Here is a 47166-nt window from a genome sequence, read left to right as displayed (position 1 = left end):
TCAGCCCGACGCCGGCCGGGCTCGTCTCACTTGCGTAGCGCCTTCAGGCTCTTGTGCGCGGCCTTGGCGGCGTCGCCCCCCGGCCACGGCCTGGCCGGGGGCGCGGACCCCCGTCGGTTACATCACAGAACGTGATTGGCGACGAAGAGCCCGCTCGGGTCGACGGCGTCGCGGATCCGGCGCAGCCGCGGCCAGGCCTCCGCGTCGTACGCCCGGGCCGTCTCGACCTTCGTCTCGGCGAAGTTGAGGTACTCCCGCCCGTTCGACCACGGCGCCATCGCCTCCACCACGCGGTCCGTGTGGGCCGCCGAGAGCTCGCCCATCTCCGGCGTCGCGGCGATGCCGCAGGTGAACAGCGCGTAGTCGGCGTCGAGCCGCGGCAGGGCGCCGTGGCGCGGGGCCGGGCGGCCCAGGGCCCCGCCGAGCTGGCGCAGCTCCGCGGCGACCAGCAGGGAGGTGCCGGAGTCGGGGCCGGCCGCGCCGAGCAGCGCGTCGAACGCGCCGGCGTCGAGCTCGCCGAGCAGGGCCGCGCGCCCGACCGCGGGGGTCGGGCCCTCGGGGTCCATGTGCAGGCGGCACAGCGCCGGGGCCGGCATGGCGGCGAACGTGTCGAGCTCCGGCCGCAGCGCGCGCAGCGGGGCGAGCACGTCCGGGTCGCCCAGGACGGCGCCGTCGATGACGAGCAGCTGCCGGTTGCGCAAGACCTCGGGGATCTGCGGCATCGGCGGTACCTGCAGCAGCCGCAGCGCCGTCGTCACGTGGTCGGGCGCGGTGCGGGCCCAGTCGGCCCAGACGGGCAGCACCCGGGCCGCCTCGCGCCAGTCCCAGACGAGCCAGCCCGCGTACGCGGTGGCGATCGGGAACAGGTCGAACTCCACGGCGGTCACGACGCCGAAGTTGCCGCCGCCGCCACGCAGCGCCCAGAACAGGTCGCTCTCGTGCTCGGCGTCGGCGCGGACCCGCTCGCCGGCCGCGGTGACCAGCTCGAACGCGGTCACGGCGTTGGCCTGCAGCCCGTGCTGGCGGGAGTACCAGCCGATGCCGCCGCCGAGGGAGTACCCGGCCACGCCGACGTCGGGGGAGGAGCCGTGCAGCGCGGCCAGCCCGTGCGGGGCGGCGCGCTCGACGACGTCGATCCACAAGGCACCGGCCTCCGCGCGGGCGGTCCGGCGCCGCGGGTCGACCCGCACCTGGGTCATCGCCGAGGTGCGCAGCAGCACCACGTCGTCGAGCGGGCCGAGCGGCCCCGCGTTGTGCCCGGTGCCCTGCGGGGCGACGCGCAGCCCGGCGGCCGAGGCGGCCCGGACGAGCTCGGCGACCTCGATGGCGTCCGCCGGGTAGGCCACGGCGGCGGGCCGCTGGTCGACGGCGACGTTCCAGGGCATGCGGGCGGTGTCGTAGCCGGGGTCGCCGGGAAGGTGTACAGCGCCGCCGCAGAGGCGCGACAGAGCCGGCCGCCGGCCGGCCAGGTCTGCACCGACGTGGCCGGTGTCGTGAGCTGAGTTCTCGATCGTGGTCATGCCGGTACGGTGCACCCGCGCGGTTGGGCGGAACTTGCGGCGGACCTGAGCCGATGTGTCAGCCGGGCGTCAGTTTGCGCTCGATGGCGGCGAGGGTGTCGCGCACCGCCTGCGGGGTCAGGAACACCGCCTGGGCGATCTCGCGCTCGTCGGCACCGCCCCGGGCCAGCGCCAGGATGCGCCGCTCGCCGGTGGTGAGCTGCACCGGCGGCTCGGCCGGGACATCCTCGCCCCGCGCGGTCAGCGCGGCCGCGATCTCGGCCCGCAGCCCGAGGGCGCCGCACTCCTCGACCGCCTTGAGCGCCTCGCGCAGCAGGTCGGCGGGCTCGATGACACAGGCCTCGCCGGTGGAGACCGGGTCGGCCGGCGGCGGCTCGGCCGCGACCCGGCTCAGGGCCAGCAGCGCGCGGGCGTGCTCGAGCCGCGCCCCGGTCCCGGCGAGCAGCTCGACCGCCTCGCCCAGCCGCCCGGCGTCGCCGGTCAGCTCCCCGGCCAGGCGCAGCCCCCGCCCGACCCCGCGCCGGCTGCCCCAGCGACGCAGGCCCGCCAGGTCCTCCTCGGCGAGCGCGCGGGCCTCGGCGGTGCGGCCCAGCCCGGCCAGGGCCATGGCCCGCAGGCTGCGCTCCTCGAACCACTGCGGGTTGCCGGGCGGGAACTGCGCGGGCAGCAGGGCGAGCGCGCGGGCGAACGAGCCCTCGGCCATGAGCAGGTACGCGTGCGCCTGGTTCACCAGCCGCACCCCGTCGCCGACCCGCGGCCGGTCGAGGTGCTCGTCGAGGAACGCGCGCGCCTCGGCCAGGCGGCCCTGGTCGACGAGGGCGCGGATGAGGTACGCCTCGCCGTAGGAGATGCCCAGCGCCGGCACGCCGCCCCAGGCCAGGCTCTGGTCGTTGGCCGCCCGCAGCCGGTGCACCGCCTCCGGCAGGTCGCCGCGGCGCCAGTCCCGCCAGCCGCTCCACAGCTGGGCGGCGAGCACCGTGAAGAGCGAGCCGCGGGTATGGCCCTGGGTGAGCGCGTCGTCCCAGAGGGTGCCGGCGCCGGCGTCGGTGTCCTCGAGCACGACGGCGGCGACGACCCAGAACAGGCCGGGGTCGCCGTCCAGGAGCACCCCGTCGGCGAGGGCGAACCGCGCCAGCCGTACCGCCTCGTCGAGGTTCTCGCCCCGCGCGAGCAGCTCCCACGCCCGGGCGCCGGCGAGCATCCGGGCGCCGAGCCCGTCGCCCTCGATCCGGGCGTCGAAGTCGCCGGCCACATGGGCGTCGCCGCTGTACATGTACGCCGCGATCCGCTCGAGCGCCGTCATCGCCTGGCGCTCGTCGCCGAACCCGGGCCCGAGCCGGGCCAGCGCCTGCCGCGCGAACGCGGGGGCGTTGCCCTCCGGCCCCGCGAAGATCAGCGTGTGGATTAGCATCCGGGCGGCCGCGGCGAAGGTCACCGGGTCGATGGCCGGATCGTCGTACGCGGCCCGCAGGTGGGCGATCGCGGCCGGCCCGTCGCCGAGCGTCTCGACCTGGCCGAGCTGGAGCAGCACGGCCGGGCGCAGCGCGGGCTCCGGCGGCTCGGCGAGGGCCCGGCGCAGGTACGCCGCGGCGCCGTCGGGCGCGCCCCGGTGCAGCGCGGTGCCGGCCGCCGCCCGCAGCACCCCGACCACCCAGGGGTCCCCGCGCTCGGGCATCTGCAGCAGGTGCGCGGCGATCTGCTCGGGCGCGGCGCCGGCCAGCGCGCGGGCCGCCCGCTCGTGCTGCAGCTGGCGCTCGCCGGGCGGCAGGTCCTGGTACACCGCGTCGCGCACCAGCGGGTGCACGAAGCCGATCGGGTACTCGTGGCGGACCACCTCGGCCCGCGCGAGCGCCGCGACCGCGAGGGCGGCCTCGGTGTCCTCGACGCCGGCGAGCGCGGCGACGGTCGCCAGCCCCGCGCCGTCGCCGAGCACCGCGATCGCCCGCGCGACAGCGGTGCTGGCCGGGGGCATGCGCCGCAGCCGGAACAGCACCATGCTCGACACCGCGCGGGAGCCGATCGCGGTGACGGTCCCGGCGTGCGGGGCGGTCGGCCGCACCCCGCTGGCCTCCAGCGCCCGCAGCAGCTGGCGCAGCAGCAGCGGGTTGCCCGAGGTGGTGCGGTGGCAGGCGGCGATGAACACGTCCTCGGCGCCGGCGCCCAGGCCCTCGCGGACGAGGTCGGCGACCCCGGCGCGGCTGAGCGGGCCGGGCCGCACCGCGGTGGTGGCCGGGTCGAGCTGGAGCTCGGCCAGCAGCGCGTCGTCGTCGTACTGCTCGCCCGTGCGCAGCGTCGCGACGACGAGCACGGGCAGGCCCTCGAGGCGGCGCGCGAGGTACGCGAGGTAGCGCAGCGACCCCGTGTCGCACCACTGCAGGTCGTCGACGACGATCGCGAGCGGGCGCACGGCGGCGGCGTTGGCGGTGAGCCAGAACAGCCCGTGCAGGGCCGCGAACGTGTGGTCGCCGCGCGCGGGCGCCTCGTTGGTCAGGTCGAACACCGCGCCGGCCGAGGCCGCGGCCCCGGCGAGCAGCCGCTCCCGCTCGGCCGGGTCGGTGAGCAGCGCCTCGAACAGCTGCCGCGCCGCGCCGAAGCCGAACTCCTTCTCGAGCTGGCTGCCGCGCGCGGTGAGCGTGCGGGCCCCGTGCTCGCCGGCGATGCGGCGCGCCTCGGTGAGCAGGCGGCTCTTGCCGATCCCGGCCGGCCCTTCGATGACCACGACCCGGGCGAGCCCGGCGAACGCCTCGGCGGCGGCCGCCCGCAGCTCGGCCACCTCGCGCTCCCGGTCGACGAGCTGTTCCCGGCGGGCGTTTTCAGAGCCGGACCCCGCGGTTGTACCGTGCGGAGCCGCGCGCCCCGCCGATGGCGAAACGGTCGCGACGCCGGGTGTGGGCGGGGGAGCGGGCGCGGCGGGCGGTTCGAGCGTCGGGGACTGGGCCAGCACTTCCTGTTCGAGGGAGCGCAGCGCCGGCCCCGGGTCCACGCCGAGCTGGTCGGAGAGCGTCTGGCGCGCCCGGCGCAGGGCCGCGAGCGCGTCGCCCTGGCGGTGGGCGCGGTACAGGGCCAGCACGAGCAGCCGCCAGCGCTTCTCGCGCAGGGGCTGGTCGGCGGCGAGGGCCTCGAGCTCCGGCACGAGCACCGCGCTCTCGCCGAGGGCCAGGCGCGCGGCCAGGAGCTCCTCGCGGGCCACCTCGCGCAGCTCGTTGAGCCGGGCGGCCTCGGCCTGGGCCCAGGGCTCGTCGGCGTACTCGGCGTACGCGGGGCCCTGCCACAGCCGCAGCGCGTCGGCGAGGAGGTCGCGCTGCTCGGGGTACCGCTGCCGGGAAAGTGCCTCGTTGACACCGGCGTCGAAGCACCAGGCGTCGACGGCGCCGGGTTCGAGCGCGACGGCGTAACCGGGCGGGCGGCTGACGATGACGTTGCCGCGGGTGCGCGCGGTCGCGCCGGGCTCGAGGCGGCGGCGCAGGTGGGAGACGTACGCCTGCAGCGCCCCGGCCGCGCTCGCCGGCGGGTGGTCGCCCCACACGCAGTCGATGAGCCGGTCGGTGGGGACGATGTCGCCGCGGTGCAGCACGAGCAGGGCGAGGACGGCGCGCTGGCGGCGGCCGCCGAGGTCGACGGGCTCGCCACCGAGCGTGGCCGTGAGGTCGCCGAGCACGCTGATCGACAGCTCCACCCGGCACACGCTCCCTGCTCCCGGCGGGGCCGCCGCCGACTACCTGAGCAGAAAATACCGTGCGGGATCGTCAGAGATAGACGTCCAAACGGCCGGAGAAAATCGCCGTGCTCTGCAGCCGCTGCTGCGCAATGGCGTCGAAGCTGGCCCGCGACTCCTCGGCGCGCTGCCGCAGCTGGTCCTCCTCACTACTCTTTGCATGATGTCGACTACTGAAAGTTACCACGTACAGCACCCTCGGAGAGCGCGGCTACCTGACCTGACCGGCCCCGGCCCGCCCGGCGAGGTTGAGCAGCTGGCGGCGCATCATCACCAGGTCGCCCGCGCACAGCAGCGGGCGGCCGGCGCGCTCCAGCGGGCCGCGGGGGCCCGGGACGTACAGCTTGGCGATGAGCCGGGACCGGTCCGGCCCGGCCGCGCGGACCAGGTAGCTGACCACGATGTCGCCGAACAGCGCCCGGCCCCGGCGGGTCGCCATGCGGAACGTGAGCTGCTCGCCGGGGACGAACGCGACCAGGTCGAAGATGGTCATCCAGCGCTGGCCGGCGGCGAGCTCGTCCACGCCGGGCACGAGCTCGCGGGGGCTGCGCCGGCCGCCGTTGTCGATCCAGTCGTAGCTGTACGGCGCGACGCGCAGCTGACACAGCCAGCGGAACGCCACCGGGGCGGGCGCGGGCACGTCGACCGCGCGGAACCAGGCCTCGCGGCCGGGGCCGAGCGCGTCGCCGGCGTAGTGCAGATCGGTCTCTCCCGGACGGGTACCCCACACTTTTAGAGACATGTCTCTAAAATTAGCACCGCCGTCTCCTCCGCGAGGTCCTCGGCCCGCGCCGGGATCTCGTGGCCGGCCCGCAGATGCCGGCGGACCAGGGCGGTGGGCAGGTCGGTGAGCGCGAGCACGACCTTGTCGAAGTCGCCGCCGAGGGCGCGCAGCGCGGCGAAGGCCCGCCCGTTCATCGCGTCGAGGGCGGCGCGCTCCGCGTCGCTCCAGTGCTCGCGGTCGAAGTCGTCGGCGCGGTACAGCAGCACGCGCGCCTCCCCCGGATGCGCCCGGCACCAGGCCACCACGTGCCGGGCCGCGCCGGCCGGGCGGCCCTCGGCCAGGGCCCCGAGGAACCCGGCCTGGAACCGCTCGACGGTGCGCAGCCACAGCGCGGCGGCGAGCGCCGGCCGCCCGGTGAAGCGGTGGTAGACCGACCCGCTCGGCCCGCCCGCCTCCCGCGCCACGGCCGCGACCGTCAGCGCCTTCGGCCCGCCGGCGCCGACCAGTCGCACGGCGGCGTCCAGGAGGCTGTCGGCGTCGTGCCGTGCGGGGCGTCCCATGCGCACCAACCTACTGACTAGGCTTGGCGCAGGCCGTGCAGAGACGCCGGTCACGTTCCGGAATCGTTGCTGCCCGCTCGGGTTGACTCGTAATGTCACGGCGGCAGTCCGACGGAGAGGCACTCCCCATGTCCAGCGAGACGGTCCTGCAGGAACCCGACAACCGGCACGCCCCACCGGCGACGGTCGTGATCTTCGGCGCCTCCGGCGACCTCACCCGCCGCAAGCTGATCCCGGCGATCGAGAGCCTGGCCCGGCACAACCGGCTGACCGAGCGGTTCGCGGTCGTGGGCGTGGCCCGCACCCCGATGGACGACGACCAGTTCATCCAAAACGTGCTCGGCGACCGCGGCGTGGCGGGCATGCCCCAGCTGGCGGGCGGGGTGCGGTACATCGCCGGCGGCTACGACGACCCGGAGACGTACAAGAACCTCGCGGCCCTGCTCGACGAGCTCGACGAGCAGCGCGGCACGAGCGGCAACCGGATCTTCTACCTCTCCACCCCCGCCGAGGCGTTCCCGCTGGTCATCACCGGCCTGGCCGGCGCCGGGCTCAACCAGGCCCGCGAGGGCTCCTTCGCCCGCCTGGTCATCGAGAAGCCGTATGGCCACGACGAGCGCAGCGCCAAGTCGCTCGACCAGACCGTGCACGCCTCCTTCGACGAGTCGCAGGTCTTCCGCATCGACCACTACCTGGGCAAGGACACCGTCCAGAACGTGCTCGCGCTGCGCTTCGCCAACTCCATCTTCCAGCCCATCTGGGACCGCACCTGGGTCGACCACGTGCAGATCACCGTGGCCGAGACCCTCGGCGTCGGCACCCGCGGCTCCTTCTACGAGCACGCCGGCGCGATGCGCGACATCGTGCAGAACCACGTGCTGCAGGTGCTCGCCCTCGCCCTCATGGAGCCGCCGGCGTCGTTCGCGGCCGAGGCGGTGCGCAACGAGAAGGTGAAGCTGCTGCAGGCGATCCGCCTGCCCAGCGGCCGCGACATCGACGACATCGCGGTCCGCGGCCAGTACACCCGCGGCGGCAGCCGCGAGGAGCTCATGCCCGGCTACCGCGAGGAGCCCGGCGTCGACCCGCTCTCACGCACCGAGACCTACGCGGCCCTGCGGCTCGACGTCGACAACTGGCGCTGGAAGGGCGTGCCCTTTTACGTGCGTACGGGAAAGCGCTTGCCCAGCCGCGTGACCGAGGTCGCCCTGCAGTTCCAGCGCCCGCCGCACCTGCCGATCCCGCACTCCCAGCTGACCGAGCTGCAGCCCGACGCCCTGATCCTGCGCATCCAGCCCGACGAGGGCATCGCCCTGCGCTTCGGCGCCAAGGTCCCGGGCCACTCGTTCCGGGTCCGCTCGGCGAGCATGGACTTCTCCTACGACAAGACCTTCCGCGAGGAGTCCCCGGAGGCGTACGAGCGTCTGCTGCTCGACGCCCTGATCGGCGACACGACGCTGTTCATCCGCTCCGACGAGGTCGAGCAGTGCTGGCGCATCGTCGACCCGATCATCGAGCGCTGGGCCCAGGACACCAGCCCGATCCCGACCTACGAGGCCGCGTCCTGGGGCCCGACGGACGCGAACCGCCTGATCGAGCGCAGCGGCCGCGCCTGGCGCAACACCGTCGCCTGAAACTGCTCGTCAACCACCCCGGGCGGCGCCACGTGCGCGCCGCCCGGTCCCGGGCTTCACGTGCCGTCCGCGGCCGTCGGGGTGATGTTGTCGCAGCGGGGAAAGCCCGTCGGCTCGGCCGGCCGCCCCCTCGGTATTGAGGTCGCGGATCTCTCGGGCAGCCGGACTGGGGCGCGGGATGCTGTCATGGTCGTCACCATATGGCCACGCACCCGCGGTGCGTCCTGGCACGTTGCCGGGACCGGATCAGTCCCAGCGGGTGGCGTTGGCCTCGGACAAGGTGCCCGGACGGTCCAGAACCACGCAGAACGGCAGCCCCGCGGGGTCGCGCATCACCTGCCAGTTCTCCGCGCGGTTGACCCGCGTCGCGCCCAGCGCCTCGAGCCGGGCCACCTCGGCGTCGAGGTCGTCGGTGTGGAAGTCGAGGTGCACGCGGGCCTCGCCGTCGCCCAGGCGCTGGGCGAGCAGGAGCATGTCGTGGTTGGGCAGGCGGGCGCCGCTGAACTCCGGGTACCGGCCGACGACCGGCATCTCGGCGCCGGCCGCCCCGGACCAGAACGCCACGGTGGCGGCGTGGTCCGGCGCGGGCACGTCGAGGCAGATCGCGTAGAGCCTACTGAAGTGAGCCACGCCCAGCAGTATGCAGCGCCGCACCGGTGGCGGCCGCGGCCGAGGTGCCGAGCAGTCATGTACCGAGGTCTATGCCTTGGACGTGGCCGCGAGTTTTATCACGGGTGTCGGTTCACCGGCTGTTGGCTTGTGCTCACGCGGGCTACCTGGGCATGCTCGAACGATGAACACCGACGAGCGCGCGGCCCCGGCCGAAATCCCCGCCGGCGGCGCGGACTTCGGCAACATTGAGGGGGACGGCTCGGACTTCGGCGCCATCGACGCGGAGGGCTCGGACTTCGGCTCGGACTTCAACCCGGAGGCGGACGACGACACCGCCGATCCGGACCGGGACATCTCGCTGTAGACCGGCCGCCGGTCATGTCCGATGTGGACGGTCCGGCACGCCGAGGGACGTCTCCGCGATCAGGTCGGCCAGGCGGTCGACGACGCCCGGGGCCAGGTGGTGCGACATGCCCGCGATCTCCACGTGCCGGGCGCCCGGGATGGCCGTGGCCGTGGCGCGGCCGCCGCTCGGGTGCACCATGCGGTCCACGTCGCCGTGGATCACGAGCGTCGGGGCCGTGATCGTACGCAGGGCGGCGGTGCGGTCGCCCGAGGCCTGGATGGCACCGATCTGCCGCGCGACCCCGGCCGCGCGGGCCGGGCCGCCGCCGCGCTCCCACACCTCGGCCGCCCAGGCGCGCTCGGCGGCCTCGTCGTACGGGTGCGAACGGGACGCGATGTGGTCGAGCATCGCCAGGTGCCGGGCCACCCACTCGTCCCGGGTCCGTGCGGCGCGCCGGGCCATGCGCAGCAGGGTCGAGCGCGCCGGCTGGCCGATGCCGCGCGCGCCGGTGGTCGAGAAGATCGACGTGAGGCTGGCGACGCGGTCCGGGTGGGTCGCGGCCAGGGCCTGGCCGATCATCCCGCCCATCGACATGCCGACCACGTGCGCGCGCTCGATGCCGAGGTGCTCGAGCAGCCCGGCGGCGTCGGCCGCCATGTCCTCGAGACGGTACGCGCCCGGCAGCGGCCGGGCGACGAGCTGACGCAGCTTGCCCGGCGGGCGGGCGTCGACGCGGGTCGAGCGCCCGGCGTCGCGGTTGTCGAAGCGCACCACCCGGAAGCCGCGCGCGGCCAGGCCGTCGAGCAGCGGCCGGGGCCACGAGGTCAGGTCGAGCCCCAGGCCGGCGATGAGCAGCAGCGGTACACCCTGCGGATCGCCCTCGGCGCGGTAACACACCCGCAGTCCGGTGGGCAGGTCGCAGTACTCGTCCTCGGTCACGCCGCCACGGTCGCACGCCGGGGGTCACCGATCAAGGAGGTGGTACGGGCCCGTACGAGGGGTGTATTCGAACGTGTGTACGAGTATTGTGGGGGGAGGTTCGGTCGTTGCCCTCAACAAGGTGAGGGGTGGTGGCGATGGCTTCGGACATTTCCCAGGGATGGGCGGTGCGCCTGGACTGGCCGGTCGCTCGGCGCGGCGGTGTGCGGCATGACTTCACGCAGTTCACGCCGAGCCTGCGGCGGGCGTTACGCCGGGCGGTGGGCACGCAGCGGTACTGGGCCACGGGGCCGGTGCGGCCGCTCGCGGTGACGGTGGTGGCGATCGGGCGGGCGGAGTATGACGCTCACACGCGCGAGTGCGCGTCGCTGGGCTGCCCGACGATGGCACCGTTGCTGGGGATGGCCGCGGTCACCCCGGCGCCGCTGCCGTAGGCGTTCCGCACCGTCGGGGTCGGGGCCGCACCGCGGCGGTGCCCAGGCGCTCGGCGCGGCACGTTGCCGGTGGCGCGGTCGCCTCTGCGCTACTGGGCCTCTGCTGCCGTTGCGTCATGGCCGGCGCCGCCGCCGCCGTTGTGCCGCGGTCGCCGCCGCTGTTGTGGCGTGGTCGCCGTTGTGCCGTGCCGTAGTCGGCGCCGCCGCTGTTGTGCCGTGCCGTGGTCGGCGCCGCCGCCGCTGTTGTGCCGCGGTCGTTGCCAATCTGCCGCTGCGCCCGACGGGCCGGTTGTCATGCTGTCGTGTGCGGCCCGCGGGGCAGCGTCGCGATGTGCTCGAGCTCCTCCGCGGTGACGTCCGCATCCAACTGGGCGCGGAGCCCGCCGAAGTTCAGGTCATCAATCATCGGCAGCTCCTTCGGGGTGACCCCTCGGGCCAGCACGGTCGCTCGGACGGGCCGGTCGTCCCGCAGCCGCCGGGCGAGCTCCTCGCGGGCCGCGGCGATGGCATCAGGCGTGATCGGGTCGAAGAGCCGGCCGGGCGGTGTCAGCGGCGGGCGGCCTTCACGACCCAGGACTCGCGGCGCGGGCGGCCGGCCAGGGCGATGCGTCCCGTGGCCCACAGCAGCGCCCGCCCGGCGTCCGGGTCCGTGTCCGGGGGCACGTCGGGGAAGAGGCGGGACAGCACGGCCGCCGCCAGGTCCGGGGGTGGGGTCCAGGGCCGACCCAGGCCCTGCGCGATGTCCCAGGTGTGCACCAGGATCTCGTTCACGCCCAGCGCCGCGAAGCCCGTGCGGTCCGTCGGGCCCCAGTGCCAGGCCGTCGCCGCGGGGCCGGCCGCGTCCAGCTCCAGGGCCAGCAGGCGGCCGCACGCGGCCACGGTCGAGAGGACCGTGCGCGGCGGGGTGCCGGGGCGCACCACGAGGTCCAGGGGCAGGTAGGCGTCGGTGGCGCGGGCGGCCAGCTGCGTCGCGTACGCGGTGAGGTCGTGGGCGATGTGCTCGGCCGTAGCGAGGCACGTCCACTCGAGGCCGCCCGCCGGGGCGGTCCACGAATTCTGGGCGGCCGCGCCGTGGAGCAGGGTCAGGGACCCGTCGAGGGCGCGCCGGACATCTCCGCTGTCCACTCGGGCACGGTACCCGGGCCGGGCAGCGGCCGCACCTCGTCCGCGGTCAGCGGGATCGGGCCGTTGAACTGGCGGGCCACCGCCGTGAACCAGCCGAGGTGGATCTCGTCGCGGTCGGCCACGAACGCCGCGCGCAGCTCGTGCCAGCGCAGGCCCGGGTGGCGGTGGTGCACGTTGTGCAGGTTGAACGCGAGCACGAAGAACTCCAGCGGCCGCGGCAGGGCCAGGTTCATCGCGTCCAGGGGGCGCTCCAGGCGGGTCCGGTAGTGGTACGCGTTGTCGGCCAGCGACACGATGAGCGCCCGCGCGCCGACCGCGCTCCACAGCATCCACAGGTGGCCGCCGTAGGCGAGGGACGAGCCCGTGTACGTCACGATGACCGCGATCGCCTCGATGCGGAACTTGCGCAGGTTGTCGCGGCGCGCGACGCGCTCGAACAGCAGGCCCGTCACCGAGTCCAGCGAGTCCGTCCTGCGCACCAGCAGGCGCCAGCCGGGCCGGGGCAGCAGGACGAGCAGCACGGCCAGCAGCTCCGCGACGTACAGCCCGCCGAGCAGCCGCGGGTAGTAGGTCCGCGCCGCCGCCAGCCACGAGCCGCGCCGCGGGTCGTAGACCTCGGTGCGCTCGCGCTGGGTGCGGCTGTACCGGTGGTGCAGCAGGTGCCCGGACTTCAGGAGCGTGAACGCGCCGCCGTAGCCGGCGGCGAGCAAGCGGCCCAGGCGGTCGTTCCAGGCCCGGTCGCGCAGCAGGGTCCCGTGGATGCCCTCGTGGATGAGCGACCACAGCGGCACGGTGGTGAGCGCGATCGGCGCGAGCAGCCATGCCCAGCGCAGGTCGAGCGGCAGGAGTACGAGGGGTAGCACGACGAGTTGCAGCAGCAGGGTGGCGAACGCGGCACCCACCAGCGCGATCCCCAGCGCGGACTGACGGCGGACCATGTTCGCACGCTAGCCCCGCCAAGGAAACGCCCGAGTGACCTCCCAACGAAGACTTGGGTGCCACCATGACCAGGTGCTCCTGGAGATCATTGTGCTGGACGCGGCCGACGCGCGGGCGGCCGCGGCGGGCGGCGCGGACCGCGTCGAGCTGGTCGCGGACATGGCCGCCGACGGCCTCAGCCCGGACCCGGCGACGGTCGCCGCGGTGCTGGCCGCGGTGTCGATCCCGGTCCGGGTGATGCTGCGCACGGCGCCCGGGTTCGCGGCCGACGTGCCGTCGCTGCGCACCACCCTGCGCGAGCTGCGCGCGGCCGGGGCGGCCGAGTTCGTGCTCGGCTTCCTCGACGCCGGCGGCAACGTCGACGGGGCCACCCTCGACGCGCTGCTGGACGGCTTCCCGTGGACGTTCCACCGGGCCGTCGACCACGCGGCCGACCGCGCCGCGGCGTGGCGGGCCCTCGCCGGGCGGCCGGGGCTGACCTCGGTGCTGACCGCCGGCGGGCCGTCCGGGATGGGGGAGGGGCTGCCCGTGCTGCTGGCCGAGGCGCCGGCGCACGGGCCGTTGATGCTCGCCGGGGGCGGCCTGCGGGAGTCGTACCTGCACCCGCTGACGACCGCGGGCGTCCGCGCGTTCCACTCGGGCCGCGCGGTGCGCCCCGGCGGCCGATGGGCCGCCCCCGTCTCGCCGGACCTGGTCCGCCGCCTGCGCTACGCGGTCGGGCCGGCGACGCCGAGCACGTTGCCCTCGGGGTCCTGAAAGTGCCCGACGGTGAACGCGCCGGTGGCCGGCTCGGGGCCCATGAGCCGCTTCCCGCCGAGGCTCTCGGCCCGGGCCAGGGCCTGCCCGACGTCGGGGACGCCGACGTAGAACAGGACCCGCTGCGGGTACCCCGCGCCGCCGCCGACGCCGCCGTTGATCCCGGCCGAGTCCGCCTCGACGAAGTGGTAGTCGCCGTCCGCGGAGACGCTCGTCGTCGCCGCGCTGCCGGGCGGGTTGAACCGCCAGTCGAACAGGCCCGCGTAGTAGTCGCGCAACCTGCCGGGCTCGATGCCGCTGATCTCGAAGTGCACCACGGGCTGACCCATGTCGAGCTCCTCTCGTCCGGTCCTTCCTACCAAGGTCGCAGCGGCCGGGAGGAGCTCGACATCAGGTTCAGAGGGTCCAGTTCTGGTTCGCGCCCCCGGAGCACGACCAGATCTGCAGCCGGGTGCCGTTGGCTGAGCTCGGCCCGGTCGCGTCCAGGCACTTGCCCGAGCCCGCGTTGACCAGCGTCTGGCCCGTGCGCGTCCACTTCTGCGCGTTGGTGCCGTTGCAGTCGTACAGCTGGACCTTGGTCCCGTTCGCGGTGCCCGCGGCGGCCACGTCCATGCACTTGCCCAGCGCCCGCAGGCTGCCGTCCGAGGCGCGGGTCCACTGCTGGGCGCTCGAGCCGTTGCAGTCGTAGAGCTGCACGGCGGTACCGTTGGCGGAGCTCGCACCGGCCACGTCCACGCACTTGCCGCCGTAGCCGGTGATGCGCCCCGCGGTGCCGGTCGGGCCCGTGGTCGGCGTCGTCGGCCCGCCGGTCGGGGAGGTGCCGAGCCACGCGTTGGCGGCCGAGGCGCCGGTGCTGTCGATCGCGGAGTTGCTCTCCACCGGGCTGGGCACCGAGGACGGGAAGACGATGAACGTCACCGGTCCGGCCGTGCCGCCGGTGGCCGGGTTCGGGTCGATGCCGAGCGCGGTGGCCAGGGCGTAGGAGCCCTCGCCGATGATGTTGTCCGGCCCCTCGTCGGCGAAGACCGCGTAGGCGACCTGGTTGTTGTACACGACCGCGGCCACGGCCCCGGGCCGGATGCCGCTCGCGCCGTAGTCGAAGCGCGAGCTGGGCAGCGGCACCACGTAGTAGCGCGTGACGTCCGAGGTGAAGTACGAGCCGTTCGAGGTGCTGAACGAGGTCTGCGCCTGGTACCAGGGGTCGGTCGAGGCGTTGCAGTGCGACGTGCCGATGCCGTCGCAGTCGATGTCCATGTCGGCGCTCCAGAAGTACGCCGAGCCGCTCTTGCAGATCGCGACGGTGGCGGCGCCGCCGTCGTCGGTGGCGTACTTGCCGTTGGACACCTGGTTGCAGGTCTGCGTGCGGGCCAGCAGCTGGCTCGCGCTGGGTCCGGCGGCGAGCGCGGCCTTGCTGGTCTGGGCGAGGGCGTACGCGGTCGTCGCGGTGAACGACAGCACGACGGCGGCTAGGGCGATGAGGGGCAGGCGGTACCGCTTCACGAGCAGGCTCCTAGGAAGACTGATGGGTCTCCCAACGGCACGTTTGCGGACGTGTGTGAGCCGAAGGTTGCGGATAGGAAACCTTATTGACAGATAGGTGTCAATAGCTGCTCGCCGGGCAGCAGGGCCCGTGCCGCCTCCAGCTCGCCGGCCCGCACGAGCTCGTGCACCCGGTGCGCCAGGCCGGTGACGTCGGTGATCGAGACCGTCCACTCGTCGACGTACCGGCGCACGGCCTCGCCGCTCAACCCGAGCTGCAGCGACCGGATGCCCGGGACCGGCCGCAGGTGCAGGTCCCGCTCCGGGTCCCACTGCACCCGCACCGGGCTGGCCTTGAGCTGCCGTTTCCAGGCCTCCGCGCTCTCGTGGACGTCCGGGTCGTAGTGGCTCAGGACCGCGTGGTCGAGGGCCCACGCGAGCCCGTCGCGGCGGATCTCGACGGCGAGGACGTGCTCCTGGCCCTCCTTGAGGGCCCAGCCGCAGCGGTACATCATCCAGAGGAACGACGGCTTGATCCACGTCATGCGGTCGCGCTGGAACGGCTCCGTGAACCGCCCGGCGGCGACGGCGGCCGACGCGATCTCGGCGCGGTAGGCCTGGTAGACGGTGACGGTCGTCGCGGAGTACACCGCCCGGATCTCCCGGGTCTGCGCCATCGGCTACCCGGCCGCGCGGGCGGCGATGGCGGCCTGGATGCGGCGCAGCGTGCGCAGGGCCTTCTTGGCCGCCGCGCGGACCTCGCCGTCGAAGACGGTCGCGCCGCGGTCCTCGGCCTGCAGGCGCTCCAGCGTCGCGGCGACGCGCTCGTCGCCGGTCGAGCCCAGGGCGACCGCGGCCCAGTAGCGGCGGTTCGGGTCCGGGTCGTCGGCCGCCGCGATCAGCCGCGGGATGACCTCCGGGGCGAAGGCGGCCAGCGCGCTCGCGATGGGGCCGATGCGCGGGAAGCGGCGGTGCTCGAACTCGTACCACAGCGCCTCGAGCGCCTCCGGCCCGCCGATGTCCGCCAGGGCCTCCGCGGAGCGCAGCCGCACCCAGTCGACCTCGTCGGCGAGCAGCGGGCGCAGCGCCGGCACGGTGGAGGCGTCGCCGAGGCGGCCCAGCGCGCGCAGCGACTCCTCCACGACCTTCCACTGCCGGTCGTCGAGCAGCTCGACCAGCCGCGGCACCGCCTCGCGCACCCCCATCGCGGCGCAGCCCATGGCCGCCCAGGCCTGGCAGTTGTACCGCGTGTCGTCCAGCGCCTCCAGCAGCGGCTCCCGCAGCTCACCCGGCGGGGTGTGCGCGGCGATCACGTCGGCCTGGTTCATCGCGCGGGTGTACAGCGAGCGGTGGTAGTCGGGGTAGTCGCGCACGAGCGCCTGCAGCGCCGCGACGGCCGCCGGGTCGCCATAGTCGTGCGCGCGGTCCAGGAGTTGGTACAGGTGGGCCTCGCGGGTCTCGAGGTCACCGTCGCGCAGGGCGTTGGCGGTCACACGGGCCATCTTAGGGGCTGCGTCGCAGTGGGGGCCGGGCTGCGGCGGACTCAGGCGTCGGCTGGAACCACGCCGGTCACACCCCGATACAACCCCGGTATCGGGGCGCGCCCGGCGCGGCCCCAGCCGACGCCTGAGCCTCGCCTCACTCCGACCCCCACTGCGACGCAGCCCCTAGGCGGCCGAGCCCGTGGCGGAGCAGGTGGAAGGCGTGTCCGGCGGCCTCGGCGGCGGCCGGGTACCGCTCGTCGGCGCTCATCCCGGCGGTCAGGTGGTGCCGGTTCTCGTCGGCCAGGGCCCGGTGCGCGGCGAAGATCTGGTACGCGGCGAGCCGGGCCGACGCGCCCCCGCCCAGGGCCGCGGTGAGCGCCTGCTCGGCCCGCGTCTGGTACAGCAGCAGCCGGGCCTGCAGCGACGGCGTCGACAGCACCATCGCCACGAACGTGAGCGTGGGCGGGCGGTCGTCGAGCCCGGTGACCGGGTCGCGGCCGGCCAGCCCGGCCCGGAAGTGCCGCTCGAGCGCGTCGAGCGGGGCCGCGTCCCCGCGTTCGAGCACGACCCGGGCGAGCTCGTCCCGGTGGTCGCTGAACGCGCCGATCACCAGGTCCTCCTTGCTCGGGAAGTACTTGAACAGGGTCCGCTTGGAGACCTCGGCCGCGGCGGCGATCTCGTTGACGCTCACCGCGTCGAAGCCGGAAGCCAGGAACAGCCGGGTGGCCGCGTCCTGGATCGCCTGCTGGATGCGCACGCGCTGGCGCTCCCGGAGTCCCGTCATGAATCGGTACTGTATACCGAGTTGAAAAGTAAACTCGGTATACCTAGGCTGATGCCGTGTCCGACTACTCGAAAGCCAAGGTCCGCTCGCTCGACGGAACCCTCATCGCCTACCGGCAGTACGGCGCCGGCGGGCCCGGCCTGGTCCTGGTCCACGGCGGCATGAAGGCGGCCCAGCACTTCCACACGCTCGCCACCGCGCTCGCCGGGGACTTCAGCGTGTACGTGCCCGACCGCCGCGGCCGCGGGATGAGCGGCCCCCACGGCCCCGGCCACGGCGTCGCCCGCGAGGTCGAGGACCTGCAGGCCCTGCTCGCCGGGGCCGGCGCACGGTTCGTCTTCGGCCTGAGCGCGGGCGCCCTCATCACCCTGCGCACGGCGCTCGCCACCCCGGCCGTCGAGCGCATCGCCCTCTTCGAGCCGCCGCTGTCGATCGCCGGCTCCGTCCCGACCGCCTGGCTGCCGCGGTACGAGCGCGAGCTGGACTCGGGCCGGCGGGCCGCCGCGCTGGTGACCGCGATGAAGGCCCTCCCCGTGGAGCCGCTCTTCACCCGCGTGCCACGCCTCGCCCTGACGCCGATGCTCGCCCTGGGCCTGCGCGCCCAGCCGGCCCGCCCCGACGAGACGACGATCGCCGACCTCGTTCCGACGCAGCGGTACGACATGCGCCTGGTCCAGGAGCTGGCCGACACCCTGCCGGACTACGCCGCACTGGCCGCGCGGGTGCTGCTGCTCGGCGGTACGAGAAGCCCGGCCTTCTTCACGACGGCCCTCGCGGCCCTGGCCGAAACGCTGCCCGACGCCCGCCGGCGCACCCTCGACGGCCTCACGCACGAGGGCCCGGAGGACGACGGCCGCCCGGCGGTGGTCGCCGAGGTCCTGCGGGACTTCTTCAGCTGATCAACGCGTGCCGTCACGGACCTCGGCGACCAGCGGCACCAGCGCGTCGATCGCGGCCGTGATCGACGCGCGGCCGGTGCCCACCGCGCCCAGGACCGCCCCCAGGCGCTCGGCGAAGCGCGGCGGCGCGCCCGGGAGGCGGCCCGCCGCGGCGACCATCGCCTTCTCGTTGACCAGCCACCGGCCGGCGTGCCCGTGCAGGGCCTGGCACAGCACCCCGGCCGCGCGGAACAGGCAGCCGGCGGCGTAGACGGGATCGTCGCCGGCCGCGCCGTACCGGGCGATGCGGACCGCGAAGTCGGCCTCCCACAGCCCGGCGACCAGCGCGGCCCCCAGCGCGGCGGGGTAGTCCCGGGTCTCCTCGTGCAGGCGGGTCAGCCCGCCCGACGGGTCGGCCAGCACCCGGCCGAGCGCCACCTCGCCGGCGTACGCGTGCGAGTAGAAGCCCAGCGGATGCCCGGGCTGGAAGCCGATCTCGTACCGCCCTGCCCGGCACTCGGCCCAGACGCGCTCGACCCGGTCCAGGTCGCGGTAGATCCAGTCGACCCGGCGGCCGCCGACGGTGAGCCAGGCACCGCCGTCGACCCACGGGCCCCAGCCGCCGGGCGCGGTCACCTCGGCCGGCTCGTCGGCGAGCTCCGCGGCCAGGGCGCGCAGCGCGCCGAGGCCGAGCTCGCCGCGGTAGTACAGGCCGAGGTCGTAGTCGGAGTCGGGCCGGTGGGTGCCGCGGGCCCGGCTGCCGCCCAGCGCCACCGCGGCCACGCCGGGCACGTCGGCGAGCCGGTCGGCCAGCGGGCGCAGAAACTCCGTCATGCTGTGCATTGTGGACAACACCCGCCCCTTCACGCTCGCCGAGATGCCCGCCGTCGCCGCCGACATCGCCGACCGGATCACCGACGCCGGGTTCACCGAGACGCCCCACCTGCGCCAGGCCCTCGCCCTCGCCGAGGAGGCCGGCGAGTTCGTCGGCGCGGTCCGGCGCCACTACGGGATGGCCCGCCGCACCGGCCCCCGCGAGGACATCGAGGCCGAGCTCGCGGACGTGGCCATCACCGCGTTCGTGACCGCGCACACGATGGGCATCGACCTCGAGCGGGCCATCGCCGAGAAAGTGAACGTCATCTACACCCGGGGCTGGCGGGACGAGCGATGAGCTGGCTGGAGATCGTCGGCTGGGCCGGCTCGGCGCTGCTCGTGTGGTCGCTGCTGCAGCGCCGCCTGCTGCGGCTGCGGCTGTTCAACCTGATCGGCTCGCTGATCCTGATCGGGTACAACGCCGGGGCCCGGGTCTGGCCCATGGTCGGCCTCAACCTCACGCTCGCCGTGATCAACATCGTGCAGCTGTCGTCCCTGCTGCGCACCCGCCACGACGAGCGCACCTACCAGGTGGTCGAGGTGGCCACCGACGACAACTTCCTCGCCCACGTGCTGCGCGTGCACTGGGCCGACATCGCCCGGTTCAACCCCGAGTTCCGCTTCGACGACGAGCGGCGCCTGGCCTTCCTCACCCTCAACGGCGACGAGGTCGTCGGCGTGCTCATGCTCCGCCCGGACCCGGACGACCCGCAGACCGCCCAGGTCGAGCTGGACTACGTGACGCAGCGGTACCGCGACCTGAGCCCCGGCGAGTTCGTCTTCCGGCGCAGCGGCCAGCTCACCGCGCACGGCTTCCGCCGCGTGCTCACCCCGCCGGGGATGGTCGCCCCGTACTACTCCCGCCTCGGCTTCCGCCCCACCGGCGGCCGCTATGAGCTGGACCTCACCAATTCTCATTAGCTCTGCTAACGAGGTATATTGGCGGCGTGGATCACGAGGGGCTGGCCGACGCGCTGGCCGGGGAGCTCAACGGCGTGCGCCGCGTGCTGCGCCGGCGTACGCGCGCCGCCCTCGCCGTCCCCGCGCTGACCGGCGGCCAGGTCGAGCTGCTGCGGCTGGTCGAGGCCGTGCCGGGCACCGGCGTGTCGGCCGCCGCCGCGCAGCTGCACCTCGCCGGCAACTCGGTCAGCACGCTGGTCAACCAGCTCACCGAGGCCGGGCTGCTGCGCCGCGAGCGCGACCCGGCCGACGGGCGCTCGGCGCGGCTGTTCCTCACCGACGCGGCGGCCGCCCGGCTCGCCGCGTGGCGCCGGGCCCGCGTGTCGCTGCTGGCCGGCGCGCTGGACGAGCTCGACGAGGACGAGCGCCAGGCCCTCGCCGCGGCGGTGCCGGCCCTGGCCCGCCTGGCCGACGTGCTATCTGTGCAGGGAGGCGCCGATGAACACCGCGGTTGAGATCGAGGGGCTCCGCCACCGGTTCGGAATTTCCCGCATGCGCTCGGGCGATGAGACGGTCGCCGTCGACGACCTGTCCCTCAGCGTCCGGCCGGCCGAGATCTTCGGGCTGCTGGGCCCCAACGGCGCCGGCAAGACGACCACGATCAAGGTGCTCACCACGCTGCTGCCCCCGCAGGCCGGCCGCGTCGCCGTGTTCGGGCTCGACGTGCGGCGCAACCGGATGGCGGTGCGGCGGCTCATCGGGTACGTCCCGCAGGCGCTCTCCGCCGACGCCGGGCTCAGCGGCCGCGAGAACGTGGCCCTGTTCGCGCGGCTCTTCGACGTGCCCCGCGCCGAGCGGCGGGCCCGCGCCGACGCCGCGATCGCGGCGATGGGCCTGGCCGAGGCCGCGGACCGGGTGGCCGGCACCTACTCCGGCGGCATGATCCGCCGGCTCGAACTGGCCCAGGCCCTCGTCAGCGCGCCGCGGCTGCTCGTGCTCGACGAGCCCACGATCGGCCTCGACCCCGTCGCCCGGGCCGGCGTGTGGGAGCGCATCACCCAGGTGCGGGCCGAGACCGGGATGACCGTGCTCGTCACCACGCACTACATGGAGGAGGCCGAGGAGTTCTGCGACCGGGTCGCGCTCATGCACCGCGGCCGCATCCGGGCCCTCGGCACGCCCGCGGAGCTGATCGCGTCGTCGGCCGGGGAGTCCCTCGACGACGTCTTCCGCGAGTACACCGGCGACAACTTGGAATCGGAAAGGTTCAGCGATGTCCGCGCAGCTCGCCGTACCGCACGCCGCCTCGGCTGAGGCCGCGGCGGCCAACCCCGTGCGGGTCCTGGCGACCCGGATCGCCGCGATGTGCCTCGTGGAGCTGCAGAAGCTGCGCCGCGACCGCACCGAGGTGGTCACCCGGGCCATCCAGCCGGCCCTGTGGCTGGTCATCTTCGGGCAGACGTTCACCCACCTGCGGGCCATCCCCACGGGCGGCATCCCGTACCTCGACTTCCTCGCCCCGGGCATCCTGGCGCAGTCGGCGCTGTTCGTGTCGATCTTCTACGGCATCCACATCATCTGGGAGCGCGACGCGGGCGTGCTGGCCAAGCTCATGGTGACCCCGACGCCGCGGGCCGCCCTGGTCACCGGCAAGGCGTTCGCGGCCGGGATCCGCGCCCTGGTCCAGGCCGTGGTGGTGCTCGTGCTGGCCGCGATCCTCGGCGTGGCGCTGCCCGGCAACCCGCTGAAGTACCTCGGCACCGCGGCGGCGCTCATCCTGGGCTCGGCGTTCTTCTGCTGCCTGTCGATCACCCTGGCCGGCCTGGTCCTGAAGCGGGACAGGATGATGGGCATCGGCCAGGCGATCATGATGCCGCTGTTCTTCGCCTCCAACGCGCTGTACCCGGTCGCGGTGATGCCGGGCTGGCTCAAGGTGCTCAGCCACGTCAACCCGCTCAGCTACGAGGTCGACGCCCTGCGGGGCCTGCTCATCGGCACGCCGGCGCACCTCCTGCTCGACTTCGGGGTGCTGGCCGGCGCGGTCGCGGTCGCCGTGTTCACCGCGTCGGCGATTCTCGGCCGCCTCACGCGTTGACGCGATGCCATGAACCGGTGATCTCCGTGTGGTGTCAGCAGCCGGCGATGATGGCCTACGATGCGTACTCATGGCAGATGGCGTCGGCGACGAGCAGGCCGGCTGGTCGGGCCGGATCGACACGACCACGGCACACCCCGCCCGGCGGTACAACTACTGGCTGGGCGGCAAGGACAACTTCGCCGCCGACCGCGACTCCGGTGAGGCGATCGCCCGGGTGTACCCGGCGATCCGCACCACGGCCCTGGAGAACCGCTACTTTCTGCAACGGGCGGTGCGGTTCCTGACCGGCGAGACGGGCATCCGCCAGTTCCTCGACATCGGCACCGGCATCCCGACCGCGAACAACACCCACGAGGTCGCGCAGAGCGTCGCCCCCGACTCGCGGATCGTCTACGTCGACAACGACCCGATCGTGCTCACCCACGCCCGGGCGCTGCTGACCAGCACCCCCGAGGGCCGGACGGCCTACATCGACGCCGACCTGCGCGACCCGCGCACCATCCTCGACGACGAGATCCTGCGCGACACGCTGGACCTCAACCAGCCCGTCGCCCTCATGCTCATCGCGATCGTGCACTTCCTGTTCGACGCCGACAAGCCGTACGAGCTCGTGCGCGGCCTCGTCGACGTGCTCCCGTCCGGCAGCTACGTGGTGATGACCCACGGCACCGCCGACCTCAGCGACCCGGCGGCGCGCGACTACGCGCTGCGCGAGATCGAGGCGGGCCGCCTGAAGGTCGACGCCATGCCGCGCAGCCGGGAGGAGATCGCGCAGTTCTTCACGGGCCTGGAGATCGTGGAGCCGGGCATCGTCCCGGTGACCGCGTGGCGCAACCCGATCCCCGAGGAGGACCGGCCGCCACTGGCCGACACGGCGATGTACGGCGTGGTCGCCCGCAAGCCGTAGGCGGGGCTACGGGGTCGGCCCCGCGTCGCGGGCGGCGATGGCCAGGGCGATGAACGCCCGGAACTCGGCGAACTGCGCGGCCGTCATCTTCCACCGGCGCCCGCCGATGATGGCGTTCTCGCCGTACGCCCGGCCCAGCCGGACCTTGAAGCCGTCGCCGTGCACCTGCCCGTCGATGCGCAGGAAGGCCACGTGGTAGCGCAGGCTCTCGTCCGTGTCCCGGTGGAAGATCTCCAGTACCCGGCCGTCGAGCACCATGATCTGGTTGTCGAACGCGAACTCGGTTGCCATGATCAGACGGTAGAGCCTGGCCTAGGCGCGCACGGCGGCGGGGCCCGTCGAGCCGCGCACGGTCAGGTGGACCGGCAGCATCACCTGCTGGCGGGTCGTCGGCGCCGGTGCCGTCGTGCGGTCCAGGCGTGACAGGAGCATCGACACCGCGACCCGCCCGGCCTGCTCGATCGGGGCGGTCAGGGTCGTCAGCGGCGGGTGGCAGAAGTCCGCGCCGAAGATGTCGTCGCAGCCGACCACGCTGATGTCCTCGGGCACCCGCACGTGCCGCTCGCGCAGGCGCTGCAGGATGCCGATCGCGAGCAGGTCGTTGAAGACGATGCACGCGGTGGCGCCGGTGTTGAGCACCGCGTCGGCCGCGGCCGGGCCCGAGCCGCGGCCCGACGGGAACGGGCCCACGCGCGTGAACGTCAGGTGGTGGCGGGCCGCCACCTCCCGCATCGCGTGCCAGCGGGCCTCGTTGGGCCACGAGCGCTGCGGGCCCGAGACGTAGGCGATGTCGCGGTGGCCCAGCGACAGCAGGTGCTCGGCCGCCTGACCGATGCCCGCGGGCGTGTCGATGATGGCGCTGGGCACGCCGCGGACGTTGCGGTTGATCGTGACCAGCGGGATCTCGCCGGCCAGGCGGGCCAGCTCGCGGTCGGGCAGGCGGGACGCGGCCAGGATCGCGCCGTCGAGGGAGCGGCGCATCTTGTGCAGCATCTCGGCCTCGAGCTCGCCGGAGTCCTCGGTGTCGATGAGCAGCTGGGCGTAGCCGGCCGCCTTCAGCTGCTGCTGGGTGCCGCGGATGACGCCGAAGTAGAACGGGTTCGTCACGTCGGAGACGAGCACGGCGATGGCCCGGGTGCGGCCCGAGGACAGGGCGCGCGCCGGCGAGCTGGGCACGTAGCGCAGCTCCCGCGCGGCCGCCTCGATGCGCTCCCGGGTGACGGCGTTGACCCGGCCCGGGTTGTTCAGGGCCCGCGAGACCGTTGACGCGGCGACGCCCGTGGCCGCGGCGATGTCGTTGATCGTCACGGGGCGCTGGCGGCCGGCGGGTCGGGGCATGCCCGACAGCGAAGCAGATTTGGCAAAAGATGGCAAACGATTGCCACCCCCTCAGCAGCGTTGATAGCGTCCGCAACCATCGATCCGTCGCACACCCCCTGACCTCAGCGACGAGGAGCGGACACCCTTATGAATCGCATGAAGTTCATCGCCGTCGGCGTCGCCGCGGCGCTCGCCCTGGCGGCCTGCAGCGACGACAAGAACGACGGCAACGGCGACCAGGGCGCCCTCAACGGCGCCGGCAAGACCCTCAACGTGCTGGTGCAGGCCAACACCATCTACCCGCAGCAGCAGAAGCAGTGGTTCACCGACACCAGCGCCGCGTTCAAGGCCCAGACCGGCGCCGAGGTCAAGTTCGAGACGTTCGCCTCCGCCAACGACGAGCTGACCAAGATCCAGACCTCGGTGGTGTCGGGGCAGGGCCCGGACGTGTACTCCCTCGGCACCACGTTCACCCCGACCGCCTACGCGACCGGGGCGTTCCTCGAGCTCACCGACGCCGACTGGCAGAAGGTCGGCGGCAAGGAGAACTTCGTCCAGGCCGCGCTGGGCATCTCCGGCCCCGACGCCCAGCACCAGGTCGGCATCCCGTTCACGAGCCGGCCGTTCGTCATGGCGTACAACACCGACCTGCTCAAGGCGGCCGGCATCGACAAGCCCGCCGACAGCTGGGACGGGCTGCGCGAGCAGGCCAAGAGGCTCACCACCGGGGGCAAGTACGGCATGGCGGTCGCCTACGCCGACGGCTTCGACCCGTGGAAGTTCATTTGGGCGATGTCCGTGCAGGCCGGCAACCCGCTCGTGGCCGGCAAGAAGGCGTCGCTGGACGACCCGGCGACGCTGAAGGCCTACCAGACGTACCTCGGCTGGCTCGCCACCGACAAGGTCGTCGACCCGGCCGCCGTGGGCTGGAAGAACGCCCAGGCGATCGCCGAGTTCGGCGCGGGCAAGGCGGCGTTCCTGCCGATGGTCTCGGCCACCTCGAAGGTCACGCTGGACAAGTCGCAGGTCGCGGGCAAGTACGCGTACGCCGTCATGCCCACGATCCCGCCCGGCGTCACGGCCCGGCCCGGCAACGGGGTGGCCGCGACAAGCATCCTCTCCGGCGACAACCTGGTCGTGGCCAAGTACAGCAAGAACAAGGACCTCGCCCTCGCGCTGGTGAAGCTGCTGACCGGCGCCGAGCAGCAGAAGGCGTACTACAAGACCTTCGGCGAGCTGCCCACGAACGCGGCCGCGGCCAAGGAGCTGCAGGCCGACCCGGCCCTCGCGGCGATCGTGGACTCCTCCTCGAAGTCGGCCGGCACGCCCTTCAACGGCGGCTGGAGCAAGGTGCAGCTGGCCCTGCTCAACGTCGTCGTGCAGTCCATCCCCGACCTCAAGGCCGGCAAGGTGGACGACGGCAAGCTCAAGTCCCTGGTCGGCGCGGCGCAGAAGGATGCGCAGAGCGCCGTGGACGAGGCCAAGTGAGCCGTACCGTCAGCCGGCGCCAGCGTCCACTGTGGATGCTGGCGCCGGGCGGCGTGCTCATGGTCGTGGTCATCCTGGTGCCGCTGGCGGTGGCCCTGCTGGTGTCCACACTGGACCTGAACCAGTACACGCTGCGGCAGTGGACGGACGCGCCGAACGTCGGGCTGGACAACTACAGGGAGGCGTGGCAGGAGACGGCCCTGCCGCACGCGATCTGGGTCACCGTCGGCTACGCGGTCATCGTGACCCTGGCCGCGGTACCGCTGGGGCTGGCCGCCGCCCTCGCCACCCAGCAGCGCTTCCCGGGCCGCGCGCTGGTCCGCTCCGCGTTCCTGATCCCGTACGTGCTGCCGGCCTTCGTCGTCGGCACCGTCTGGCGGACGATCCTGCAGCCCAACGGCCCGGCGGGGAACCTGCTCGGCACGGACTACCTGTGGCTCAACGGCCCGCGCAGCTACTGGGCGCTCGTGCTGGTGCAGCTGTGGACGTCGTGGCCGCTGCTGTACCTGCTGGCGCTGTCCGGCCTGCAGGGCATCCCCGACGACGTGCACGAGGCCGCGGCGCTCGACGGCGCCGGCTACTTCACGAAGATCAGGAGCGTCATCCTGCCGCACCTGCGCGGCGTGCTCGGCCTCGGCATGATCATCGAGTTCCTGCACACGCTCAACAGCTTCACCCTGCCGTACGTGCTCTTCGGCGTCCCCGCCCCGCACGACGTCGAGGTGCTGCCCGTGCTGACGTACGTGGAGAGCTTCCAGAACTTCAAGTTCGGCCTCAGCGCGGCGATGGCGGTGCTGTCGCTGGTGCTCGTGGCCATCCCGCTGTCGGTGTACCTGCGAGCGGTGAGGCTGAACCGCAATGAAGACTGACGTGCAGCGCCTGCTCCCGCGCTGGCTGCAGGCATTGACCATCGTCGTGATCGCGGTGTTCGCGCTCACACCGGTGCTCTACATGCTCTTCGCCAGCGTCAACGACGACCTCGCGGTCGCCCGCGGCGACTTCTGGCCCAGCGCCTTCCACCCCGGCAACTACGCCCAGATCTGGGACACCGTCGAGCTCGGCGACGGCCTCGTCAACAGCGTCCTCGTGGCCGGCTCCGTCGCGGTCGTCTCGGCGCTGGTGTCGGTCGCGACCGCGTACGTGCTCGTGCGGTTCACGTTCTTCGGGCGGGGCCTGATCCTGCGCGCCCTGCTGGCCCTGCAGAGCATCCCGGGCACGCTGATGCTGCTGCCGGTCTTCGTGCTCTTCGCGAACCTGGCCCGCATCCTCACCATCGACGTCATCGGCACCCGCTGGGCGCTGTTCGTCACCTACCTCACGTTCGCGCTGCCGTTCTCGACCTGGGTGATGGTGACGTACCTGCGCGGCCTGCCGCACGAGCTCGACGAGGCGGCCCGGATCGACGGCGCCTCGTCGTGGCGGATCCTGCGCTCGATCGTGATCCCGCTCAGCTGGCCCGGGCTCGTCGTCTCGGCCATCTTCGCGTTCCTGCTCGGCTGGAACGACGTGCTCTTCGCCTCCGTCATCACCGACGCCGACACCCGCACCGCCGCGGTCGCGCTACAGGTGTTCGGGGCGACCCAGGAGGGCGGGGCGATCCCGCTGTACGGGCAGCTGATGGCCTCCGCGCTCGTCTGCGCGCTGCCCGTGGTCGTGTTGTACCTGGCGTTCCAACGGTTCCTGGTAGGCGGCCTCACGGCCGGGGGAGTGAAATGACACAGCTGAATGTGGCGATCGTCGGCAGCGGCATCATCGGCGCCAACCACGCCGAGGCGATCGCCCGCCATCCGCGGCTCACCGTCAAGGCCCTGGTCGACGCGCGCATCGAGGCCGCCGAGGCCCTCGCCGCCAAGCTCGACCCGCACCCGTCGGTGCACCTGACGCTCGCCGGGGCCCTCGCGGAACAGGCCATCGACCTGGTCTCCATCTGTACCCCCAGCGGCCTGCACATCGCCGCCGCCGAGGAGACGCTGGCGGCCGGCGCGCACCTGGTGATCGAGAAGCCCCTGGACACCGACCTGGCCAAGGCCCGCGCGTTCGCGAAGGTCGCCGAGGAGGCGGCCGGCCGCGGCCTGGTGAGCTCCGTGGTCAGCCAGCACCGCTTCGACCCCGCGACCGCCGCGCTGCTGCGGGCGGTGCGCGACGGCCGGCTCGGCCGGGTCACCTCCGCCGTGGTGTCCATGCCCTGGTGGCGGGAGCAGGCGTACTACGACTCCGCCGACTGGCGCGGCACGTGGGCGTTCGACGGCGGCGGGGCCCTCGCTAACCAGGGCATCCACCTCGTCGACCAGATGCTGGCCCTGCTCGGCCGGCCCGCCGAGGTCTACGCGCAGACGGCCCTCGTCTGCCACGAGGGCATCGAGGTCGAGGACCTCGCGGCGGCCACCATCCGCTTCGAGTCCGGCGCGCTCGCGGTGCTGCACGCGACCACCGGGGCGTGGCCCGGGCTGCCGGTGCGCCTGGCGCTGCACGGCACCGAGGGCTCCGCGGTGCTGCACGACGACCAGCTCGAGTACTTCCACACCGCGTCCGAGCCGGACCTGGGCGCCGCCGGCCTGGTGCCGCCGGAGGACCTGTACGGCGCGCCCAAGGCCGCCGACGGCTTCGTGACCGGGCACCTGCGCCAGTACGAGGACATCGTCGAGGCGATCGAGACCGGCCGCGAACCCGGCGTGCGGATCAGGGACGGGCTGCTCGCCCTCGGCCTGGTGCGGGCCGTCTACGTCTCCGCGACGCTGGGCCGGGCCGTCTCCTTCGCCGAGGTCCTCGACGGCGCCCTCGACGACGTCGAACCGCACACCAAGGGAGCACACCGATGAAGTTCTCGGTCTTCACCGCCTCGACGCCCGACTGGACCCCGCAGCAGGCCGCGACCGAGCTGGCCGCGCAGGGCTGGGACGGCATCGAGTGGCGCGTCACCGACCAGGAGGAGACCGCCGAGCCCGGCTTCTGGGCCGGCAACCGGGCCACCTGGCCGCTGACCGGCCTCGAGGAGCGCCTCGCCGACATCGACGCCGTCACCCGCGGCGCCGGCCTGGCCTACTCGGGACTCGGCGGCTACGCCCGCTGCTTCGAGCGCGCCGACGTGGCCCGGCTCCTCGCCGCCACCGCCACCCTCGGCGCCGGCCGCGTGCGGGTCACCATGCCGCTGCTGAAGACCGGCGACTACCCGGACCTGTTCGCCGGCGCCCGCAAGGACCTCGAGTGGGCGACCGCCGAGGCGGCCGGGCTCGGCGTCAGCGTCCTGGTCGAGCTGCACCACGAGACGATCGCCGCGTCGGCCTCGGCGGCGCTGCGGCTCGTCGACGGGCTCGACCCGGCCACCGTCGGGGTCATCCACGACCTCGGCAACCTCGTCATCGAGGGCCACGAGGACCATCGGGCCGCGTTCCAGCTGCTCGGGCCGTACCTGCAGCACGTGCACGTGAAGAACGTCGCCTGGCGGCCGGTGGCCACCGCATCCGACGGTACCGTCGCCTGGAAGGCCGACTGGGCCACCCTCCGCGAGGGCCAGGCCGACGTCGGGGGCTACCTGCGGGCGCTGCGCGAGCACGGGTACGACGGCTGGGTCACCCTCGAGGACTTCTCCACCGCCGTACCCCTGCCCGAGCGCACCCGGGACAACCTCGCCTACATCAGGTCCCTGCTCTGATCGGGACCCGGGTCCAGCGCAGCCCGTCCGGCGACGTGTACACGGAGGTCATGTCGCTTGTCACGTACGAACCGGGGGCGAGCACGACGACCGGCCAGAACCCGTCGTGGTCGCTGAGGCCCGTCACCGGCGCCGGCGCCGTGTAGGCGTCGCCCCGGCCCGCGTACCACCCGGCGAGCTTCGGATGGACCGTGCGGATCACGTGGGTGCCGTCGGCGGCGAGGTAGGTGTCCTGGCCGTGGTCCTTGTACGGCACCGTGTGCCCGGGGTCGGCCGCGGTCCAGCCCTGCCCGCCGTCGGTGGTGCGGTACACCGCCACCCGGCGCGGGCTGCCGGTCATGACGACGGCGTAGGCGCTGGTCCCGTCGATCGTGGCGACCGAGGTGAAGCCCGGGTCGGCCGGGTCGGACTCGGGGAACGGGTGCGTGCGCCAGGTCTGGCCGCCGTCGTGGCTGACGGCGACGGCGAGGTGGCCGTCAGCGGCCGTCCCGCTGATCCACAGCCCGGCCCCGTTCGGCGTGTCCAGGACCGTGCCGGGCTGCACGCCCGGCTGGTGCGCCAGCGGCCGGGCCTCGCCGGTGCGCGGGTCGACGCCCCGCAGCACACACTCGTACGGGCCCGGGTTGTTGTCGTTCGGGTCCCGTTCGTCGGTGCAGACCGCCCAGCCGCCGGCCGGGACCGCGGCGACCGTCCCGGCCACCAGCCGCATGAGCTTCCACGTACGCCCCCCGTCGGTGCTGACGTGCTTCGTCTCGATGTCCGGGTCGCCGTCGAAGTGGGCCGTCACCACCCCGGGCGCGGGCGCCGAGATGAAGTCGAGGACGCCGCGGTACCGCTCCGTCCAGGTGGCGCCGCCGTCGTCGGAGCCCAGCAGCCGGCCCGGGCAGCCGTGCTTCGACATGTTGTCGCACGTGTAGGGGGCCCACTGCACGTACAGGTGGTGGCCCTCGCCCGCCACGGACTCCTGCACCCCCTCGGCCGGGAGAGCGGGCCTGTTCGTCATGGCCGGGGCCGACGGCCGGGGGCTGGTCGTGGTGGCCGGCCCGGACTGCGGCGCCCGGTTCGCGGCCATGGCCACGACCGCCGCCACGACCAGCGCGGTCAGGCCGCCGGCGGCCGCGGCCGCCCACCGCTGCCGGGCCCGCCGGCGCCGCCACGCCGCGGCGTACACCTCGCGGCCCGACAGCCGGCTCGGCGGGGCGACGGCCGCCGCGTCGTCGAACAGTTCACGCAGAGACGTCATGGCGCACCCCTTCGTCGTCGCCGAGCAGGTCCTTGAGCCGGGCCAGCCCGCGGGCCGCGTGGCTCTTCACCGTTCCCTCCGAGCACCGCAGCGCCTCGGCCGTCGCGGCCACCGACAGATCCTGGTAGTAGCGGCACACCAGCACCGCCCGCTGCCGCGGCGGCAGCCGGCCCAGCGCGGCCGTGAACGCCGCCCGGGCCGCCGACTGCTCCGCCGCGTCGGGCCCGGCCCGGGTGTCGGGGACCTCGGCGTGCGACTGCTCGCGGCGCCGCCAGGCCCGGCGGGTCTCGGACAGGTACGCCCGCAGCAGGCAGGTGCGCACGAACGCGTCGAGCGCCCCGTGGTCGTGGACGCGGCCCCAGCTCACCGCGAGGCGCATGAACGCGGCCTGGGTCAGGTCGTCGGCCCAGTGCCAGTCGCCGCACAGCAGGTACGCGGTGCGGCGCACGGCATCGCGGCGCGCCGCGAAGTAGTCGTGGAAATCCGGTGGCGGCACAGCTTCGTCCGGCATGAACACCTCCCTGCCCATTAGGTCAACGGCGGAGGGGCATCCGGTTTACCGCCGGGTCAGGCGACTTTGCGCAGATGCGTCACCGCGCTGTCGTGGTTGTGCGCCAGCCCGGCGTCGAGCCCGTGCGCGGCCAGGAACGCGGCCGGGTAGCGGGCCCCGGTGTCCGCGTCCTCCCACGTGCCGGCGGGCAGGAACGGCAGCCGGGCCGGCGGGCCGGGCTCGCCGTAGCGGTGCCCGTCGAGGAACTGGAACACCACCGCCTCGTCGCCCGCCGCCGACAGGTAGGCCAGGGCCGGCGCGTCGCAGTCGCGGGGCGAACGGATCCGGTGCAGCCGCCCCTGCTGCACGATCGGCCGGATGCGCTTGTACTGCGCGATGAGCGCCGTCGCCAGCTCCAGCTCGGCCGGGGTCCACCCGGGCAGGTCCCCGCCGATGCCGAGCACCCCGGCCATCGCCACGTGGAAGCGGAACCGCAGCGGCAGGCGGTTGCCGGTGAGGAAGTTCGGAGCGTCGGTCACCCAGGCCGTCATGGCCCGCGCCGGGTACAGCTGCCCGAACCCCTCCTGGATGCCCAGCCGGTCGCTGGCGTCGGTGTTGTCGCTGGGCCAGACCTGGTCGGTGCGGGCCAGGATGCCGAGGTCGACGCGGCCGCCGCCGGACGCGCACGACTCGAAGCGGACCCCGGGGTGGTCGTGGCGCAGCCGGTCCAGGACCGCGTAGAGGTTGCGCGCGTGCCGCGTCGACCACTGCAGGTCGCCGTACGGGCCGGGGTCGGTCACCGGCCGGTTCATGTCCCACTTCACGAACGCGATGTCGTGCTCGGTGAGCAGCCGGTCGAGCCAGTCGTGCAGCCAGGCCGCGACCTCGGGCCTGCCGAGGTCGAGGACGAGCTGGTGGCGCAGCTCGTGGCGGGGGTACCCGGGGGAGGCGTAGACCCAGTCCGGGTGGGCCCGGTACAGGTCGCTGTCGGGGTTGACCGCCTCCGGCTCGACCCAGATCCCGAACTGCATGCCGAGCTCGTGGACGCGCTTGACGAGCGGGCCGAGGCCGTTGGGGAAGCGGCTCGAGCTGGGGATCCAGTCGCCGAGGCCGGCGTTGTCGGCGACCCGGGCGCCGAACCAGCCGTCGTCCATGACGAACAGCTCGCAGCCCAGCGCCGCGGCCCGCTCGGCGAGCGCGATCTGGTTGGCCTCGTCGAGCTCGAAGCCGGTCGCCTCCCACGAGTTGTACAGGACCGGGCGCAGCTCGTCGCCGTGCGGCAGGACCTCGCCGCGCACGTAGTCGTGCCAGGCCCGGCTGGCCGCGCCGAAGCCCGCGCCGGACCACAGCCCGCAGCTCTTCGGGGTCTCGTAGTGCCCGCCGGCGCCGAGCCGGGCGACGGGGGCCTCGTGCCCGGCCCCGGCGTTGGCCACGACCCGCCCGTCGGGCAGCCGCTGGACGTCGATGCGCCAGGTGCCCGACCACGCGAGGGCCGCGGTCCACACCTCGCCGTGGGTCTCGGTGGCGGCGCCGTCGTCGAGGGCCACCCACGGGTTGTGCATGGGGCTGGTGGTGGTGCGGCGGCTGCCGAGCCGGACGGCGCCCGGGGCCAGCGGGGTGCGCTCGAGCCGGCTGTCGGCGCCCCACCGGCCGTGCAGCGTCGACAGGCGCGCGCCCTCCCGGGCCGGGAGGCACCAGGCGGCGCTGTCGGCCCGCAGCACCTCGACCGGCACGTCGGTGTGCAGCTCGGCCCAGCGCTCGACGACGTCGTGGCGGCCGGTGACCCGGTAGTGCAGGGTGAGCCGCAGCGGGCGGGTCAGCTCGGTGTACCGCAGCCGCAGGTGCCCGCCGTCGTGCTCGGCCCGCGCGAGGACCCAGCGCACGGCCCGGCTGTCGTCGGCGAAGCGCAGCGCGAGGGCCGGCTCGGTGAAGCGCAGGCCGGTGTCGGACGGATACTCCTCGCGCCCGTCGAGGGGGCTCTCCCAGCTGCCCCGGGACCGGCCGGGCACCACCGCGGCCAGGGCGGCCGCGGCGTCGTCGTCGACGGGGGCGCCCCAGTGCGCGGCGAGCGGGACGTCCTCACCGGTCAGGCAGAGCACGTAGGCGCTGCGCGGGGTGCGCAGCACCCAGACGCCGGGGGCGGGTTCGGACACCGGGATCGGTAACGACATGCACCGTTCGTAGCACCTGACCGCCGAATTGTCAGGACCCGGCGTAGGCGGCGCCCAGCAGCGCCGAGCGCTCCGTGTCGGCGACCGGGCGGGCCGGGACCGGCAGGTGCAGGGCGGGCTCGATGAGGTCCCAGGCGCCGGTCATCGAGCCGCCGACGACCACCACCTCGGCGCCGAAGCGGTCCAGCCACTCGGTGAGCAGCCGGCCCAGGATGCCGAAGGCGACCTCGACGACCTCGCAGGCGTCCCGGTCGCCGCCGCGGGCCAGTGCGGCCAGGCCCCGCATGCCGTCGACGGCGACGCCGGTGCGGGCCAGGTACTTGCGCACGAGCGCCCGGTCGGAGACGAGGTCCTCGATGTTCACGCCGTCGACGTCGCAGAAGTGGATCTCGCCGTCCGGGGGCACGTCGGGGCCGTCGCTGACCACTGCCCCGTCGGCCAGCCAGGACGAGCCGATGCCGGTGCCGAGGGTGATCGCCACGCTGCGGCGGGTGCCGGTCGCGGCCCCGTCGACCCACTCGCCGAGCAGGAACGCGTCGGCGTCGTTGACGAACGTGAACGAGCCGGGCGCGGCCGGGATCGCCTTGGCCAGCGCGTCGCGCAGGTCTACGCCGTGCAGCTGGTCGAACTTGCCGACGCCCTCGTGCCGCGACACCCCGGCCACGTAGTCGAACGGGCCCGGCATCGCCACCGCCCAGCGGTCCCCGGGGCCGGGCAGCAGCCGCTTCGCCGCGTCCGCCAGCACGCCGACGATCGTGTGGGCGTCCTGCGCCGGGTCCAGCGGATGGCGCTGGCGGTCGAGGATGCGGTGCCCGGCTACCTCGACGCTACCGGCGGTCACATGACTGCCACCGATCTCGAGAACCCGCACGGCAGGGGAGGGGGAGTCGGTGTCCGGCACGTCGTAAACGTTATCGCACCCCGTTTGCGGTGATCCGCTCCGCGTACGGGTACGGCGTGTGCTTCGAGCCCGCGACCAGCCGATCGAAGAAGCGGTGCATGGCGGCGGAGGTGCCGGCGTGACGCAGGATGACCGCCCGGCTGCCCGGCGGCGCGTCGTGCAGCTCCGCCGGGAGCGTGCCGGTGGCGGCCCGGGCGACCAGCTCCTGCGCCCGCGGCCAGTCGCCGGGGCAGCCGTGCACGCACGCGAGCCAGGCGGCGAAGTGCCCGGTGTTGTACCGCCGGTCGTAGCCCGCGTGCGCACGGAAGAACGCCGACTCCTGCGGCGTGCGCGCGAACGAGGCGTGCAGGGCCAGGCCGAAGTCGGCGAGGTACACCAGCCGCCCGTCGGTGAGCAGGTTGCCCATGTGCGCGTCGAAGTGCAGCAGCCCGCCCGCGTTCATCGCGCAGATGGCGGCCGCGAGCCGGGCCGCCACCTCGACCCCGGCGTGCTCGTCGCCGCCGTCGAGGCGCTCCTGCAGCCACGGCCCGAGCTCGTGCGGGATGTGCTCCAGGAACAGCGTGACCGCCGCGGTGGCCGCGTTGAGCTCCTCCAGCCGCCGGCGCACGGCCGGGCTGCCGTCCCAGTAGGCGGTGCGCTCCTCGACGTCGACGGCCCCGGCGTCCAGCCGCGGCAGGACCCGCCAGTGGTACAGCAGCGGGAAGTTCGGCTGCCGCCCGGAGCGCACCCACGCCGTGGTGAGCCGGTGCGCGGTGAGCTCCCGCCAGGCCCCGAAGCCGGCCGAGCCGACGCCGTACTGGTAGAAGCCGGGCAGGCCGAAGAGGTTTCCGGTGTCGTGCGGGGCGGCCAGCTCGGTGGCGGTGAGCGGCACCTGCTTCACGAAGACCGCGACGCCGTCGACCTCGATCCCGGCGGTGCGCCCGCCGATCCCGGCCCCGTGCGGCGCGGCGTCCGCGACGAGCCCGGCGAGGTCCTCGTCGCCCAGCGCGGCGAGCACGGGCGCGACCCGGTCGAAGCGCGCGGCGCGATGATCGAGCATGGTCGCAGTCTGCCACGCATGGACAAGGCGCGGCCCGTGTTCGCGGACCGCGCCCCGGGTGGTTGCGCTAGCGGTGCTTGCTGACGGCCACGAGCACGATGATGATCGCGATGACCGTGACCGCGCCGAGGATCGCCAGGGCGATCTTCATGGCGCTGTACGGCCGCTCGCCCGCGACCTCGCCGGTCACGCCGTTGACCTGGATGTTGTACGTCTTGCCGGCGTACAGGTAGCAGGCGATCCACACCGGCAGCAGCATGAGCTTGAAGGTGACGTCGTTGTACTGCGTGTGCATCTGCTCGACGCGCTGCTCGTCGCCGCCGATGTCCTCGCGGCAGTCCTGCTCGATGATCGGGCGCATCTTGCCCTTGGCGGACTCGAGGCCGGTCTCCGGCTCGACGTCGTAGCGCAGCGTCTCGTGCCCGGCGAGGTACTCGGGCCGGTACGCCTGCGAGTTCGGCAGCGGCCAGGGCTCCAGCTCGCCGAGGTGCTTCTGGGTCACCTTCGTCGTGCCGGTCACCAGCACGTCGTCGAACTCGCGGAACACCCGGCCGCTGGCGTGGTACCAGCGCGTCTTCTGCACCTGGCGGGTCTTCGTCTCACCGTTCTCGGTGTAGGTCTCGGTGACGTAGTAGTGCTCGCCCCGCTGGCCCTCGTAGTCGGTGATCGTGCGCGAGTCGTACGTCCAGTGCGGCAGGTACATGCTCTTGGCCGTCTCGGCCTCGGAGACCTTCTTCAGCCCCGACGGGGCGAACCAGCGCGACGACGCCCACTTGCCCAGCGACTCGCGCAGTGCCCGCTTGTCGAGCACGAACGGCAGCACCGCCTCGGGCACGACCTGGTCCTGCGGGCTCACCTCGGCCACGACCGGGGCGTTGCAGAACCGGCAGCGGTCCGAGATCGAGTCGCTCTCGGTCTGCGCGCCGCAGTTGCGGCACACGAACACATGCTTGGCCAGCAGCGCGATCGGCTTGCGGGGCAGGCTCGTGAAGGAGAGGTAGTCGTGCTCGCGGACGCGCGCGCCGGTCTGCTGCAGCACGGTCTCGTGGCCGCAGTACGGGCACTTGAGCACGTTGGTGCCGGGCGCGAACTCGACATTGGCGCCGCAGCCGGCGCACGGGTACTGGCTCTGCGACATGGTTCGGTCAGCCCATCGGGGGGAGCGGCGGGGGGACGGAGGCGAAGATGCCCGCGAGCTCCGGAACCTGCTCGGCGGGGGTCCAGGCGGCCATGCCGTTCTTCCACACCAGGGTGGCCCGGCTCACCGCGCCGGCCTGCACCTGCTGGGCGAGGGTGCCCGCGTCGAACGGGCCGGCCTGGGCGCCGTTGACGGCGGCGAACCACTGGGCCTGCGGCGGCAGCGGCGGGGGACCGGCCGGCGGCGCCGCGGCCGGGGGCTGCTGCGGCTGCGTGGGCCGGTTCAGGGAGCTCGCGACCTGCTGGGCGGCCGCCATTCCCAGGCCCAGGCCGAAGCCCTCACCGGCGCCGCCCTGGTTGTTCGCGGCGTCCTCCATGGCGTTGGCGGCCTGGAACTTCGAGTACTGGTCGAGGTTGCCCAGCACGCCCATCGAGGTGCGCTTGTCCAGCGCCTCCTCGACCTCCGGCGGCAGGGAGATGTTCTCGATGATGAACTTGGGGATCTGGATGCCGTACTCGGCCAGCTCCTGGGTCAGCACCCCGGCGAGCTTCTGGCCGATGAGCAGCTGCTGGGAGACCAGGTCCAGCACCGGCACCTGCGCGGCGGCCAGGGCCGGGCCGAGGTGGCCGACGATGAGCTGGCGCAGGAACTCCGAGACCTCTTCGGTGCGGAACTGCGGGTCGGTGCCGACGAGCTGCTTGAGCAGGTTCTCCGGGTGCACCACGCGCAGCGAGTAGGCGCCGAACGCCCGGAGGCGGACCATGCCGAACTCGGCGTCCCGCATCATGATCGGGTTCTGGGTGCCCCACTTGAAGTCCGTGAACTGCCGGGTGTTGACGTAGTAGACCTCGGCCTTCCACGGCGAGTCGAACCCGTACTTCCAGCCCTTCAGGGTGGACAGGATCGGCATGTTCTGCGTCTGCAGGGTGTAGGTGCCGGGGACGAAGACGTCGGCGACCTGACCCTCGTTCACGAAGACCGCGACCTGCGACTCGCGCACGACGAGCTTGGCGCCCATCTTGATCTCGTTCTGGTAGCGCGGGAACCGCCAGACGATCGTGTCCCGGCTGTCGTCGAGCCACTCGATGATATCGATGAACTCGCCCTTGACCTTGTCCCACAGTCCCACGTCGGTCCCCCTTGCGTCCGGATCATCGAGCGACGCAGACCCTAGCAACTGTTCCTGGTAACCAGACGGTTGCTGTCGGGAAACTGCCCACCCATATTTCAGCGCAGGATCGCCGCCGCGTCAGTCAGGAAACCGGCATACGCCCGCTCGGCCGATCGGGCCAGCTGCGCGTACATCGGATGGTTGTGCACGAGCCCCGGCTCGACCCGCAGTTCGGCGCCGACCCCGGCCGCCCGGAGCCGCTCCGCGTAGCGCACCGCCCCGTCGCGCAACGGGTCGAGCCCGGCGGCCACGATGAGCGCCGGCGGCATCCCCTCAAGAGCGAAATGCAGCGGGTCCGGTACCGCATGAGCCTCCGGCGCCCACCACGAGACCCACTCGCGCAGGTCCGCGACGTCCAAGGTGAAGCCCCGCCCGAACTCCTCCGCGCTCGCCCCGCCCAGCCCCAGGTCCAGCAGCGGGCAGACCAGCAGCTGCGCGACGAGCGGCACCGCGGCCCGCCGCGCGGCGAGCACGGCGACGAACGCCCCGGCGGAGTCGCCGGCCACCGCGACCGGCCCGGCCTCGGCGGCCCATCCCAGCACGGCGAGCGCGTCGTCGAGCGCGGCCGGGAACGGGTGCTCGGGCGCGCGCCGGTAGTCCACCGCCACGACCGTGGTCGCGGTCGCGGCGGCCAGGCGCCGGCACACCAGGTCGTGGGTGTCGAGGTCGCCGAGCACGAAGCCGCCGCCGTGCAGGTACACGACGCGGGCCCGGCTCTCCTGCTCGTAGACCCGCACCGGCACCCCGGCGACGAGCCGGTCCGCGACCGGCATCGCGGGCCCGGCGGGCCGCGCCCGCGTCCGCGCGGCCGAGGCTTCCCGCAGCTCGGCGACGGTGAGCGGCGGCCCGGGCACCCGGGAGTCGAGCACGAAGCGCTCCACGTCGGCGTCGGCGAAGATCGTCATGTCATAGGTATATCCTGTCGCTTTCTTGCAAGGAATCATGTTAGTTTTCCGGCCGTACGTAAGCGGATGACGGGGGAGGCCGGGGATGGTGTCCGATGTGCTCGTCGAGGCCGACGGGCTGGCGAAGGTACACAGGACCGGACAGGTGCGGGCGGTGGACGGGGTCTCGTTCCGGATCCGCCGCGGCGAGGCGTTCGGGTTCCTCGGGCCCAACGGCGCCGGGAAGTCCAGCACCATGCGCATGATCGCGTGCGTCTCGCCGCCGTCCGGGGGGCGGCTCACCGTCCTCGGGCAGGACCCCGTCCGCGACGGCTCCGCGATCCGCGCCCGCATCGGGGTCGTCCCCCAGGACGACGCCCTCGACGGGGAGCTCACCGTCGAGGAGAACCTGCTCATCTACGGCCGGTACTTCGGGCTCTCCCGGCGCCAGGCCCGCGACAAGGCGGTACAGCTGCTGGATTTCGCGCAGTTGACCGACAAGGCGGGCGCCAAGGTGGCCGCGCTGTCCGGCGGCATGCGCCGGCGCCTGACCATCGCCCGGTCGCTCGTGAACGACCCCGAGATCCTGCTGCTCGACGAGCCCACCACCGGGCTCGACCCGCAGGCCCGGCACGTGCTGTGGGACCGGCTGTTCCGGCTCAAGCAGGACGGCGTCACGCTCATCCTCACCACGCACTACATGGACGAGGCCGAGCAGCTCTGCGACCGGCTCGTCGTCATGGACAAGGGCACGATCGCCGCCGAGGGCTCGCCCCGGGCGCTCATCGAGCGGTACGTCACCCGCGAGGTCCTCGAGCTGCGCCTGCCGCCCGGCACGCCGATCCCGGCCGACGACCGCGTCGAGCGGGTCGAGGAACTGCCCGACCGGGTGCTGCTCTACACCGAGGACGGCGAGGCGGTCCTGGCCAAGCTCGAGGCCGAGCCGATCGCCGCGCTCGTGCGCCGGGCCACCCTCGAGGACGTCTTCCTGCGCCTCACCGGAAGGTCGCTCGTCGAATGAGAGTCCTGGCGCTGCGCGAGTTCGCGTACTGGATGCTGCGCTACCGCCGCAACTGGCGGGCCACCGTCGTCGTGTCCGTGCTCAACCCGCTGCTGTTCCTGCTCGCCATGGGCGCCGGCCTCGGCCGGCTCGTGGACCGCAACACCGCCCCGGACACCCTGCACGGCGTCGCGTTCCTGGCCTTCTTCGCCCCCGGCCTGCTCGCCGCGGCCACCATGCAGACCGCGGTCATCGAGGCGAGCCGCCCGGTGTTCCTGGCCGTGCGCCCCGGCGGCAGCTACCGCAACGCCACCGCCGGGCCCCTCGGCCCCGGCGACGTGCTCGCCGGGCACCTGCTCTACATGGCGTTGCGGATCGCCACCTCGGCGCTGTGCTTCGTGCTGGTGCTGCTGTGCTTCCCGGCGCTGCGCACCACCGCCCTGCTGTGGCTGACCCCGGCCGCGCTGCTCACCGGGATGGCGTTCGCCGCGCCGCTGGCCGCCTGGGTCGCCACGCTGGAGTCCGGGCAGCCGATCTCCACCGTCTTCCGCTTCGTGATCATGCCGATGTACATGTTCTCCGGGGTCTTCTTCCCGGCCGAGCAGATCCCGGCCGCGCTGCGCTACGTCGTGTACTGCACCCCGCTGTGGCACGGCACCGAGCTGTGCCGCGGCCAGCGGCCCCTCCTGCACGCCGCCTACCTCGGCGCGCTCACCGTCGCCGGGGTCCTCGTGGCCCGCCGCACCTACCGAAGGCGGTTGTTCGCATGAGCCGGGCCCTGCTGCTCGTCGAGCGCAACCTCATGATCTACCGGCACACCTGGGCGGTCCTCGCCGCCGAGGTGCTCGAGCCGCTGCTGTACCTGCTGTCGATCGGCGTCGGCGTCGGCGCCCTCGTCGGCTCCGTCCCCGGCGTCGACCCGGACATCGGCTACGCCCAGTTCGTCGCGCCCGCCCTGCTGGCCACCGCGGCCATGAACGGCGCGATGAACGAGACCTCCTTCGGCCTGTACTTCAAGCTCCGCCACGAACGCACCTACGACACGATGGTCACGACCCCGCTGACCGTGCGCGACATCGCCCTCGGCGAGACCGCCTGGGCCCTGCTGCGCGGCGCCGTGGCCAGCGGCGGGTTCCTCGCCGTCGTGGCCGTGCTCGGGTACGCCCGCTCGCCCTGGATCCTCCTCGCCCTCCCCGGCGCGGCCCTGGTCGGCTTCGCGTTCGCCGCCGCCGGGCTGGCCGTGGCCACGTTCCTGCGCGACCCGGGCGACTTCCAGCTGATCCAGCTCGTGATGCTGCCGATGTTCCTGTTCGCGACCACGTTCTTCCCGGTGACCGTCTACCCGCGGCCGCTGCAGTGGCTGGTGGAGGCCCTGCCGCTGTACCACGCGATCCAGCTCCTGCGCGAGCCCGCCCTCGGCCACGTCGGGCCGGCGCTGCTGCCGTCGGTGGCGTACCTGCTCGCGTTCGGCGCCCTGGCCCTGGCCGTCGCCCTCCCGCGCCTGCGCCGGGCCCTGCTCGCCTAGGCTGTATTTCTGGGCTCGCTCCGCTCGCGGTGGGGGAGCTCCGTTCCACCCACACCCCCTCAAGATCTTCGCCGGGGCGTTCGAGCATCGAACCGGCGCGTCCGACTGAGTTCGCCGTGCGGTGGGTACGCGACGGTCATGAGATACGACCGCTCGCCCTGTGCCTCGGCTGGTTCATGGTCGTCGTCGACACCATGATCGTGAACGTGGCCCAGGGCGCCGCGGCGGCGCTCATGGTGCCCGCCTCCCTGGCCCTCGTCCAGCGCACCTACACCGACCGCGACCACCGCGCCCGGGCCGTCGCCGGATGGGCGCTCATCGGCGGCTTCGCCGGCGCCGCGGGCCCGCTGCCGGGCGGCGCGCTGCTGACCGGCGCCGCGGGCTACCTGGCCGCGGTGGCCTCGGCCCTCCCGATCCGCCTCCCGGCCCGGCCGCTCAGCTGAGCCGGATCACGGGCAGCGCGCGGGACGTCTTCTTCAGGTACCCGGCGAAACGGGGCTGCGCGGCGACGATCCGCCCCAGGGCCTCCTCGCGGCGCTCCCCGGTCAGCTCCTCGACCTGCGCGGCGCGCTTGCGGCCGCCGTGCTCGATCCACACGCGGTCCGGGTGGGCCTTGAGGTTGTGGTACCACGCCGGGTGCCGCTCCGCGCCGTTGTTCGAGGCCACCACGAGCCACGCGTCGTCACCGTCGGCGAAGCGGGCCACGGGAGAGGTGCGCTCCTTGCCGCTCCTGGCCCCGACCGTCGTGAGGTAGAGCAGGTCCATGCCCGCGAACCGGTCGCCGGTGCGCTTGTGAATACCGATCATCAGGTTCTTCATCATCCCCATGCGTCGATCATCGCCCCCCGGGCCGCCGCTGTCGCGATCGATGCGTCCCCGATCGGCCGGGACTTTTGTCCTGCGGCCCCCGTCCGCGAGCTATGCAGCAGCGAAGTTGGTGCCGTGGTAGAAGTAGCGGCCCAGGCCCACGGTGAAGATGAGCAGACCGTAGGCGGCATGCTCGACGCAGACGGTGAACAGGGAGCGGGTGCGCTGGTACCGCCGCGCGAAGAGCCAGCCGCCGAACAGGGTCAGCACCACCGCCACCGGGTTGCCGAAGAGCAGGTGGGCCAGGGCGAACGAGACCGCGCTCGCGGCCGCGGCCGTGCGCTCGCCGCGCAGCAGCCTCCGGTACCGATGCAGCAGGAAGGCCCGGAAGACCAGCTCCTGCGGGTAGACCGACACCACCGGGTAGGCGACCACGATCAGCGCCCACAGGCCCGGATTGTGCCGCGGCAGGTCGAACAGGTGCTCCCGGTCGAAGGCCCAGACCGCCGCGACCGCCAGCACCGCGGCGAGCCCCCACAGCCGCAGGATGCGCGGCAGCTCCGGCCGCAGCGCCTCCGGGCGCCACAGGTCGCGCCGGTCGAGGTCGCGGGCACGGCGGAAGTAGAACGCCACCACGACCGTGAGCACCAGCAGGATCGGGATCGGGCCGCCGGGAACCTTGACGAAGGCGAACAGCACGGGAAGCACGACGAACACCAGGATGAACTCGGCGGCCATCCGGGGGACGCTGTCATCCGCAGATGACGATCTACCCATACTCTCGTGGACGATGCGCATCGCGAGCTACAACGTCGAGAACCTGTTCAACCGGGCCAAGGCGCTGGACCAGCGCACCTGGGCCGACGGGCGGCCGGTGCTGGAGGCATACGCGCGGGCCGCGGAGCTGCTCGAGGAGCCCGTCTACACCGGCGAGATCAAGCGCGAGATCCTGCGCGAGCTCGCGCGGCTCGGGCTCCGCAACGGCGACCTCGCGAAGTTCGCGCGGCTGCGGCAGAACCGCGGGCGGCTGCTGCGCCGGGCCCGCGACGGCCGGGTCGAGGTCGTCGCCGGCGGGCGCGCCGACTGGATCGGCTGGGTCGAGCTGACCACCGACCGCTGCGACGAGCAGGCGCTGCTCAACACCGCCCGGGTCATCCTCGACGTGCGCGCCGACGTCCTCGGCGTGATCGAGGCCGAGAGCCGCCACGCGCTCAAGCGGTTCACCGAGGGCGGGCTGCGCGGTCTGTACCGTCACATCCAGGTCATGGACGGCAACGACGAGCGCGGCATCGACGTCGGGATCATGTCCACGCAGGACTTCCCGCTCGCCGGGCAGCGCACCCACGTCGACGACGCCGACGAGCGGGGCCGGGTGTTCAGCCGGGACTGCCCCGAGTACCACTTCGCCCTGCCCGGCCGCGCCGAGCCCCTCGTGGTCCTGGTCAACCACCTCAAGAGCAAGGGCTACGGCGGGAAGCTCGCCTCCGACGCCACCCGCCGCCGCCAGGCCGCCCGGGTCGCCGGGATCTACCGCGAGCAGTCCACCCCGTACGTCGCGGTCGTCGGCGACCTCAACGACACCCCCGGCAGCGAGCCCCTCCAACCGCTGCTGCACGGCACCGACCTGCGTGACATCTCCGCGCACCCCGCGTTCGAGGACAACGGCCGGCCCGGCACCTACGGCTCCTGCACCGCCCGCAACAAGCTCGACTACGTGCTGCTGTCCCCGGCGCTGTGGGCGGCGACCACCGGCGGCGGCATCCAGCGCAAGGGCGTGTGGGGCGGCCGCAACGGCGTGCTGTGGCCGATCTACGAGACCATGACGAAGGCGGTCCACGCCGGCTCCGACCACGCCGCCATCTACGCCGATGTCGACCTGAACAAACTGTGATCACACATTCGGTGAAATCTACGCCCACGGTAGCGGTCGCATCGCCGCGCGTGACAACCTGGGTCATAGAAGATCAAGCCTGTCGGGGGTCAGAGGGCGAGGGAGGATGACTGCGACCGCGGCTTCCCCCAGCCTTGCCTCCGGCGAGCCGCCGATCAACTTCGCCGCGCACCAGCTGCGCGCCGGCAACCTCGCCGGCGCCCGGGACGACTTCGAGCAGATGCTCGCCATGCTGCTCGCGGCGATCTACCCCGGCGCGCGGGCGATCAGCGCCAACCCGGGCGACTGGGGCATCGACATCCTGCTCGGCGAGCTGTCCGGGCTCGTGGTGATCTGGCAGTCGAAGTACTTCTGGCCGATCGTCACCCGCTCGCACCAGGGCCAGATCCGCGAGTCGTTCGACTCCGCGGTCGCGGCGGCGGCGCGCAACGGATACCGGCTCGCCCAGTGGGTGCTGTGCGTGCCCGCGAGCATGGACGCGCCCACCGCCCAGTGGTGGGACAACTGGCGCGCCCGCCGGCAGCGCGAGACCGGGGTCCAGATCGAGCTGTGGCACGAGAACGTGCTGCGCAACCTGCTCATCAAGCCCGACTGTGCCCACGTGCGCCGGCACTTCTACGATCCCTACGCGGCGCCGGCGGGGGCGTCGCCGGCTCCACGGGTACCGCTGCATGATCTTCGGCCCGAGGACGACGCGGCGCTGGAGGTGGCGCTCTTCGTGCGTCAGCTCCGCGCCGCCGGGCACACCGAGGTCGGCGCGGCCAAGCGCGAGTTCTTCAACGCCGACCTGCTCGCCCGCGAGATCCTCGACAAGCGCGTCCCCGGGGAGCTCGACGCGCTCGACGAGGCCGACGGGCTCGTGCACGGCATCTGGGAGGCCGGCTTCAACGCCTGCCTCGTCGAACACCCGGGCAACGCGCTGCTCCCCGGCCTGCACGCCGCGGTGATGCGCGAGATCCGCTCGTCCGGCGGGTTCCCCGAGCTGCTGCGGGCCGGCGTCGTGCACCGGTGCGGGCTCATGCACCGGGTCGTCGAGCAGCGCCGGGCCGGCTGGGTCACACGCTGGCGGGAGCTCGTATGACGCCCGAGGAGCTCAGCACCTTCCGCCGCGTCCGGCTGCTGTTCGTGCTCGAGGCCGCGGGGGAGGGGCTCGACGCGGAGCGGCTCGGCGCGTACGAGTTCCTGGCCGGGCAGCCGCTGCTGCTCGCCCGCGGCGACGACGACCCCGACCGCACCACGCTGCGGCTGGCCGGCTTCGACGACCGGACCGTCGCCTACGCCAGCCCGGCCCAGCGGTACGTCACCGCGCAGCTCAGCCTCGGCCGGGACCTCGCCGCCCTCGTCGCGCAGGGGCTCGTGGACGTGGCGGCGTCGGGACGGGTGACGTACCGCCTCACGGAAGAGGGAGCGAACATGGCCCGGCGATTCACGGCGATGTATGCTCAGTCATACATCACAGCGGTACGCATCGTCATCCGTCGCCTGCGGCGCCTGAGCGGTCGTAAGCTCCGAGAGAACCTGCGACTTTGGCTCCAACCCGTCCCAGTCAAGGACGTGCCATGATCGGTCTGCGCACCCAGGGCATCCGGATCAGGCGCCTGCGCCTGCACGGCGACGACCGCGACTACGACGTCGACTTCCGCGCCCCCGACGACGCCCCGCGGCCGCTGTCGGTGCTCGCCGGCGCGTTCAGCACCGGCAAGACCACGATCCTGGAGTTCGTCGACTACTGCCTCGGCGCCAACGACCACCCGCGCCACCCGGAGATCACGCCGAAGGTCAAGTCCGCGACCCTCGAGGTCGAGCTCTCCGGCTCGCCGTACCTCATCGAGCGCGCCGTCGGCGAGCCGTCGATGTACGCGTACGTGCGCGCCGGCCGCCTCGACGAGCCCGGCGCCGCCCCGCGCGTGCGCCGCACCCTCCGCCCGGCCGGGCACCCCGAGAGCCTCTCCAGCCTGCTGCTGTCGCACTGCAAGCTCCAGGGCGTCCGGCTGGCCCACGACATCGACGACTCGCTGAGCTTCCGCGACCTCATGTGGCTGTGCTTCCTGCCCAACGAGCGCCTCGACGGCAAGGACCTGCTCTTCGAGAGCGTCCCGATGAAGCACCTCAAGCTGCGCCAGGTCGTCGACGTGGTCTTCGACGTCCACGACGACCACACCGTCGAGATCGGCCGGCGCATCCGGGCCGTCGAGGCCGAGCTCGCGGCCGCCCGCACCGCGTACCGGGCCGCCGAACAGCTCGTCGAGGACCAGCACATCGGCAGCCGGCCCGACCTCGAAGCCCTCGAACAGCAGGCCAAGGACGAGCTCGCCACCTGCGCCCAGAGCCTCGCCGCGTTGGATGCAAGGGCCCGCGCCGGCACGGCCTTCGCCGCCGACCTGCGCGAACGGCACCGCGACGCGGCCCGGTCCGCGCTGGCCGCGCACAACGAGCTGCGCGACCGCGAGACCCAGCTGCAGCGCATGATCCCGCTGCGCGGCACCTACGCCGACGACGTGTCGAAGTGGACGATGCTCGCCGAGGCCGACCGCCTCTTCGAGACCGGCGCCGGCGTCTGCGCCTCCTGCGGCTTCCCGATCGGTACCGCCGACGAGCGCTGCCCCGCGTGCCGCTTCCCGGTCGGCCCGGTCGACGTCTCCGGCGAACTGCGCTCGGCCAAGACCCGCCTCGCCGAGCTCACCCGGCACATCGAAGACCTCGAACGCGAGATCCCGCAGCTGCGCGCGGCCGCGTCCCGGGCCCAGGACGCCGAGTCCCGAGCCGCCGCCGAGGTCGACGCGGCCACCTCCCACGCCGTCACCCCGTTCCTCGCCGAGCGCGACGCGATCGCCCGCCGCCGCGAGGAGGCCGCGTACGTCTTACAGCGCGCGACGGACGGCCTGCGGCTGGTACAGAGCCTGGAGCGCCGCGCTACGGGCATCCTGCAGATGATGGACCAGCTCGATGCGGACCGCGGCGAGCTGGGCGCCGGCGGCACCCTGTCGAGGCGCGCGGACCGCTCGGCCGTGGTCCGGCGCGTGAGCGAGCGCTACCGTGCGATCCTGGCCGAGTTCCGCTACCCGAAACTGGCGGACGCGTACCTTGCCGAGGACCTGACGCCGTACGTGCGCGGCGAGCCCTACCCCGCGGCGTCCTCGGGCGGCCGCGTGCTGATCGCGCTGGCCTGGCAGCTGGCGATGTTCGAGACCGCGTGGGAGTCCCGCTCGTCCCACCCCGGGTTCCTCCTGCTCGACAGTCCGCAGAAGAACCTGGGCGCGCTGGGCGACCTGGAGGACGGCCAGACCATCGAGCGCATCTACCGCCACATCGAGGACTGGCTGGCGGGCCGGGGCGTGGGCGCCCAGATCGTGGTGGCGGACAACGCACCTCCACCAACGGCGGCGGCGGACGTGATCGTGCGCTACTCCCGCCGCGCCGACCAACCCCCATACGGCCTGATCGACGACGACTTCTGAGCCTCGGCTACGGTGGGTGGCACCGGTTGACGGCGAGTGATTTGTCCAAGATCCAATTTGGACGGCTTGGGTAGAATTAGGTTTAGAGAAGGGCCGGCCCACCGCCGAAGTGTCACGCGCGATCCGAACTCTTTCTCCGCCTCCGTGTTCCTTGACTCCTTCATCTGCTTTGCCTGCTTTACCCGCTTTGCCTGCGCCGGCCTGTGGTTACGCGTCCCGGGGGTTGCGACGGTTGCATGCCTTGCGGGTCGCCATGGTTGCGCGTCCCGGTGGGTCGCGTC

General features: G+C 73.4%; 51 protein-coding genes. 24 read left to right on the top strand and 27 right to left on the bottom strand.

What is annotated here, in order from left to right; genetic code table 11:
- Positions 1 to 122: 122 nt before the first annotated feature.
- The 5 genes from AB0B76_RS29615 to AB0B76_RS29595 form a co-directional block, all read right to left on the bottom strand.
- Positions 123 to 1520, bottom strand: a complete 1398-nt coding sequence (locus AB0B76_RS29615) for an FAD-binding oxidoreductase (protein ID WP_360381661.1) — start codon at positions 1518 to 1520, stop codon at positions 123 to 125.
- A gap of 58 nt (positions 1521 to 1578) precedes the next feature.
- Positions 1579 to 5196 (bottom strand): BTAD domain-containing putative transcriptional regulator, encoded by a 3618-nt coding sequence (locus AB0B76_RS29610; protein ID WP_360381659.1) that lies wholly within the window; start codon positions 5194 to 5196, stop codon positions 1579 to 1581.
- A gap of 70 nt (positions 5197 to 5266) precedes the next feature.
- Positions 5267 to 5422 (bottom strand): hypothetical protein, encoded by a 156-nt coding sequence (locus AB0B76_RS29605; protein WP_360381658.1) that lies wholly within the window; start codon positions 5420 to 5422, stop codon positions 5267 to 5269.
- A gap of 24 nt (positions 5423 to 5446) precedes the next feature.
- Positions 5447 to 5977: a hypothetical protein gene (locus tag AB0B76_RS29600; protein ID WP_360381656.1), complete on the bottom strand. Its 531-nt coding sequence runs from the start codon at positions 5975 to 5977 to the stop codon at positions 5447 to 5449.
- Positions 5968 to 6519: a helix-turn-helix domain-containing protein gene (locus tag AB0B76_RS29595; RefSeq protein WP_360381654.1), complete on the bottom strand. Its 552-nt coding sequence runs from the start codon at positions 6517 to 6519 to the stop codon at positions 5968 to 5970. Before AB0B76_RS29595 ends, AB0B76_RS29600 begins: the two co-directional genes overlap by 10 nt.
- A 128-nt stretch (positions 6520 to 6647) precedes the next feature.
- On the opposite strand from AB0B76_RS29595, the gene zwf reads away from it, so the two are divergent.
- Positions 6648 to 8150 carry a glucose-6-phosphate dehydrogenase gene (gene zwf, locus AB0B76_RS29590; RefSeq protein ID WP_360381652.1) on the top strand — a complete coding sequence of 501 codons (1503 nt, stop codon included), beginning with the start codon at positions 6648 to 6650 and terminating at the stop codon, positions 8148 to 8150.
- Between the two features lie 246 nt (positions 8151 to 8396).
- Here the strand turns inward: zwf and AB0B76_RS29585 are convergent, their stop codons facing one another.
- Complete coding sequence (locus AB0B76_RS29585) at positions 8397 to 8780, bottom strand: VOC family protein (protein WP_360381650.1); 384 nt, start codon at positions 8778 to 8780, stop codon at positions 8397 to 8399.
- 163 nt (positions 8781 to 8943) lie between these two features.
- Between AB0B76_RS29585 and AB0B76_RS29580 the strand changes: the two genes are divergently transcribed.
- Entirely contained in the window at positions 8944 to 9126 is a 183-nt protein-coding gene (locus tag AB0B76_RS29580; RefSeq protein WP_360381649.1) for a hypothetical protein, read from the top strand.
- A 12-nt stretch (positions 9127 to 9138) separates the two neighbouring features.
- Here AB0B76_RS29580 and AB0B76_RS29575 read toward each other — a convergent pair whose 3' ends face one another.
- On the bottom strand, positions 9139 to 10047 hold the full coding sequence (locus AB0B76_RS29575) for an alpha/beta fold hydrolase (protein WP_360381647.1): 909 nt from the start codon (positions 10045 to 10047) through the stop codon (positions 9139 to 9141).
- Positions 10048 to 10184: 137 nt separating this feature from the next.
- Here AB0B76_RS29575 and AB0B76_RS29570 point away from each other — a divergent pair, with 137 nt between their 5' ends.
- Positions 10185 to 10481 carry a hypothetical protein gene (locus AB0B76_RS29570; protein WP_360381645.1) on the top strand — a complete coding sequence of 99 codons (297 nt, stop codon included), beginning with the start codon at positions 10185 to 10187 and terminating at the stop codon, positions 10479 to 10481.
- Between the two features lie 546 nt (positions 10482 to 11027).
- On the opposite strand, the gene AB0B76_RS29565 is transcribed toward AB0B76_RS29570, so the two are convergent.
- Both AB0B76_RS29565 and AB0B76_RS29560 read right to left on the bottom strand, forming a co-directional pair.
- Entirely contained in the window at positions 11028 to 11606 is a 579-nt protein-coding gene (locus AB0B76_RS29565; protein ID WP_360381643.1) for a maleylpyruvate isomerase N-terminal domain-containing protein, read from the bottom strand.
- Positions 11564 to 12544 carry a fatty acid desaturase gene (locus AB0B76_RS29560; RefSeq protein ID WP_360381642.1) on the bottom strand — a complete coding sequence of 327 codons (981 nt, stop codon included), beginning with the start codon at positions 12542 to 12544 and terminating at the stop codon, positions 11564 to 11566. The genes AB0B76_RS29565 and AB0B76_RS29560 overlap by 43 nt, the downstream gene beginning before the upstream one ends.
- 73 nt (positions 12545 to 12617) lie before the next feature.
- Here AB0B76_RS29560 and AB0B76_RS29555 point away from each other — a divergent pair, with 73 nt between their 5' ends.
- Positions 12618 to 13301 carry a copper homeostasis protein CutC gene (locus AB0B76_RS29555; RefSeq protein WP_360381640.1) on the top strand — a complete coding sequence of 228 codons (684 nt, stop codon included), beginning with the start codon at positions 12618 to 12620 and terminating at the stop codon, positions 13299 to 13301.
- On the opposite strand, the gene AB0B76_RS29550 is transcribed toward AB0B76_RS29555, so the two are convergent.
- The 5 genes from AB0B76_RS29550 to AB0B76_RS29530 form a co-directional block, all read right to left on the bottom strand.
- The gene (locus tag AB0B76_RS29550; RefSeq protein ID WP_360381638.1) at positions 13253 to 13630 is read right to left on the bottom strand and encodes a VOC family protein; all 378 of its coding nucleotides are present in this window, start codon (positions 13628 to 13630) and stop codon (positions 13253 to 13255) included. The genes AB0B76_RS29555 and AB0B76_RS29550 overlap by 49 nt on opposite strands.
- Before the next feature lie 67 nt (positions 13631 to 13697).
- The gene (locus AB0B76_RS29545; RefSeq protein ID WP_360381636.1) at positions 13698 to 14801 is read right to left on the bottom strand and encodes a ricin-type beta-trefoil lectin domain protein; all 1104 of its coding nucleotides are present in this window, start codon (positions 14799 to 14801) and stop codon (positions 13698 to 13700) included.
- A gap of 83 nt (positions 14802 to 14884) precedes the next feature.
- Positions 14885 to 15457 carry a DUF4291 domain-containing protein gene (locus AB0B76_RS29540; RefSeq protein WP_360381635.1) on the bottom strand — a complete coding sequence of 191 codons (573 nt, stop codon included), beginning with the start codon at positions 15455 to 15457 and terminating at the stop codon, positions 14885 to 14887.
- 3 nt (positions 15458 to 15460) lie between these two features.
- Entirely contained in the window at positions 15461 to 16273 is an 813-nt protein-coding gene (locus tag AB0B76_RS29535) for a HEAT repeat domain-containing protein (protein ID WP_360381633.1), read from the bottom strand.
- A 145-nt stretch (positions 16274 to 16418) separates the two neighbouring features.
- Positions 16419 to 17048, bottom strand: coding sequence for a TetR family transcriptional regulator (locus AB0B76_RS29530; protein ID WP_360381632.1), 630 nt, complete (start codon positions 17046 to 17048; stop codon positions 16419 to 16421).
- Positions 17049 to 17104: 56 nt separating this feature from the next.
- Between AB0B76_RS29530 and AB0B76_RS29525 the strand changes: the two genes are divergently transcribed.
- Complete coding sequence (locus tag AB0B76_RS29525; protein WP_360381630.1) at positions 17105 to 17947, top strand: alpha/beta hydrolase; 843 nt, start codon at positions 17105 to 17107, stop codon at positions 17945 to 17947.
- Here the strand turns inward: AB0B76_RS29525 and AB0B76_RS29520 are convergent, their stop codons facing one another.
- Positions 17948 to 18760 carry a nucleotidyltransferase domain-containing protein gene (locus tag AB0B76_RS29520; protein WP_360381629.1) on the bottom strand — a complete coding sequence of 271 codons (813 nt, stop codon included), beginning with the start codon at positions 18758 to 18760 and terminating at the stop codon, positions 17948 to 17950.
- A 10-nt stretch (positions 18761 to 18770) separates the two neighbouring features.
- Between AB0B76_RS29520 and AB0B76_RS29515 the strand changes: the two genes are divergently transcribed.
- From AB0B76_RS29515 to AB0B76_RS29490, 6 genes are all read left to right on the top strand, one after another.
- Complete coding sequence (locus AB0B76_RS29515; RefSeq protein WP_360381627.1) at positions 18771 to 19100, top strand: MazG nucleotide pyrophosphohydrolase domain-containing protein; 330 nt, start codon at positions 18771 to 18773, stop codon at positions 19098 to 19100.
- Positions 19097 to 19723 carry a hypothetical protein gene (locus tag AB0B76_RS29510; RefSeq protein WP_360381625.1) on the top strand — a complete coding sequence of 209 codons (627 nt, stop codon included), beginning with the start codon at positions 19097 to 19099 and terminating at the stop codon, positions 19721 to 19723. The genes AB0B76_RS29515 and AB0B76_RS29510 overlap by 4 nt, the downstream gene beginning before the upstream one ends.
- A gap of 26 nt (positions 19724 to 19749) precedes the next feature.
- Positions 19750 to 20217: a MarR family winged helix-turn-helix transcriptional regulator gene (locus tag AB0B76_RS29505; protein WP_360381623.1), complete on the top strand. Its 468-nt coding sequence runs from the start codon at positions 19750 to 19752 to the stop codon at positions 20215 to 20217.
- Positions 20201 to 21016 carry an ATP-binding cassette domain-containing protein gene (locus AB0B76_RS29500; RefSeq protein WP_360381621.1) on the top strand — a complete coding sequence of 272 codons (816 nt, stop codon included), beginning with the start codon at positions 20201 to 20203 and terminating at the stop codon, positions 21014 to 21016. Before AB0B76_RS29505 ends, AB0B76_RS29500 begins: the two co-directional genes overlap by 17 nt.
- Positions 20976 to 21797: an ABC transporter permease gene (locus AB0B76_RS29495; RefSeq protein ID WP_360381620.1), complete on the top strand. Its 822-nt coding sequence runs from the start codon at positions 20976 to 20978 to the stop codon at positions 21795 to 21797. The genes AB0B76_RS29500 and AB0B76_RS29495 overlap by 41 nt, the downstream gene beginning before the upstream one ends.
- A 70-nt stretch (positions 21798 to 21867) precedes the next feature.
- Complete coding sequence (locus AB0B76_RS29490; RefSeq protein ID WP_360381618.1) at positions 21868 to 22707, top strand: SAM-dependent methyltransferase; 840 nt, start codon at positions 21868 to 21870, stop codon at positions 22705 to 22707.
- 6 nt (positions 22708 to 22713) lie between these two features.
- On the opposite strand, the gene AB0B76_RS29485 is transcribed toward AB0B76_RS29490, so the two are convergent.
- Positions 22714 to 22998, bottom strand: coding sequence for a hypothetical protein (locus tag AB0B76_RS29485; protein WP_360381617.1), 285 nt, complete (start codon positions 22996 to 22998; stop codon positions 22714 to 22716).
- A 21-nt stretch (positions 22999 to 23019) separates the two neighbouring features.
- Positions 23020 to 24045, bottom strand: coding sequence for a LacI family DNA-binding transcriptional regulator (locus AB0B76_RS29480; protein WP_360381615.1), 1026 nt, complete (start codon positions 24043 to 24045; stop codon positions 23020 to 23022).
- 138 nt (positions 24046 to 24183) lie between these two features.
- On the opposite strand from AB0B76_RS29480, the gene AB0B76_RS29475 reads away from it, so the two are divergent.
- The 5 genes from AB0B76_RS29475 to AB0B76_RS29455 are packed head-to-tail and all read left to right on the top strand — an operon-like array spanning position 24184 to position 29167.
- The gene (locus AB0B76_RS29475) at positions 24184 to 25515 is read left to right on the top strand and encodes an extracellular solute-binding protein (RefSeq protein ID WP_360381614.1); all 1332 of its coding nucleotides are present in this window, start codon (positions 24184 to 24186) and stop codon (positions 25513 to 25515) included.
- A complete protein-coding gene (locus AB0B76_RS29470) occupies positions 25512 to 26384 on the top strand; it encodes a sugar ABC transporter permease (protein ID WP_360381613.1) in 873 nt (290 codons plus the stop codon). Before AB0B76_RS29475 ends, AB0B76_RS29470 begins: the two co-directional genes overlap by 4 nt.
- Positions 26374 to 27231, top strand: a complete 858-nt coding sequence (locus AB0B76_RS29465; protein ID WP_360381611.1) for a carbohydrate ABC transporter permease — start codon at positions 26374 to 26376, stop codon at positions 27229 to 27231. The genes AB0B76_RS29470 and AB0B76_RS29465 overlap by 11 nt, the downstream gene beginning before the upstream one ends.
- Positions 27228 to 28334, top strand: a complete 1107-nt coding sequence (locus AB0B76_RS29460; RefSeq protein WP_360381609.1) for a Gfo/Idh/MocA family oxidoreductase — start codon at positions 27228 to 27230, stop codon at positions 28332 to 28334. The genes AB0B76_RS29465 and AB0B76_RS29460 overlap by 4 nt, the downstream gene beginning before the upstream one ends.
- The gene (locus tag AB0B76_RS29455) at positions 28331 to 29167 is read left to right on the top strand and encodes a sugar phosphate isomerase/epimerase (protein WP_360381608.1); all 837 of its coding nucleotides are present in this window, start codon (positions 28331 to 28333) and stop codon (positions 29165 to 29167) included. The genes AB0B76_RS29460 and AB0B76_RS29455 overlap by 4 nt, the downstream gene beginning before the upstream one ends.
- Here AB0B76_RS29455 and AB0B76_RS29450 read toward each other — a convergent pair.
- The 8 genes from AB0B76_RS29450 to AB0B76_RS29415 all read right to left on the bottom strand — a co-directional run bounded on the left by AB0B76_RS29450 (position 29151) and on the right by AB0B76_RS29415 (position 38225).
- Positions 29151 to 30410 (bottom strand): sialidase family protein, encoded by a 1260-nt coding sequence (locus AB0B76_RS29450; RefSeq protein WP_360381607.1) that lies wholly within the window; start codon positions 30408 to 30410, stop codon positions 29151 to 29153. The two genes, AB0B76_RS29455 and AB0B76_RS29450, sit on opposite strands and share 17 nt — an antisense overlap.
- Positions 30394 to 30921 carry a SigE family RNA polymerase sigma factor gene (locus AB0B76_RS29445; protein WP_360381605.1) on the bottom strand — a complete coding sequence of 176 codons (528 nt, stop codon included), beginning with the start codon at positions 30919 to 30921 and terminating at the stop codon, positions 30394 to 30396. Before AB0B76_RS29445 ends, AB0B76_RS29450 begins: the two co-directional genes overlap by 17 nt.
- Before the next feature lie 56 nt (positions 30922 to 30977).
- Positions 30978 to 33071, bottom strand: a complete 2094-nt coding sequence (locus tag AB0B76_RS29440; RefSeq protein WP_360381604.1) for an alpha-galactosidase — start codon at positions 33069 to 33071, stop codon at positions 30978 to 30980.
- Between the two features lie 31 nt (positions 33072 to 33102).
- The gene (locus tag AB0B76_RS29435; RefSeq protein ID WP_360381664.1) at positions 33103 to 33942 is read right to left on the bottom strand and encodes an ROK family protein; all 840 of its coding nucleotides are present in this window, start codon (positions 33940 to 33942) and stop codon (positions 33103 to 33105) included.
- A 40-nt stretch (positions 33943 to 33982) separates the two neighbouring features.
- Positions 33983 to 35011 (bottom strand): serine/threonine protein phosphatase, encoded by a 1029-nt coding sequence (locus tag AB0B76_RS29430; RefSeq protein ID WP_360381603.1) that lies wholly within the window; start codon positions 35009 to 35011, stop codon positions 33983 to 33985.
- Positions 35012 to 35078: 67 nt separating this feature from the next.
- Positions 35079 to 36149, bottom strand: a complete 1071-nt coding sequence (locus tag AB0B76_RS29425) for a hypothetical protein (protein ID WP_360381601.1) — start codon at positions 36147 to 36149, stop codon at positions 35079 to 35081.
- Between the two features lie 7 nt (positions 36150 to 36156).
- Complete coding sequence (locus AB0B76_RS29420; RefSeq protein WP_360381600.1) at positions 36157 to 37278, bottom strand: SPFH domain-containing protein; 1122 nt, start codon at positions 37276 to 37278, stop codon at positions 36157 to 36159.
- Positions 37279 to 37376: 98 nt separating this feature from the next.
- Positions 37377 to 38225, bottom strand: coding sequence for an alpha/beta hydrolase (locus AB0B76_RS29415; protein WP_360381598.1), 849 nt, complete (start codon positions 38223 to 38225; stop codon positions 37377 to 37379).
- A gap of 85 nt (positions 38226 to 38310) precedes the next feature.
- Between AB0B76_RS29415 and AB0B76_RS29410 the strand changes: the two genes are divergently transcribed.
- The 4 genes from AB0B76_RS29410 (at position 38311) to AB0B76_RS29395 (ending at position 41172) form a co-directional block, all read left to right on the top strand.
- Complete coding sequence (locus tag AB0B76_RS29410; protein WP_360381596.1) at positions 38311 to 39225, top strand: ABC transporter ATP-binding protein; 915 nt, start codon at positions 38311 to 38313, stop codon at positions 39223 to 39225.
- Positions 39222 to 39974, top strand: coding sequence for an ABC transporter permease (locus AB0B76_RS29405; RefSeq protein ID WP_360381594.1), 753 nt, complete (start codon positions 39222 to 39224; stop codon positions 39972 to 39974). The genes AB0B76_RS29410 and AB0B76_RS29405 overlap by 4 nt, the downstream gene beginning before the upstream one ends.
- The gene (locus AB0B76_RS29400; RefSeq protein ID WP_360381593.1) at positions 39971 to 40729 is read left to right on the top strand and encodes an ABC transporter permease; all 759 of its coding nucleotides are present in this window, start codon (positions 39971 to 39973) and stop codon (positions 40727 to 40729) included. The genes AB0B76_RS29405 and AB0B76_RS29400 overlap by 4 nt, the downstream gene beginning before the upstream one ends.
- Positions 40730 to 40845: 116 nt before the next feature.
- Positions 40846 to 41172, top strand: a complete 327-nt coding sequence (locus tag AB0B76_RS29395; protein WP_360381591.1) for a hypothetical protein — start codon at positions 40846 to 40848, stop codon at positions 41170 to 41172.
- Here the strand turns inward: AB0B76_RS29395 and AB0B76_RS29390 are convergent.
- Positions 41165 to 41536: a nitroreductase/quinone reductase family protein gene (locus AB0B76_RS29390; RefSeq protein WP_360381589.1), complete on the bottom strand. Its 372-nt coding sequence runs from the start codon at positions 41534 to 41536 to the stop codon at positions 41165 to 41167. The two genes, AB0B76_RS29395 and AB0B76_RS29390, sit on opposite strands and share 8 nt — an antisense overlap.
- A gap of 111 nt (positions 41537 to 41647) precedes the next feature.
- The gene (locus AB0B76_RS29385; protein WP_360381587.1) at positions 41648 to 42274 is read right to left on the bottom strand and encodes a CPBP family glutamic-type intramembrane protease; all 627 of its coding nucleotides are present in this window, start codon (positions 42272 to 42274) and stop codon (positions 41648 to 41650) included.
- Positions 42275 to 42326: 52 nt separating this feature from the next.
- Between AB0B76_RS29385 and AB0B76_RS29380 the strand changes: the two genes are divergently transcribed.
- From AB0B76_RS29380 to AB0B76_RS29365, 4 genes are all read left to right on the top strand, one after another.
- Positions 42327 to 43427, top strand: a complete 1101-nt coding sequence (locus tag AB0B76_RS29380; RefSeq protein ID WP_360381585.1) for an endonuclease/exonuclease/phosphatase family protein — start codon at positions 42327 to 42329, stop codon at positions 43425 to 43427.
- 106 nt (positions 43428 to 43533) lie between these two features.
- Positions 43534 to 44508 carry a hypothetical protein gene (locus AB0B76_RS29375; RefSeq protein WP_360381584.1) on the top strand — a complete coding sequence of 325 codons (975 nt, stop codon included), beginning with the start codon at positions 43534 to 43536 and terminating at the stop codon, positions 44506 to 44508.
- A complete protein-coding gene (locus tag AB0B76_RS29370) occupies positions 44505 to 44990 on the top strand; it encodes a hypothetical protein (protein WP_360381583.1) in 486 nt (161 codons plus the stop codon). The genes AB0B76_RS29375 and AB0B76_RS29370 overlap by 4 nt, the downstream gene beginning before the upstream one ends.
- On the top strand, positions 44987 to 46885 hold the full coding sequence (locus AB0B76_RS29365; protein WP_360381582.1) for a DNA recombination protein RecN: 1899 nt from the start codon (positions 44987 to 44989) through the stop codon (positions 46883 to 46885). The genes AB0B76_RS29370 and AB0B76_RS29365 overlap by 4 nt, the downstream gene beginning before the upstream one ends.
- Positions 46886 to 47166: the final 281 nt, after the last annotated feature.

Source organism: Dactylosporangium sp. NPDC049140 (assembly GCF_040648435.1).
This window is presented reverse-complemented; position numbering and strand designations above follow the sequence as displayed.

Excerpts from the sequence above, each read along its gene's own strand:
- AB0B76_RS29500 (WP_360381621.1), top strand. The coding sequence starts at position 20,201 with ATGAACACCGCGGTTGAGATCGAGGGGCTCCGCCACCGGTTCGGAATT.
- AB0B76_RS29430 (WP_360381603.1), bottom strand. The coding sequence starts at position 35,011 with ATGCTCGATCATCGCGCCGCGCGCTTCGACCGGGTCGCGCCCGTGCTC.
- AB0B76_RS29400 (WP_360381593.1), top strand. The coding sequence starts at position 39,971 with ATGAGCCGGGCCCTGCTGCTCGTCGAGCGCAACCTCATGATCTACCGG.
- AB0B76_RS29440 (WP_360381604.1), bottom strand. The coding sequence starts at position 33,071 with ATGTCGTTACCGATCCCGGTGTCCGAACCCGCCCCCGGCGTCTGGGTG.
- AB0B76_RS29495 (WP_360381620.1), top strand. The coding sequence starts at position 20,976 with ATGTCCGCGCAGCTCGCCGTACCGCACGCCGCCTCGGCTGAGGCCGCG.
- AB0B76_RS29540 (WP_360381635.1), bottom strand. The coding sequence starts at position 15,457 with ATGGCGCAGACCCGGGAGATCCGGGCGGTGTACTCCGCGACGACCGTC.
- AB0B76_RS29570 (WP_360381645.1), top strand. The coding sequence starts at position 10,185 with ATGGCTTCGGACATTTCCCAGGGATGGGCGGTGCGCCTGGACTGGCCG.
- AB0B76_RS29530 (WP_360381632.1), bottom strand. The coding sequence starts at position 17,048 with ATGACGGGACTCCGGGAGCGCCAGCGCGTGCGCATCCAGCAGGCGATC.
- AB0B76_RS29425 (WP_360381601.1), bottom strand. The coding sequence starts at position 36,149 with ATGTCGCAGAGCCAGTACCCGTGCGCCGGCTGCGGCGCCAATGTCGAG.
- AB0B76_RS29550 (WP_360381638.1), bottom strand. The coding sequence starts at position 13,630 with ATGGGTCAGCCCGTGGTGCACTTCGAGATCAGCGGCATCGAGCCCGGC.
- AB0B76_RS29450 (WP_360381607.1), bottom strand. The coding sequence starts at position 30,410 with ATGACGTCTCTGCGTGAACTGTTCGACGACGCGGCGGCCGTCGCCCCG.
- AB0B76_RS29445 (WP_360381605.1), bottom strand. The coding sequence starts at position 30,921 with ATGCCGGACGAAGCTGTGCCGCCACCGGATTTCCACGACTACTTCGCG.
- AB0B76_RS29580 (WP_360381649.1), top strand. The coding sequence starts at position 8,944 with ATGAACACCGACGAGCGCGCGGCCCCGGCCGAAATCCCCGCCGGCGGC.
- AB0B76_RS29475 (WP_360381614.1), top strand. The coding sequence starts at position 24,184 with ATGAAGTTCATCGCCGTCGGCGTCGCCGCGGCGCTCGCCCTGGCGGCC.
- AB0B76_RS29600 (WP_360381656.1), bottom strand. The coding sequence starts at position 5,977 with ATGTCTCTAAAAGTGTGGGGTACCCGTCCGGGAGAGACCGATCTGCAC.
- AB0B76_RS29480 (WP_360381615.1), bottom strand. The coding sequence starts at position 24,045 with ATGCCCCGACCCGCCGGCCGCCAGCGCCCCGTGACGATCAACGACATC.
- AB0B76_RS29385 (WP_360381587.1), bottom strand. The coding sequence starts at position 42,274 with ATGGCCGCCGAGTTCATCCTGGTGTTCGTCGTGCTTCCCGTGCTGTTC.
- AB0B76_RS29370 (WP_360381583.1), top strand. The coding sequence starts at position 44,505 with ATGACGCCCGAGGAGCTCAGCACCTTCCGCCGCGTCCGGCTGCTGTTC.
- AB0B76_RS29485 (WP_360381617.1), bottom strand. The coding sequence starts at position 22,998 with ATGGCAACCGAGTTCGCGTTCGACAACCAGATCATGGTGCTCGACGGC.
- AB0B76_RS29520 (WP_360381629.1), bottom strand. The coding sequence starts at position 18,760 with ATGACGGAGTTTCTGCGCCCGCTGGCCGACCGGCTCGCCGACGTGCCC.
- AB0B76_RS29460 (WP_360381609.1), top strand. The coding sequence starts at position 27,228 with ATGACACAGCTGAATGTGGCGATCGTCGGCAGCGGCATCATCGGCGCC.
- AB0B76_RS29465 (WP_360381611.1), top strand. The coding sequence starts at position 26,374 with ATGAAGACTGACGTGCAGCGCCTGCTCCCGCGCTGGCTGCAGGCATTG.
- AB0B76_RS29455 (WP_360381608.1), top strand. The coding sequence starts at position 28,331 with ATGAAGTTCTCGGTCTTCACCGCCTCGACGCCCGACTGGACCCCGCAG.
- AB0B76_RS29405 (WP_360381594.1), top strand. The coding sequence starts at position 39,222 with ATGAGAGTCCTGGCGCTGCGCGAGTTCGCGTACTGGATGCTGCGCTAC.
- AB0B76_RS29560 (WP_360381642.1), bottom strand. The coding sequence starts at position 12,544 with ATGGTCCGCCGTCAGTCCGCGCTGGGGATCGCGCTGGTGGGTGCCGCG.
- AB0B76_RS29595 (WP_360381654.1), bottom strand. The coding sequence starts at position 6,519 with ATGGGACGCCCCGCACGGCACGACGCCGACAGCCTCCTGGACGCCGCC.
- AB0B76_RS29380 (WP_360381585.1), top strand. The coding sequence starts at position 42,327 with ATGCGCATCGCGAGCTACAACGTCGAGAACCTGTTCAACCGGGCCAAG.
- AB0B76_RS29375 (WP_360381584.1), top strand. The coding sequence starts at position 43,534 with ATGACTGCGACCGCGGCTTCCCCCAGCCTTGCCTCCGGCGAGCCGCCG.
- zwf (WP_360381652.1), top strand. The coding sequence starts at position 6,648 with ATGTCCAGCGAGACGGTCCTGCAGGAACCCGACAACCGGCACGCCCCA.
- AB0B76_RS29390 (WP_360381589.1), bottom strand. The coding sequence starts at position 41,536 with ATGATCGGTATTCACAAGCGCACCGGCGACCGGTTCGCGGGCATGGAC.
- AB0B76_RS29365 (WP_360381582.1), top strand. The coding sequence starts at position 44,987 with ATGATCGGTCTGCGCACCCAGGGCATCCGGATCAGGCGCCTGCGCCTG.
- AB0B76_RS29490 (WP_360381618.1), top strand. The coding sequence starts at position 21,868 with ATGGCAGATGGCGTCGGCGACGAGCAGGCCGGCTGGTCGGGCCGGATC.
- AB0B76_RS29410 (WP_360381596.1), top strand. The coding sequence starts at position 38,311 with ATGGTGTCCGATGTGCTCGTCGAGGCCGACGGGCTGGCGAAGGTACAC.
- AB0B76_RS29510 (WP_360381625.1), top strand. The coding sequence starts at position 19,097 with ATGAGCTGGCTGGAGATCGTCGGCTGGGCCGGCTCGGCGCTGCTCGTG.
- AB0B76_RS29415 (WP_360381598.1), bottom strand. The coding sequence starts at position 38,225 with ATGACGATCTTCGCCGACGCCGACGTGGAGCGCTTCGTGCTCGACTCC.
- AB0B76_RS29615 (WP_360381661.1), bottom strand. The coding sequence starts at position 1,520 with ATGACCACGATCGAGAACTCAGCTCACGACACCGGCCACGTCGGTGCA.